Here is a 57,671-nt window from a genome sequence, read left to right as displayed (position 1 = left end):
CCATCGCCTTCAACCGCGACAATGCGTGATCCCACTGCTGCGAAATCGCATCGAGCGCGCGGCGCGCTTCGTCGAGATGGGCCGGCTCGAACGCCCACAGGCGCTCCCGACCCACCTTCACGTCGCGCACGAGGCCCGCGTTCGCGAGCACCTGCAGATGCTGCGTGACCGACTGCCGCGTGATCTCCGTGCCCGCGGTCAGTTGCGCGATCGACATCGCACTGCCCGCACATAACACCGCGATCAGCCGCAGGCGCGTTTCGTCGCCGAGCGCCGCGAAAATCGGCGCGGAGTTCTTCAGCGCCGACGTTTTCAGACTCGCATTGGCCGACGTGGTCCTAGCCCTTGGCGACATGCTTTTCGATGTTGACCAGCTGATGATCCCACCCGCCGCTGTTCATGCGGAACGCCTCGTCGCGGCGCGCGGCCGGAATCCGGTCGAAGCCCGATTCGACGACACGCAGCAAGGTGCCCGCCTCGACCTCGCTCAACTCGAATACGACGAGCGTGGTCGGCTCCGACGAGTAGTCGACCGCAGCGTCGATCGCGGCCGGATGCCAGCGCCACGACAGATGATGCTCGGGCTCGACGCGCTCGATCAGCAGGTCGATCACGAGATGCTCATAGCCAGGGTAAGTCAGATTGGCTTGCACGGTCTGGCCGGCGATGAACTGCTTGCCGGCCAGATTCATGCCGAACCATGTGCCGAATTCCTCGGCATTGGATAGCGCACGCCAGACCCGCGAGCGCGGCGCCTTCAGCAGAATCTGCTTTTCGATGCGATCGGTCGATGTGTTCATATGCAGCCTCCTGACTGCATATTAGAAAGCCGCCGCGCAATATGCAAGGAGGTGACTGCGTATTTTTCAAGCGGATTGTCGTAGGATCTTCACGGTTCGTCGCGCTCCTTCTGCCCGTGAAGCAGCGTGCATCCGGCAAATTCATGAGCATGACCTGTGCGGTTGGATACGCCGGGCGTTTGCGCCGCGGCACTGCCGCGACGCGTGCGTCCCCATCCACGTCCACGCCCGGCGGCCGCCCTGTCTGAATCGTGAGAGCCCACGCGGCGCTCGGGCGCCGCCGCGTCCCGTCTTTCCCGTGGCATCACTCGGTGGCGTGGGCGTGCATCACACCGGCTTGCATCGACCACGCCATCCACGGACGGCGCAGCGCGACGATCGCGACAAACGCGCAGGCGGCCAGTGCGCCGAACGTCGCAAAGCCCATCTGATAGCTGCCCGTGCTTTCCTTGGCAATGCCCATCACGACCGGCAGATAGAAGCCACCGATACCGCCCGCCGCGCCGACGATGCCCGACATCAGACCCGTGCGGCCCGCCCAGCGATGCGGCACCAACTGGAAGGTCGCACCGTTGCCGAGACCAAAGGCCACGTACAGGCACAACAGCAGCGCGATGCCGCCGGAGAGCGAAGGCATCGCCGCGGCAAACACGAAGTCGCACAACGAAATGATAGCCAGCAGCACGGTCAACGCGCGCACGCCGGACACCTTGTCGGCGATCAGCCCGCCGAGCGGCCGCACCATGGCGCCGGTGGCGGCGAGCAACGCCATGAACAGACCGGCGTCGATCTTCGACAACTGATACAGGTTGGTGAGCAGCAGCGACACATACGAGGACATGCCGACGAAACCGCCGAACGTGATGCTGTACACGAGCATGATGACCCACGTATCGCGTTCGCCGAGCACCGAGCGATAGCGTTTCGGCAGCACGGAGATCGCGAGCAGCGCGCCGATCACCGGCAACAGCAGCACACCGGTCTTGCCCGCACCGAACAGCCCGGCTTCGACCAGCAGCACCAGCACGATCAAGCCGCCCAGCGTCACCGCGAAGCTGCCAAATGCGCGCAGCACGCTGCCCGATTTCACCCCCGCGTCGTTGGCCCAGAAATACAGCGTGATCGCGGCAATCGCGAGCAGCGGCAGTGCACCGCCGGCGGCCATCTGCCAACCGTAGTGCGTCGCCAGTTGCGGGAACAGGAAGCCGTCGAGCACCGCGCCGATATTGCCGGCCGCGGCGAGGCCCAGCACCAGGCCCTGTACTTTCGGCGGATAGTTGCTGCCGGCCATCGGCAGCGCCACCGCGAAGCTCGCACCGCCGACGCCGAGGAACACGCCGAGCACGAGCAGCATTTCGTACGACGGCACGGACTGCAGCAGCGGCAGCACGATGGTCGGCACCGCCGACAGCAGCACGCCCATCAACGCAATGCGCTTGCCATGCGCCGATTGATACAGATTGCCGAGCGTCACGCGCAGAATCGCCGCCGACAGCACCGGCACCGCAACCAGCAAGCCCTGTTGCGCGGGCGTCATCGCAATGCTCTTGCTGATGAACGGCGCGAGCGGTCCATACAGCACCCACACGGTAAAGCCGGTGTCGAAATAGAGAAAACACGCCACCAGCGCGCGCCAGTCTCCGCTCTTAAGGGAGCTCATCACGTTTTTCATCAGGCATCCTCATAAAACTGATTTTTCGACTATCCGGCAACGGCGTCGCTCGCCATGCACCAGCCAGTCACACTATTGAAAACCGATCTGAACATGCAACGTCCATGCCATCCGGGTCCGTCTTCTAAAACTTTCCTGCTTACTTTTCCTGAAACCTTGCGCGCCTGGTCGACCCCGCGTCGGTGCAGTGCGCAGGTTCAATAAACGTCGCGTGCATAGCGCTTTTCGCGCGCGAGACGGCTTACGTATTCAGCCGCCTTCTCGTCGCTCATGCCGCCGTGCGTGGCGACCACCTCCTTGAGCGCCGCATCCACATCGCGCGCCATCCGGTTCGCGTCGCCGCACACGTAGAAATGCGCACCGTCTTCGAGCCAGGCCCACAGTTGCGCACCTTGCTCGCGCATGCGGTCCTGCACATAGATCTTGTCGGCCTGATCGCGCGAGAACGCGAGGTCGAGCCGGGTCAGCACGCCGCTGTCGCGCATCGCTTCGAGTTCGTCGCGATAGTAGAAATCGGTGGCCGCATGCTGCTCGCCGAAGAACAGCCAGTTGCGGCCCTTGTCGCCACGTGCGCGGCGCTCGTGCAGGAAGCCGCGAAACGGTGCGATGCCGGTGCCGGGGCCGACCATGATCATCGGCGTGTCGGCGCTGTGAGGCGGACGAAAATGCGCTGACTTCTGCACGAATACAGGCACGTCGGTCTCGCTCGCGCGGTCGGCGAGAAAGGTCGACGACACGCCCTTGCGATGACGCCGCGCGTTGTTGTAACGCACCGCCGAAACGGTCAGATGCACTTCGCCCGGATGCGCTTTCGGGCTCGAAGCGATCGAGTACAGACGCGGTTGCAAACGCTTGAGCATGCCGGTCAATTCGGCGGCCGAAAGGCTCACTGGAAATTCGTGCAGCACGTCGGCAAGCTGCTGACCCCACAACCATTGCTTCAGATCCGCCTTGCGTTCGGGCGTCAGCAGATCGCGCAGCGCGCCGTTGCTGCTGCGCGCGGCGATGAACGCGAGCGCGTCCGCCCCCGGCCGCGCGATTTCGTAGTGCTTGCCGAGCGCATCGGCAAGCCGCATGTCGCCCGCGCCCGCCACGTTCACCGGCGCATCCGCGCTCAGGCCGCTCAGCGTGAGTAATTCGTCGACCAGTTCGGGGCAGTTGCTCGGCCAGACGCCGAGCGCATCGCCCGCTTCGTATTCGAGGCCCGAATCGCTGGTATTCAGTGAGAAATAACGCGTGTCCTTCGCCGCGCCCTGGCGGTTCAGGCGCAGATTGCTGACGAGCCGCGAAGCAGCCGGGCGCGCTTTGGTCGGCACCGCGCCGGGCACCACCGCGTTGATCATGCCGCCCGGCGGCACCGCATGCAGCGCCGCGTCTTCTTCGTTGATGCGCACGATGATGCGTTCGAGCCACGCATCGGCGCTCTGCTGATATTCGCCGTCGCAATCCACGCGGTCCATCAGACGAAGCGCGCCTTGCGCGGCGAGGCGTTCGTCGAGACGGCGGCCGTATCCGCAGAACTGATCGTAGTTGCGGTCGCCGAGCGCGAGCACCGCGAAGCGCACGCCGTCCAGACGCGGCGCGTCGCCAGCGCTCAATTGCGTCCAGAAGCTCTGCGCGTTATCGGGCGGATCGCCGTCGCCGAACGTGCTCGTCATCAGCAACACGTATTGCGCCTTGGCAAGGGCCGAGACCGGATAGTCCGCCATGCACGCGGTGCGAATTTCGAAGCGCGATTCCATCAGACGCGTCGCATAGCGCTCGGTCAGCGATTCGGTGTTGCCGGTTTGCGAAGCCCACAGCAAGGTCACCTTCGGACGCACGCGCACGATCCGTACGCCGGATGCCTGCGCCGAGGCGGTATCCGCTTGTGCAGACGTGAGTGCCGATACGGCCGCAGGCACCGCTGCGCTGCGGCTGTAGAGACCGGCCAGCAGACCGTCCACGTGAAGGCGGTTGGCCGTCTCGAACGGTGCGCTGCGCGGCAGAACCGGCACGCTGTCGATCCCCTGCGCTTCGGCCGAACGCAGGCCGCTGACGAAGCCAGCCAGATAGGCGCGCTCGGCGTCGCTCAGCGACGGCGCGGGCGCCGGCGGCAATTGCAGAAGGCTGGTGAGTGCATCGATACGGGGCATGTCCTGATCCTTGATGCTGGCGGTAACGGCAACCTCGTCGGCGGGTACTTCGTCAAGGTCTTGCGCAACCGGCTCGACGGCATCGAGCGTCACCGGACTCAGCGCGACCGCGCAGAACTTCAGTTCGGGCTGCTGAGAAACTGGATCGATCGCGTCGCTCGTCACCGCGTTGATGCACAGGTCGTCGCCGAATACATCGTTCCAGTGCATCGGCGCGAAGCAGTTGCCCTCGCTCACGCGTTCGGTGACGACCGCAGGCAGCACCGCGCGGCCACGGCGCGAACGGATCTCGACCGGGTCGTTAGCCTTGATGCCGAGCGTGGCGGCGTCTTCGGGATGAATCTCGACGAACGGCCCCGGGTTCAGCTTGTTGAGCATCGCGACCTTGCCGGTCTTGGTCATCGTGTGCCATTGATGCTGCAGGCGGCCCGTGTTCAGCACGATCGGGAATTCGCGGTCGGGTAATTCGGCGGGAGCCGCATAAGCGCGGGCGAAAAACATCGCCTTGCCGCTCGCGGTCGGAAACACGAGCCGCGGACGGCGGCCGTCGGGCAGCTCCTTCAGTGTCTGGCTCACGCCGTCGTTGAGGTAGCGAACCGGATTGCGCTCGGCCGAACCGGCGGACGCCAGCGGCCACTGCAGGGGCGTTTCCTTCAGGCGGCGATGGCTCGCACCCCGCAGGTCATAGCCGGTTTTCGGATTCGACGCGCGCGTGATCTCGGCGAACACCTCGTCGGCGCTCGCGTAGCCGAACGCGTCGGCAAAGCCCATTTCACATGCGACGCGCGCGATGATCTGCCAGTCGGGCAACGCGGCGCCGGGCGGCTCGATGCCCTTTTGCATCAGCGTGAGGTTGCGCTCGGAGTTGATCATCACGCCTTCGGCTTCGGCCCACAGCGCGCCGGGCAACAGCACGTCGGCGTAGCGGTTGGTCTCGGTGTCGAGGAACGCGTCCTGCGCGATCACGAGTTCCGCCGCGCGCAAACCGACGATGGCGTTCTGGCGGTTGGCGACGCTCGCCACCGGATTCGTGCAGATGATCCAGCACGCCTTGATCTCGCCCGCGGCCATGCGCGCGAACATGTCGATCGTGCCGTTGCCGACTTCCGTCTTCAGCGTGCCGGGCGCAATGCCCCACAGGTCTTCGACGAACGCGCGGTCCGCGTCGACCAGCACCGAACGCTGGCCCGGCAAACCGGGCCCCATGTAGCCCATTTCGCGGCCGCCCATCGCATTCGGCTGGCCCGTCAGCGAAAACGGCCCGCTGCCGCGCCGGCAGATCGTGCCGGTCGCCAGATGCAGGTTGCAGATCGCGTTGGTGTGCCACGTGCCGTGCGTGCTTTGATTCAGGCCCATGGTCCAGCAGCTGATCCACTCCTTCGCGGTGCCGATCATCTGCGCAGCGCGGCGGATGTCGTCGGCGGCGAGGCCCGTGATGTCGGCCACCCGCTCGGGTGTGTAGTCAGCGAGAAACGCGGGCAGCGCGTCCCAGCCTTCGGTGGCCTCGGCGATGAAAGCGGCATCCGTCTGCCCGTTTTCGTGCAGCAGATGCAACAGGCCGTTGAGCAGTGCGAGGTCGGTGCCGGGTTTGATCTGCAGGAACAGATCGGCCTTGTCCGCGGTCGCGTTGCGGCGCGGGTCGACCACGATCAGTTTCGCGCCGGCCTTCACGCGGTCCATCATGCGCAGGAACAGAATCGGATGACAGTCGGCCATATTCGCGCCGATCACGAAGAACAGGTCGGCGTGGTCGATGTCCTCGTACGACCCCGGCGGGCCGTCCGCGCCCAGCGAGAGCTTGTAGCCGCTGCCCGCGCTCGCCATGCACAGGCGCGAATTCGATTCGATGTTGTTGGTGCCGACAAAACCCTTCGCGAGCTTGTTGACGAGGTACTGCGCCTCGATCGACATCTGACCGGACACGTAGAACGACAACGCGTCCGGTCCGTGTTCGTCGAGCAGGCCTCGCAAACGCGCGGCGGTGGTGTTGATCGCCTGGGCCATCGGCAGCGGCACCGGGTCTTCGTCGCGTGCATGACGAACGAACGCGCTTTCCAGACGACCGGACTTGCGCAACGCGACATGCGCGGACTGCCCCTTCGTGCACAGCCGTCCGAAGTTCGACGGATGCTCCTTGTCGCCGGAGATCTTCACGACCTGGCCGCCCTCGACGTGCAGCACCATTCCGCAGCCGACGCCGCAGTAGGGGCAAACCGTTTTTACGCTAGTGGAGGACATGGCGGGCTGCATCGTTCGAAGAAGGCGTTGGCGGAAATTCAATGGCTTAAACAGCGACCCACACGTGGCCGTCTTCCACGCGGGTAGCGAACGCACCGACGGAATACGACGGGGTCTCCAGGCATTCGCCCGTGCGCAGATCGAAGTGATGCTTGTAGATCGGCGAGGCGACCACGACGCGCTCGCCGAGACTGCCGATCAGGCCGCGCGAGAGCACCGCCGCCTGCGAGCCCGGATCGAAGTTCTCGATCGCGTACACCGTGTTGGCGCCGCCCTCGTCCACGTGGAAAACCGCCACCTGTTCTCCGTTGACCAGCGCGCAGACGCCCGTGTTGGGCACGATGTCGTCGAGCGGGCAGATGGCGGTCCAGGGGCGTGGTACGCGATCGTCGTTCATGGCGGAAGTCCTCGCTAGGTGAGCAATGAGTGGTACTGAAAAAAGTCAGACGGTCTCGACGACCACGGGAATCGCCGCCAGTGCCGCTTGCCGCTCGACGGGCGTCGCCGGGCGGATCTGCCCGCGCTCCTCGACGAACCGCACGTTGCTGTCGGGCTCGCCGCTGTTGACGAAATGACGGAAGCGCTTGCGCGTGGCGGGATCGGTGACGGCCTTCTTCCATTCGCACTCGTAGGTGTCGATCACGTGGCGCATCTCCGCTTCGAGTTCGGCGGCCACTTCCAGGCGATCGTTGATCACCACGTCGATCAGATAGTCCAGCCCGCCTTCGAGGTTGTCGCGCCAGACGCTGGTGCGTTGCAGACGGTCGGCGGTGCGCACGTAGAACATCAGGAAGCGGTCGATGTAGCGGATCAGCATGTCCTTATCGAGGTCCGACGCGAGCAGTTCGGCATGACGCGGTTTCATGCCGCCGTTGCCGCACACGTAGAGATTCCAGCCCTTCTCGGTAGCGATGACGCCGACGTCCTTGCCCTGTGCTTCCGCGCATTCGCGCGTGCAGCCCGATACGCCGAACTTGATCTTGTGCGGCGTGCGCAGGCCCTTGTAGCGGTTTTCGAGTTCGACCGCGAGGCCCACCGAATCGCCGACGCCGTAGCGGCACCATGTCGAACCGACGCACGACTTCACCGTGCGCAGCGACTTGCCGTACGCGTGGCCGGATTCGAAGCCCGCCGCGATCAGCTCTTCCCAGATGAGCGGCAGTTGTTCGACACGCGCGCCGAACAGATCGACCCGCTGACCGCCCGTGATCTTGGTGTAGAGGCCGTATTTCTTCGCGATCTGGCCGACCGCGATCAGGCCGTCGGGCGTCACTTCACCGCCCGCCATGCGCGGCACGACCGAGTAAGTGCCGTCGCGTTGAATGTTGGCGAGGTAGTAGTCGTTGGTGTCCTGCAGCGACGCGTGCTCTTTCTTCAGCACGAAATCGTTCCAGCACGACGCGAGAATGCTTGCCACCACCGGCTTGCAGATATCGCAGCCGAGGCCATGACCGTGCTTCGCAAGCAGTTCGCCGAAGCTACGCACGCCCTCGACACGCACGATGTGATACAGCTCCTGACGCGAATACGCGAAGTGCTCGCAGACGTGGTTGTTGACCGCGAGCCCCTGCTTCTTCATCTCGGCCTTCATCACCTGCGTGACGAGCGGCACGCAACCGCCGCACGAGGTGCCCGCGCCGGTCGCGCATTTGAGCGCGCCGATGTCGGTCGCGCCCGCGCAAACGGCCGCGCACAGATCGCCCTTCGAGACGTTGTTGCACGAGCAGATTTGCGCGGCGGCGGGCAAGGCCTCGACGCCGAGCGCGGGCTTCGCGTTGCCGTCCGCTTGCGGCAGGATCAGGAATTCAGGCGCTTCCGGCAGTTCGATGCGGTTCAACATCATCTGCAGCAACGTGCCGTATTCGCTCGCGTCGCCGACCATCACGCCGCCCAGCAGATACTTGCCGCATTCGGACACCACGAGCTTCTTGTAGAGCTGCTTGCGTTCGTCGCTGAACTGGTAGGAACGGCTGCCCGGCGTATTGCCATGCGCGTCACCGATGCTCGCCACGTCGACGCCCATTAGCTTGAGCTTGGTGCTCATGTCGGCGCCGGCGAATTCGGCCGTGGGCCCGGCTCCGGGTTCGGCTGAACCTGCGAGCAATTGCTTCGCGACCGTGCGCGCCATGTCGTAACCCGGCGCGACGAGACCGAACAACTGGCCGTTCCACAGCGCGCATTCGCCGATCGCATAGATGTGCGGGTCGCTGGTGCGGCACGCGTTGTCGATCACGATGCCGCCGCGCGCGCCGAGCGTCAGGCCGCATTCGCGCGCGAGGTCATCGCGCGGACGGATGCCCGCGGAGAACACGATCATGTCGGTGTCGAGATGGCTGCCGTCCGCGAACTGCATGCGGTGCGTGCCCGTTTCGCCGTCCACGATCACCGAGGTGTTCTTCTGCGTGTGAACCGTCACGCCGAGTGCTTCGATTTTGGTGCGCAACACGCGGCCACCGCCCTCGTCCACTTGCACGGCCATCAGGCGCGGGGCGAATTCGACCACGTGCGTTTGCAGGCCCATGTCGCGCAGCGCCTTCGCGCATTCGAGACCCAGCAGCCCGCCGCCGACCACCGTGCCGGTTTTCGAACGCGTGCCGCATTCCTGCATCGCTTCGAGGTCGTCGATGGTTCGGTACACGAAACAATCGGCGCGCTCGCGGCCAGGCACCGGCGGCACGAACGGATAGGAGCCCGTGGCGAACACGAGCTTGTCGTACGGCAGCGTCTCGCCGGTCGAGACCGTCACGGTGCGCGCATCGCGGTCGACCGCCACCGCCTTCGCGTTCAGCTTGAGCATCACGTTCTGGCGCTCGAAGAACCCCGGTGCGACGAGCGACAGGTCGTCCGCGTTCTTGCCCGCGAAGAATTCGGACAGATGCACGCGATCGTAGGCCGGCCGCGATTCCTCGCACAGGACCGTGATGTCGAGACCGTGCGCGGCATCTTGCGCCAGGCTCTCGACCAGTTTGTGGCCGACCATCCCGTGACCGATAACGATGATTTTCATGAGCGCGGTGTCCTCAATGTGCTGAGCGTCGGGCGTCGCCGTCTGCATCGGGCGAAGCGATTGCGAAAATAAAAACGGCGTCCCGCGAATCCAGTCGATGACTGAATCCGGGGGACGCCGTTGTCCTGATCGGTCCTGCAGGCGAATGCTCTGTGTTGCGCTCGCGCCGGATCGTCGTTGATCCGATGACGACGCTTAATGCAAAGCCCATGCCAATCGTGCGAAATGCGCCGGAAAAGGCCGTCGTGCAGGGCTCGACGGCATATCGAAGGGCGTGACAGCGAGCCCGGCGCGCGGCGCGTTTTGATGCGCAGAGGCACATGGATGGTGCGACGCAGCACCTTGTGCGTGCGGGAGCCGGGCACGTGCGCGGTGCGCTCACGGCGCTTTTTCAGCGCGGCGGGCAAGACGTGGTGTGGGATCGGGCGAGCAACCTGCCTGTCTGGCGCAGTCCTTGCGTTGACCGTTGCGAAGTCATTGCGGCGACGCAGTCGCAATGAGAAGACGAAGCGCCGTGGCGTGCTTCGTTTTGCATGCGCTGGACCCGAACCGGATTTGAACCCGGCTCGAACCGGCGACGAAAACAGATCGCAGTAACGGACAACGGCGTCCCCTCGTGAACATCACGAGCGGACGCCGTTTTTATTTGACGCCGACGGTACGTTCACCGCCGGCGGAGCCACCAGGACAGAAAGCTAAGGATACCGTGATGAATACGAACACCGGCAAAGTCACGCTATTGAGCGCCGGCCCGGGCGACCTCGACCTGCTCACGCTCAAAGCCGCCAAGGCGCTCGCGGCCGCCGACGTCGTGCTGCTCGACGATCTCGCGAATTCGGGAATCGCGACGCTCGCGCCGCAAGCTCGCGTGATTCGCGTCGGCAAGCGCGGCGGCTGCCGCTCGACGCCGCAAGCGTTCATCGAACGCCTGATGCGGCGCTACGCGCTCAAGGGCTTGCACGTGGTGCGGGTCAAAGGCGGCGAAGCGCTGCTGTTCGGCCGCGCCGGCGAGGAACTGGCGGGGTTGCGCGGCGCAGGCATCGCGGTGGAGATCATCAACGGCATCTCGTCGGGCTTTGCGGCCGCGGCGGGCCTCGGCATTTCGCTCACGCATCGGCGTCACTGCCACGGTGTGAGCTTCGTCAACGCCCATACGGAGGATCACGGCGAACCGGATTGGGCCGCGCTCGCCGCGACCCGCACGACGCTGGCGATCTATATGGGAATGCGGCGTATCGCCAGCATCGCGAGCGCGTTGCTGGCGAGTCTGCCCGCCGATACCCCCGCTGCGGTCGTGCAATGGGCGGGCGGTGTCGACGAGCGGCGGCTGGTGACGCGGCTCGACCGCCTCGCCACCGACGCGACGAGTGCGGGCTTCGCCAGTCCGGCGGTGATTCTGGTGGGCGCCGCCATCGGCGAGAGCGTGGAGCGCGTGTGGGTCGAAGGTGAGCCCATGCAAGGCGAGCCGCTCGCGCACGAGGTCATCGCGCATGCCGCGTGAAGCCACGCGCGAGCCGCCTCGACGCCCCCGGCGTCATACCTTCACACCTTCATACCCCGATAGGCAGTCTCGCGACAAAACACGTGCCCTCTTCTACCGACGAGCTGACCTCCAGCGTGCCGCCATGCGCGAGCACGATCTGCCTGCAGATATAAAGGCCCAGCCCCAGACCGCCGCCGGGCTTGCTGGTGGGCGGCCGCCAGTAAGGCTCAAAGACCTTGCTCAAGGTATCCGGCGCGATCGCGTTGCCGCCGTTCGTGACGCTGAGCACCAGCTCCGCCTGCTCGACGTGCGCCCACACCCGCACCGGAAGTCCGGCGCGCCATGCGTCATCGCGTTGCCGAGCAGGTTCGACAGCAACTGCTGCACACGCGCACGGTCGCAGCGCACCGGTAGGTCGAGGGCGATATCGTCGGCGAGGATTCGCTCCGGATTGGCCATGCGCACCTCGGCGATCACCACGCGCAACGCGGCGGCCAGATCGTCGACCGCGTCGATCGACACACCGATGCCGGAGCCGAGCCGGCCGCGCGCGAAGTCCATCACGTCGTCGATCAGGCGCGCCATGCGCGACGTGGTGGTTTTCAAACGCTGGCCGATGCTCACGAGATCGGGCTCGTTGCCGCGCAGCGACAGCAACTCGGCCGTCGCGCTGATCGCCGAGAGCGGATTGCGCAGGTCATGCCCGAGCACGGCGATGAACTGCTCGCGCAGGCCGGCGGTTTCCCGCTCGCGCGACAGCTCCGCTTCGGCCGCCTGCTGGCGTCCTTCGGCGGCGAGCTGGGTCGCGATCAGCTCGGCGAACACTTCGAACATGCCGAGCGTGCGCGGGTTCGAGGGTTCGGCCGGCGCCGGATCGATCGCGCAGAGATTACCGAAGTAGCTGCCGTCGGGAAGAATGATCGGCACGGAAATATAGCTGCCGAGCTTGTAGATTCGCGCAGTGTGATGGCCGCGATAGACCGGATCGTTGTCGAAATCGTCGATCACGATCGACGCGCGCGCGGCGCGCGATTCGAAACACAGCGTGGTGTGCAGATCGAGCTGGCCGCCGGCCGCGAGCCCGAAGTTCAGTTCGTCCCGAACCGCGCAGGCGGTCCACGCGTGTTCCGTGACCCGGGCCACGGCCGCAAAGCCCATACCGGTGTGCTTGCAGATCAGGCGCAGGATGGACGGCACGGCGTCGATGCGCTGGACCGCCTCGATGTCGCGTGCAAGGCCGGCGTCGAGGCCGGTTCCGAACGGTAATTTATTCATAGACCGGCGCAGCCGGAGTTCCTTGCGTAGATGGCCTGAAAACCGAAATGGCGACGCCAGATTCTAGCGGGACTTCAAATTGCTCACTGGTTGATACCCACCAGGAGAAGCCGGATGTCCCTTCGCCACAGCGCCCGCCTGCTGATCGCCGACGACGACGCGGATCTGCTCGCCGCCTACGCGCTCTATTTCAGTGCGCATGGCTTCGACATCCGCACCGCGCACAACGGCCTCGATGCGCTCGCCGAGTACTGCGCGTGGCACCCGCAAGCCGCGCTGCTCGACGTCGAGATGCCGCGGCTCGACGGCCGCGCGGTGGCGCGGCGCATCCGCTACGTGGCTGACACGCCGGCGCCGACGCTGGTCGCTGTCAGCGGTCTCGAACAGACGGAGGAAAAGAGCGAGTCGCTGCGTTCGGGGTTCAATCATCACTTCGTCAAACCGGCGCCGATGGATGTGATTCTCGCGGCGTTGACGAAGCGTTTCAGACGAACCGGCGATTGAACCGGGGCGGCATGCGCCGGGGTGACGGTGTGGGTACTGCCGTTGCCCGAGCGGCCTGCCCGCACAGCGCGTGAATCAATCGCCGAAGGCCAGTTCCGCTTCGACCGTTTGCCCGACCCGCAGCCACGCGCCGGCCCCGCTCGCGACCAGCGCGTTGTTGCCGAACGTGATCGCGCCGTCACGCTGCGGCTGGGCCCGGTAGACGCTCATCGTGTCGCTCGGTTCGTTCGGCCAGTCGGGGTTGGGCGCGCCCTTCGCCTGGTCGATGGTCGGCATCGGGCAGCGTGCGCACAGCTTGACCAGTTGCAGTTGCACGGGCGGCTCGGCATCGGTATCGCTCGCGATGCTCAGCGTTTCGACATAGTCCTCTTCGTATGCGTCGAGCCCCGTCAGCACGAGATTCGGACGGAAGCGGTCAATTGGCACGGCCGGCGCGCCCTTGCCGGTGAGACGCGTGTTCAGATCGTCGAGCGAAGCCTGGCCGATCACCAGCAGCGGGAAACCGTCGGCGAACAGCGTCGTGGCGCCGCCGGTGCTGTCGGTGTAGTCGGGGTCGACCGTCCGCTCGCGCTCGGGATTGAAGCGCAGGAGCCGCGCCGGCATGCCGAGAAACTCGGAGAACCAGGCCGCGCTCGCATCGCCGGTATCGATGCCGTAGGCGGCGTCGTGCCAGACCTTCGTCTCGACTTTGCGCGACGCGTCGAGCCGCGCGGCGTCCAGCGGCGTGCGCAGCTCGCTCATGCCGGGCGCGCGCAGCACCAGTTCCTCTGCACCGAGTTCGGTCTTGATGAGTGCCATGCGCGGATACGCGCGCTGCGTGAACATCGCGCCGTCCGGATCGGTGACCATCCAGCTTCGATCGTATTCAAGGCCGGTCGCGAAGAGGCGCGCTTCGCGCAGCGCAATGCCCGCGCAGGATTTGACCGGATAGACGAACAGTTCGCTGATTGTAGGCATGGTGTAGGGGACGTGTAGTGCGCACGGGGCCTGTGCGCAAGGCTCGATTGTAAAGCCCCTTGCTCGCAGGCTTCCAGTCGGCGTGCGGCGTGCGTCGGCCGCTGGGTTTGCAGTTCGATGCGCCGTGGCTTCGCGCACACCTTTCTGGATTAAAAGGCGTGCCCGTCCCAGCGGTGCCGACTAAATCCTGTCGCTTGCGGACGAAGGCCAGTTCCAGCGGCGCGTTTGACCGCCTGTTGCACGAGGGTTGATGGGGTTTGATTTCGGCGCATCGATCGCGCCTCCCGCTGTGTTCGCCGCGCCGTTGAAAGCCGGCCGCGTGCCGCCGCCGTTTCGTCCAGCCTCGCTTGGACGTAGAATCCCCCAAGCATGGCGCGCCTCGCCTGGCCCGATGCGCGGCCAGAGAGCTGGCGGCCCGAAGCATCCCGGCGATGTGACGCGCACGCCGCCGCATCACCGGATAGAACTTGTAGAAGCATCCTTACCATCACCGAGACAGGAATTTCATTATGCTGAGCAAACCCGTGTTGACCGTTGCCGAAACGACCCGCATCCTCGAAGCCGCGCGTGCGGAGGCCGAGAAGAACAAATGGGCCGTCGCGATCGTGGTGGTCGACGACGGCGGTCATCCGCTCGGAATGTTGCGGCTCGACGGCGGTGCGCCGGCCAGCTCGTACATCGCGACGGAAAAAGCGCGCACCGCGGCGATCGGCCGTCGTGAGACCAAGGTCTACGAAGACATGATCAACAACGGCCGCACCGCATTCCTGAGCGCGCCGCTGCAAGGCACGCTGGAAGGCGGCGTGCCGGTGATCGTCGACGGCCAGGTGGTCGGCGCGGTCGGCGTGTCCGGCGTCAAGTCGGATCAGGACGTGCAGGTCGCCAAGGCCGGCATCGCGGCTCTCGCGGCCTGAAGCGTGAAGGCGTCGGCAACGGTGCGCCCGCCTCGATCGAATTGAAGTACCCCGTGGCATCACTCTGGCAATAACTGGCAATCACGCGGACCGATGCCCCCTCATCGGTCCCATTCAGACAGATGGAGCAGTCGATGACTCAGATGAACCCGCGCGGCGGATTGCAGGTCGCCGCCAACCTCGACCAGTTTGTCGAAACCGAAGCCCTGCCCGGCACCGGAATCGACAGCGCCGCATTCTGGTCGGGTTTCGACGCCCTCGTGCACGAACTGGCGCCCAAAAATCGGGCGCTGCTCGCCGAGCGCGACCGCCTGCAAGCCGAACTCGATAGCTGGCATCGCACGAATCCGGGTCCGGTGCGCGATCTGCGCGCGTACCGTGCGTTCCTCGAAGGCATCGGCTATATCGTGCCGGCACCTTCGCGCGTCAAAGCCACGACCGACCAGGTGGACACCGAAATCGCCGAACAGGCCGGCCCGCAACTCGTCGTGCCGCTGTCGAATCAGCGCTATGCGCTGAACGCGGCGAACGCGCGCTGGGGCAGCCTGTATGACGCGCTGTACGGCACCGATGCGATCCCCGAGACCAATGGCGCGCAAAAGCAGCAGGCCTTCAATCCGGTGCGCGGCGCCGCGGTGATCGCCTATGCGCGCAAGTTTCTCGATCAGGCCGCCCCGCTCGCGAACGGCTCGCATGCCGACGCGACGCGCTATCACGTGGAAAGCGGCAAGCTGGTCGTCACGTTGAAGAGCGGCACGAGCGAGTTGGCCAAACCCGCGCAGTTCATCGGTTATCAGGGCGATGAAAGCGCGCCGTCCTCCGTGCTGCTCAAGCACAACGGCCTGCACTTCGACATCCAGATCGACGCGAACGATTCGATCGGCAAGACCGATGCGGCGCATGTGAAGGACGTGGTGGTCGAAGCGGCGGTGAGCACGATCATCGATTGCGAAGACTCGGTCGCGGCCGTGGATGCGGACGACAAGGTGCAGCTCTATCGCAACTGGCTCGGTCTGATGACCGGCGATCTGACCGAACAGGTGACGAAGAACGGCAAGACCTTCACGCGGCGTCTGAACGAAGATCGCGTGTACGTCGCCGCGAATGGCACCGCGCCCGTCGTGCTGCATGGCCGCTCGCTGCTGTTCATCCGCAACGTCGGTCATTTGATGACCAATCCGGCGGTGCTGACGAAGGACGGCCACGAAATTCCGGAAGGCATTCTCGACGCGGTGATCACGACGCTGTGCGCGCTGCACGACCGCAAGCACAAGCTGAATTCGCGCACCGGCTCGATCTACATCGTCAAGCCGAAGATGCACGGCCCGGCCGAAGTCGCGTTCGCGAGCGAGCTGTTCGCGCGCGTCGAAGACCTGCTGCAACTGCCGCGCAACACGATCAAGATGGGCATCATGGACGAGGAGCGCCGCACCAGCGTGAACCTGCTCGCCTGTATCGCCGAAGCGTCGGAGCGGGTTGCGTTCATCAACACGGGCTTTCTCGATCGCACCGGCGACGAGATGCACTCGGCCATGGAAGCCGGCCCGATGATGCGCAAGGGCGACATGAAGTCGAGCGCGTGGATCGCCGCGTATGAGCGCAGCAACGTGCTGGCCGGTTTGAGCGCGGGCCTGCGCGGCCGCTCGCAGATCGGCAAGGGCATGTGGGCGATGCCCGACCTGATGCACGCGATGCTCGAACAGAAGATCGCGCATCCGAAGGCCGGTGCGAATACCGCATGGGTGCCCTCGCCGACCGCCGCGACGCTGCATGCGCTGCACTATCACCAGGTCGACGTGCAGGCGGTTCAGCAGCAGTTGGAGCGCACCGACTACGCGACGGTGCGCGACGAACTGCTCGACGGTCTGCTGACGATTCCGGTGGTCGAATCCGCGAAGTGGAGCGACGACGAGATTCGCAGCGAGATCGACAACAACGCGCAAGGCATTCTCGGCTACGTGGTGCGCTGGATCGACCAGGGCGTGGGCTGCTCGAAGGTGCCGGACATTCACGACGTCGGCCTGATGGAAGACCGCGCGACGCTGCGCATTTCGAGCCAGCACATCGCCAACTGGCTGCATCACGGCGTGGTGAAGCGCGAGCTGGTCGAAGAGACGTTCAGGCGCATGGCCAAGGTGGTCGACGAACAGAACGCCGGCGACCCGCATTACAAACCGATGGCGCCGGGCTTCGACACGATCGCGTTCAAGGCCGCGCAGGCGCTGGTGTTCGAAGGGCGCCAGCAGCCTAGCGGTTATACGGAACCGCTGCTGCACAAGTTCCGGCTGGAAGTGAAGCAGCAGGGGTAAAGCCGTAGCGGCCTGGCCTCTTCGCTTTCAGTGACGGGCGAAGAGGCCGAAACGACGACGGGCGCCGCGTGATGCGGCGCCCGTTTTCATATGCGCAGAGCTTTCGTGCGGCGCTGGCGCTCAGCGCGATTGCATGTAACCCGCGCGGTTCAGCAGCGGATCAACCCATCCGCTGAACGACTCAGGCCGCTTCCGCCGTGTACTGCGCCGGCACGCCCGCCGGCTGGTTGTTCTGCATATACGCCTGCAGATACGCTTCGAAATCGGCCTTCACTTCCGGATGGCGCAGTGCGAATTCCACCGTCGCCTTCAGATAGCCGAGCTTGCTGCCACAATCGAAACGCGTGCCGAAATAGCGGTACGCGAGCACCTGCTCTTCGGTCAGCAGCGACTGCACCGCGTCGGTCAGTTGCAGTTCGCCGCCCGCGCCCGGCTTCAACGCGCGGATATGCTTGAAGATGGTCGGCATCAGCACGTAGCGGCCCACCACGCCGAGATTCGACGGCGCATCGTCCGGCGCCGGCTTTTCGACGATGCCCGACAGCTTGATCACGTTGTCTTCCCACTCGCGGCCGTCGACGACGCCATACGAACGGCTGTCTTCGCGCGCAATGGTTTCGACGCCGATCACCGAGCTGTGATAGTGATTGAAGGTGTCGACGAGCTGGCTCATCACCGGCTTGGAGCTGTGCAGCAGGTCGTCCGCGAGAATGACGGCGAACGGGCTGTCGCCCACCAGTTTTTCGGCGCACAGCACCGCGTGACCCAGGCCGAGCGCTTCGGCCTGGCGCACGTAGAAGCAGTCGACGTTGGCCGGCTTGATGCTGCGCACGAGGTCGAGCAGCTTCTGCTTGTTGCGTGCTTCGAGTTCGGACTCGATCTCATAGGACTTGTCGAAGTGATCTTCGATCGCGCGCTTGCTGCGGCCCGTCACGAAGATCATCTCGGTGATGCCGGCGGCAATCGCTTCCTCGACCGCGTACTGGATCAGCGGCTTGTCCACGATCGGCAGCATTTCCTTAGGACTTGCTTTGGTAGCCGGCAGGAATCGTGTCCCGAGGCCCGCTACGGGAAACACGGCTTTGGTGACTTTCAGCATGGTAGGCATTCCCACATCGGTTAGAAGTTAGTGTGTTCGCGGACCTGGCGGCCAATCGATGTCGCCGGAAAGACTAGCAAAAAAACTCGCGCGTTTCACGTGCGATTTTTTTATCGAATCAACAAAATAAATCGGTTTGCTTTCGTTATGCCGAATAGCAATAAGCACCAGGAAATAATTACATATATCAATTGAATTATTTCCGGTAATTCCGAAAATTTTACGTCTCGAACCAACCGGCCGGCAATGCGCCGGCCGGCGTCGGCATGGCGATGAAGCGCGCCACTGTCACACGCGTTTCATCGATTGTCGTTCCACGTCATTCGTTTTCGTCGACGGGCGGCAGCTTGCCCGGATTCATCCGGTAACGGCGGATCGGCTCGTTGCGCAAGGCCTCGCGGTAAGCGGAGGCGGCGACGAGGATCAGCAGCACGGCAATGCCGGCGAGTAAATGCAGGTTCATGACTTCACCTCTGGTCAAGAAAATCCGTGCTTTAAATTAGCACGACAAAAGCGGTAAATAATTCGTCGCCGCATCTGTTTATGCTCAATTACAATTCGTCACAAAATCGCCGTTCAATTCAATCAGACAGGTAATTTTTTATCGATTTTTTACGGCCGCGGTGCTCTAGCATGTGATCCATCGCGGGCGCGTACGGCGCCCGGCACTTCGCTTTTTCCCGTTCAGCTTCAGAATAAGGACCGCGCATGAGCGACTCAGCACTGGATGCCGCCGGCTCATCCCTGCCCCTTTCCCCGTCTGGCCCTGCTCGTGCGGCCAGCGCCGCCGCGCGTGCATCGGCCGAAGCGCGCGCGGCCAGCGCCGGCAAGGAGCACGTGATCGACGCGATGCGCGGCTTCGCCGCGTTGCTGGTCGCGTATTTTCATTGCCGCCAGGTCGCGTGGGTCGGCATGCAGGCGTTTCATCAGAGCGTCGGCCATTCGTTCAGCTTGAGCGCGATCGCCGCCTATCTGACGTTCCCGATCGCGTGGGGCTCGGCGGGCGTGCCGATTTTCTTCGTGATCAGCGGCTATTGCATTCATCGCGGCGGCGCGCTGCGCCTCGCGGCCAATCCCGCTTACCGGCTCGATGCCGCCAATTTCTGGGTACGCCGTTTCGCGCGCATTTACCCGGTGCTGCTCGCGGCGCTGGTGCTGACCTTCGCGCTCGACTGGTTCAGCCTGCAACTGCCGCCCGTCAGCCACAAGATCCGCGAGATCGGCCTGCAGGCGTTTCTCGTCAACCTGTTCTCGCTGCAAGGCGTGGCCGGCAAGACCTATGGATCGAACGGCGCACTCTGGACGCTGTCGCTCGAGGTGCAGTTCTACGCGATCTATCCGCTGCTCTTCGCCGTGCGCCGGCGCATCGGCATGACGTCGGTGCTGGCGCTCGTCGCCGTGGTCAACGTGGCGTCGGCCTATGTGCTCGAACGCCATGACCTCCAGTTCTTCACGTCGTACTGGTTCTCGTGGACGCTCGGCGCGTGGATTGCCGATGCCAAGGTTCGCAGCGCGCCGCAAGCCCGCTCGTCGACGTGGCTCTATGCGCTGGCCGCGGGCTTTATCGCGCTCGGCTGCGTGGCCTTTCATTTCGGGCAGTACGGTGCGTTCCAGTTGTGGGCGCTCGGCTTCGCGTTCTATCTGTACAAGGCGCTGGACCGCCGCAACGGGCCGCCGCGCGCAAGCTTCGCCACGCGGCTGCTGTCCCGGTTCGGCGATTTCAGCTTTTCGCTGTACCTGATCCATCTGCCGATTTTCGTGCTGCTGTCGTCGCTGCTGTTCCGCTCGGCGTTGCAGATGTCGATCTGGCCGTCGTTCGGCTATATGCTCGTGGCCGTGCCGGCCGCCTACGTGTTCTACCGGCTGGTCGAACTGCCCGCCATGAAGTGGTCGGCCAGCTTCAAACCGAAAGCCGTGAAGCCGTGAAGCCGCAGCAATAAGTCACGGCACGGCAAAACAGCGATAAAAAAACGGAGCGAAAGCTGCTGACTTTCGCTCCGCTACGCCAACGACAGGAACCGGCCGAGTCCCTGCCTACCCCCGCGTCAAATCGGTGCGCGCCGCAGCGCATCGAACCTGCCTGAACCCGCATCGACAGCGGCGGCCTGAGGGATCGATCCTCCCAGGCCGCCCTGACCCGTTTAACGCCCCGCCACGCGCTTCAGAATTCGCGCGACACCATCGACATAGGTCGCGGTGCCGAAGCGGCTCAGCGCCGTCTGGTAGCCGTTTCTGACCAGCTTGTTGCGCAGGTCGTCGTTCGAGCGCAATTCCGCAAGCGTGTCGGCGAGACTGTGCGCATCGCCGGGCGTGCACATCACGCCGTTCTCGTAGTCGTCGATGATCTCCAGTACGCCGCCCGCGCGGGCCGCCACCACCGGCCGCTGCGCGAGCATCCCCTCGACGATCACTCGGCCGAACGGCTCCGGCGTGATCGACGTATGGACGACCGCGTCGACCGCGCACATGCAGGCCGGAATGTCGTGCTGGAAGCCGAGAAAATGCACCCGCTCGCCGAGGTCGTGCGCGGCGACGAACGCATGCAATTCGCTCTCGTACTGGTCCTCGCCGAACAGTGGCGCGCCGACCAGCACCGCGTGCATCTGCGGATTGAGCACCATCGCTTCGAGCAGCACGTGCTGCCCTTTCCAGCGCGCGAGGCGGCTGAACGAGCCCACGAGGAACGCGTCGCGCGGCAGGTTCAGCCGCTCGCGCAGCGCCGCTTGCGGCACCGCGCGCAACGCGTCGAACGGCTCGGCGGAGATGCCGTTGAAGACGACGTCGATACGCTTGTCGTCGAATTGCGTGAGCTTCGCGAACGCTTGCGCCGATGCCGCCGAGTTGGCGATCACGTGCGTGAGGCCGAACCGCGCGCACCACTTGATGATCGCGAGCTGCTTGCCGCCGAAATGCTCTGGACTCACGATGTCGCGCAGATGCCAGACCACCGGCCGCCTCGCGAGCTTGCCGGCGATCGCGCCGATCACCATCGCCCGCTGCGTGTTCGCGTAGATCACATGCGCCTTGCGCGCGCGCCTGGCGGTGGCGCGCACGAGCGACAGCAAGCCCTTGAGCGCCGCGCCCTTCGGCAACGAACCGCCCTGCTTCTTCACATGACGCAGCGCGCCGGCATCGAGCACCTCGACCGTCACGCCCGCCTGGTCGAGTGCCGTGCGGAACGGACCGTCGTCGAACAGCACGACCTCGATGCGCGAGCGCAGCGCCTTGACGATCTCCAGCAGCGACAGCTCGGCGCCGCCGAGCACACCGCTTTGATCGACGGCGAGGATGCGCGGCGCGCTCGCGGCGGCGTTTGCCTTGTAGGGGACGTAGGCCGGCAGTTGCGCACTGCGCAAGGCCGGCACCGCCGCGCGCACATGCGCGAAGAAACGTTCGCGGAAATGCGCGGCGGAGAACTGTTCGGCGTTGGCCCGGCAGTCCATCGGCGAAAACCGCTTGATGTGCGTGTCGAAACGCTCGACCGCGGCGATGATCGATTCGGTATCCTGCTCATCGAAGAACATGCCGGTGGGCCGCGGCTCCGACAGATCGCGCACGGTTTCGAGCGCCCCGCCCTTGCCGTAGGCAATCACCGGCGTGCCGCACGCCTGCGCTTCGACCACCGAGATGCCGAAGTCTTCCTCGGCGGCGAACACGAAGGCCTTCGCGCGGCTCATCCGGTCCTTGAGCACCTTGAACGGCTGGTAGCCCATGATCTCGACGTTCGGCCCCGCCTTCGCGCGGATCTTCTCCATGTCGGGACCGTCGCCGATCACGACCAGCTTGCGCTCGGGCATGCGCGCAAACGCCTCGACGATCAGGTCGATCTTCTTGTACGGCACCATCCGCGATGCGGTCAGATAGAAGTCTTCTTTCTCGGTGCACAACGAAAAAGCGTCGACGTCGACCGGCGGAAAGATCACCTGCGCCTCGCGCTGATAGACCTTCTTGATGCGCCGGGCAATGAACTCCGAGTTCGCGACGAAGCCGTCCACCGAGTTCGACGTGCGGATATCCCAGTTGCGGATGTAATGCAGAATCAGCCGCGCGAGCGCCGACTTCGGACCGTTGGTCAGCTTCGACTGCTGCAGGTATTGATGCTGCAGATCCCACGCGTAGCGGATCGGCGAATGCACGTAGCTGATATGCACCTGGTCGGGGCCGGTCAGAATGCCCTTGGCGACCGCATGGCTGCTGGAAATCACGACGTCGTACGCGGACACGTCGAGCTGCTCGATCGCAAGCGGCATCAGCGGCAGATACGAGCGGTACTTGCTGCGCGCGAGCGGCAGCTTCTGGATGAACGACGTCGTCACGGACTTGCCGCGCAGAAAGCTGCGGTCGTCGAGAAAGTCGACGAGACTGAACAGGTCCGCGTCCGGAAAGCACGCGACGATCTGCTCGAGCACTTTCTCCGCGCCCGCATAGGTGACGAGCCAGTCATGCACGATCGCGATGCGCACCGTTTTATCGGCGCGCATCGCGGCGCGGCGCGGCGTGGCCTGCACGCCGGGCACGCTGGTGAGTTCGTCGAGCGCGCTGCGCTTCGCGGGCCGCAGCACGGCTTCTTCAAGGAGGTCCTGGTTCATGCGCTTTTCCTCGGATTCAGTCGCAACAGCAGTGAACGCGCAAGATTGCGCAAGGCGGGGGTCATCGTGATCGACCAGGCGAGATTCGCGCCGACCATCAGTACGCCGGCGGCGATCGCCAGCGCGAGACCCGGCAGGAAGCTCGCGAGCCACAGGCTCGCGAGCAGGAAAGCGAGGTGGGCGAGCATGTCGAGCGCGATCTGGCGGGCGCGGATCGCCGAGAAATGCAGCAGCACCGCGTAGTCGAACAGCGCGCGGCCGGCCACGGCCACCGCCGCGCCGGTCAGCCCGAAATGGGTGATGCCGAGCCACAGAGCCCCTGCAAACAGGGGCAATTCGACGAGACCGACGCGTGCGGCCGTAGCCGGACTGACCTGCGACTGGATCAGGATCCGCGTGACATTCGCCTGGCCGACCAGCCACACGGCGACGATCATGATGCGGCCCACCGGCGCGGCGACCGTGGCGATCTCATTGCCGACCCACAGATGCAGGAACGGTTCGAGCACCAGCATCGCGATCAGCGCGACCGGCGTGAACACGCCATTGAGAAATTCGAGCGACTGCTGCGTGATGGAGTCGGCATCCGCACGGCCTACCGCGGACAAACGCGGAAACAGCGTGCGCACCAGCGCGGTCGGCACGATGTTCAGCCGCGTCACGAGGTTCTGCGGCACCGTGTAGTACGTGACGAAACGCGCGCCGAGACGCGAGCCGAGCATCACGCGATCGAGCGAGTCGGCGATCATCGTGGTGACGCTGGCAATCAGCATCCAGCCGCCGAAATTGAACAACCCCTTGGCCACGCCGAATTGCGGCGGCAGAACGCGGCGGATTTCCAGCACCTTCAGCGCAGAGCGGCCCAGCAGAAGCGCCGCGAGAATCCGCGCGAACACCGCCGCGGCGAGCACGTTCTGCAACGTCGCGCCGAGCCACCACGCGGCGCCGAGCGGCAGCAGCTGGAACAGGAACGTGCCGATGGTCTGGTTGGTGTTGTAGACGCCGAAGCGCTCCGCGCCGTTGATTGCGCCGGCGAACACCCACGACACGTTGGCAATCGGAATCGCCACCGCGAGCCACGGCAGCGCCATGTAGACCTCATGCTGCAACTCGGGCGACACCTTGGTGAAATAGGCGGTGTAGAGAAACGCGCCGAAATAAATGATCAATCCACCGATGACCCCGGTCGCGAGATTGAGCCACGTCGCGCTCCAGAACACGCGCGCGCTTTCGTCCTTGTCGCCGGATGCGCGCGCCTTCGAGATGTGGTTCTGCGCGGCCATGCTCATGCCGAGATCGAGAATCCCGAAGTAGCCGATCAGCGTCCACACGAGACTGATCACGCCGTAGCGCTCGACGCCGAGCAGCTTGATATACGACGGCACGGTGACGAGCGAGACGAAGGTCGGCAGCACCAGCCCGACGAAATTGATCGTTACGTTCCTGAGAATGCCTTTGTCCATCGGATGCCTTGGGTTGACTGCGTTTGCGTTTGCGTTTGTGGTTGCGTTTGCGTTTGTAGTTGCGTTTGTGGTCACGGTTTCCAGCGGTACATCAGCACCTTGCCGCGCGCGTCTTCCTCGACGAATATCAGGTACTCGCCGTCGGCGCGCTTCGCCGCGCTGATGCCGTTGGGCACGTCGACCCAGCCCGACGCGCGCCCCACTTCCGCGCCCGGCCGGATCACGCCGAGTTCCCGGCCGCTGTCCTTGTCCCACACATGCACCGCGCCGACCGGTTCGACGCCGAAGATGTATTGCCCCTCGACGGTCAGGCCGATGATCGTCGCGATGGGTTTGCTATGCGTCTGCCACGGCAGCGTGATCGCGTAGCGCTGCACCGGATTGCCGCTCGACCATTTGTCGTAGCGCACCAGCACGCGCCCCACCTCTTTCCAGAAGCCGCGATCGACCGGCGTGTCGGGCGTGTAGCCGGTCACGTACATCGTGTCGGTGGCGGGGTCGTAGATCGCGCGGTGCAGTTCGGTGAACGGCTGGGGCACCGGGTATTGCGTGAGATTCGAATATGAGTAGACGGGATTGCCCTTCGCGTCCAGGCCGCCGAAACGGAAGCGGTAGATGCCCTTCGTGTCGCGCGTGCGCCAGATGTCGCCGTTGGTATCGACCCACCAGCCCCAGCCGCCTGCGAGCTTCGTGCCCGTCGTGTTGAGCGTGAATTCGTCGCTATCGAAGCGGCCGTCGCCGTTCGTATCGCGCCAGATCCAATCGCCGCCCGGCGGTGCATTCGGCACCTTCGCGACCGCGCGCTCGCGGCCCGCGATGAAGCCAGAAGGAATCGCGGTTTCGCCGTCATGCTGCGGATCGAAGCGATAGATCTTCAGATGGTCCGCATACATGTCCGTCAGATAGAGGAAGGTGCGGCCCTTGAGCTTGCGGGCGATCGGCAGGCCCGGGTATTGATCCGTGTGAAAGACCGGGTCGTCGGGATATTTGAAACGGTTAGACAGGAACCCTACGTATTTCCAGTCCTGTCCGGCGGGCTTCGACAGATCGAGCTCGAAGCGCTTGTTGCCGGTATAGACGCTATCCGGCCGCGACGGATCGATCCACGCACCATCGACGAACAGCAGCCCCTGCACCTGCCAGTTCTGCTTGCCGTCGGGCGCATAGCTTTCGAGCGTCGCGCCGAGGCCCGCGCCGATCGGCGCGTAGCGCGGGCCGATGCCGTTGGTCGACACGTAGACGTTGCCGCGCGCATCCACGCCGACGCCGGTGAGTCCGTTGAAACGGCGCGGGCCCGGCTTGCCGGCCACGCCGCTGAAAATGCCGCCTTTCTCGCCGAGCGCACCCGACTCCGCATAGCGGCCGTTGCTCTTCGTGAAGAACAGCACCTGCTGGCGCGGACCGTTGTCGGCGATCAGGATGCGGCCTTGCGCGTCGACGGCGAGATCGACCGCGACCGTGTCGGCGGGCAGCGTGAAGTTTTCTTCGATGCGCTGACCGGTGGCCGTGTAATGCTCGATGCGCGCATGTTCGCCGCGCGTGCCGCTCAGCACCCACAGCGTGCCGTCGGGTGCGAGCGCGAGGCGGCCGGGTTCGTGCACGTCCCACGCGGCCTTCTTCTGCATCGATTCGGCGTCGTACACCTCGATGCGGTCGCGCGCGGTATTCGCCGCGTAAAGCGTGGTGTCGTTCGCCGCGAGACCGCCGATTTCAGCGCTCGTACCGGTCGGCACTTCGTTCATCATCAGGAAGCCGGCGGCGAGTTGCGCGTGCGGGTCGGCGGATTTCGCGGCGGGCTGGAACGGTGCGGCGCGTTTCGGATCGGCGATCTGCCGGCGCGAAATGCCGAACCATTGCTTGCCCTTCCCGGGCCACACGCCCTGCTCGACCAGATGACCCTTTTCGTTGCCGACCGCGATCGCCACGAACGCGTATTTGCGATTCACCGCGACCGCGTTGCCGCCGCCATTGCCCCAGCCGTGCGTGCCGCCCGCGAAGCCGAGCATCTTGCCGTTCTGATAGACGCTTGCTTCGGCGCCGCTCTCGTCCCATGGCGCGTTCGTATACACCTTGCCTTCGGGCGCGACCGCGATCGCGGTGATGTCGATCTGTGCCCACGTACCGTCGCCGAAGCCGAAGCTGTTGCCGATCCATGACGTTTTCGCGTTCAACGCGGTCTCCGCGCGCGCCGCGACACTGACCAATCCTGCGGCCAGTGCGGCGGCGCATGCCAATACGGCGAACCAGCTTTTGAACGTGAAACGGGGCAAGGTAGGTCCTCCAGTCAACGCCGCGCTCGGGCACGAGCCCGCGCGACGATACAAAAGTCAGTGATGTGACGGGCCGGGCCGCCGAAAGCCACACAGGAACGTGCGACCGATTCGTGCAGGAAGGACGGCTGCGAGGCAGCGCGCTGATGCGACATTCATTCAGGCGACATTCAGACAACGGCCGGACCGCCCGCTAGCGCGACGGCCCACGCACCGTCCTGGACATGCCAGTGCGCACGGCTCCCCGCATGGGTCACCGCCCTGGCCACATTACGCGGAAAAAACACTGCGACGAAAATCGAAAATAATTCAAAAATATTCGACGCTTTAAGCATCGTGAAAGAAATCGATTTAAAAATAGATTAAAACGGAACGCATGAACGGCGCGCGTCGCGCGGCACGGTTTCACCCATCCTTACCGATGTCAGGCTGCACTCGCCGCATTTATTACATATTTCCCGTTCGCTACACGGCTCACAAGACAAGCATATAAATCCCGTGGAAATGAATAACGAAACACCCTGTTGCAATCTGATTCATTTATCCAATTCATTCCCGTTTTTTCGCGATTTTCTTTTCCCTAGAATCGATTGCACTTCCGTTGCGACGCGAAGCGAGCGCGCCTGCCCCTTGTGGACTCTCGCGCGACGCTTCGCCCGGCCCATCCGCTACACACCATGGACGGTTCATGACTGCCAGCGCATTGCCCCTCGCGCCCTCCCATTCCCGCATCGTGCAGCTCGACGGCTTGCGCGCCATCGCCGTGCTCGCGGTGTTCGCGCAGCACGCATTGAAAGCGCCGCTGTGGATGGGCGTCGATCTGTTTTTTGTCCTGAGCGGCTTTCTGATCAGCGGCATCCTGCTCGATCGCAAGGACCGCGGGCAATCCTATTTCCGCTACTTTTACGCACGCCGCGCGCGACGCATCCTGCCGCCGTATCTGTTGCTGATGGTGGTGTCGTCGCTGCTGTTCGGCCTCGCGTGGGCGCAGCATTGGTACTGGTATGCGTTTTTCGCGACCAATATCGGCGACGCGCTCAATCAGAGCGGTCACGACAGCCTCAACGTGCTGTGGTCGCTCGCGGTCGAAGAGCAGTTCTATATCTTCTGGCCGTTCGTGATCCTGCTTGTGCCCGAGCGTCTGCTCGGCTACGTGGCGGCCGCGCTGATCGTGCTGGTGCCGGTGCTGCGCGCGGTGGCCACGCCCTGGTTCGACTCGTTCTGGCCCATCTATTACCTGACGCCGTTCCGCATGGACCTGCTCGCGGCCGGCGCGCTGCTCGCGGTGGCGGTGCGGCGCGACCGCCACGCGCTCGAGCCGTTCAAATGGCTCGCGGTGCTCGGTTTCTTCGCCGCGCTGGCCGTGCTGGCGTGGCTGCATCTGCAGTTTCCGCGGTTTCGCGCGGCCAATACGCCGTTGTCGAATGCCGGGCTCTACAGCGTTTCGTTGGTGCTTTGTACTTCCGTCGTGGTCATCGCCCTGCAAAGCAAGGGCATCGTCAAACGGCTGCTGTGCAATCCCGTGCTGGTCTATATCGGCACCATCAGCTACACGATTTACCTGATTCACCTGAGCGTGCTGTACGTGCTGTGGCCGCTGCATCTGAACCGTTATCTGACCGCCGGGTGCGCCCTCGCGATCACGCTCGCCTACGCGAGCATCACATGGTTCGCGTTCGAGAAGCGGTTGATTTTCGGTGCACGCGGCAAGAAACAGGCGCATGTGCCTGGCCATGCGTCGGCTCAGACGCAGACGCATGCGCCGTCCGGCAGCAGTGTCGCGCGAGCGGGCACTGCGCCGCAAAGCCGCGCATGAGATGCCGTGGAGACCTTGCCGCGAGCCTGAGGGCCGCGGCTCCCATGTCGAGTGCACGTGTTGGCTTGCCCGTGCGCGCATGGACCGCTGCGCTGACCGGCTCGCTGGCGATGGCACTCGCATGCGGGCCCATGACCTGCGCAGCCGGCACAAACGCGGCGCAAACGCCGCAGACACAAGCGCAAGAGCAAGCGCAAGAGCAAACGCAACGGCAAGTCCAGATCGACGCCTACGGCGATTCGACCACGCTCGGTATCACCTGCAACGACGGCCACTGCGGCCCACAGCCGCAAAACGCCGTGTCCTATCTGCAGGAAGAACTGAACGCGCATCACGGCGATCGCGTACGCGTCACGAATTTCGGCGTAGGCGGCACCATGGCCGTGCAACTGCGCGACGGCACCGGCAATCGCCGCGCCGGGCCGACCGCCGGTCTGCCATGGCGCGAACGCCTCGCGGCCTCGCCCGCGCAGATCGTGTTGATCAACTACGGCATCAACGAAGTGATGCAGAACCAGACGCCCGAGCAGTTTTACGCGGCTGAAACGGAGCTTGTGAAAACCGCCCGCGCGCTCGGCAAGCAGGCGGTTCTGCAAACGTCGAACCCGATGCCGGACAACCGGCTCAACGCGCGGCTCGCCGCGATGGTCACGATGACGCGCCGCGTGGCCGCCGAACAGCAGGTGCCGCTCGTCGATCAGTTCGCTTACGTCAGCAGTCTGCCCGACTGGAAGACGCTGATGTCGGATGGCGCGCATCCGAAGCCGGGGCTCTACCGGCTCAAGGCCGAACAGGACTATCAGGTCGTCGACCCGCTGGTGCGGCGGCTGCTGGACGACACGCTCTGAAGCGCTTTTTTCAGGCGCGCTTCACGAGGTCCGCTTCATGACGCAGGTGAATCGTGCTTCCGAAATGCGCTTCCGAGTGTGCCGATGAAATGCGCCCTGGCGGGTGCGAATGCTTCTTCCTTTTTTCTTTTACCAATATCGAAGGCAAGCCATGAGCCAACCACACAGCCAACCACGCAAAGCGATCATCACCGGCGTATCCGGACAGGACGGCGCCTATCTGACCAAACTGCTGCTCGAAAAGGGCTATCACGTGACCGGCACGTACCGGCGCACGAGTTCTGTCAATTTCTGGCGCATGCGTGAGCTCGGCGTGCTCGATCATCCGAATCTGCGTCTGGTCGAACACGATCTGACCGATCTCGGCTCGACGTTGCGCCTGCTCGAAGGCGCGCAGGCCGACGAGCTGTACAACCTCGCCGCGCAGAGCTTCGTGGGTGTCTCGTTCGATCAGCCCGTGACCACCGCGGAAGTGACCGGCGTCGGTGCGCTGAATCTGCTCGAAGGCCTGCGCATTCTGAGCCCGAAGACGCGCTTCTACCAGGCGTCGACGTCCGAGATGTTCGGCCTCGTGCAGGCGGTCCCGCAGCGCGAGAGCACACCCTTCTATCCGCGCAGCCCGTATGGCGTCGCCAAGCTGTTCGCGCACTGGTCGACCATCAACTATCGCGAGTCGTACAACCTGTTTGCCAGCAGCGGGATTCTGTTCAATCACGAATCGCCGCTGCGTGGCCGCGAATTCGTCACGCGCAAGATCACCGACACGGTCGCGAAGATCAAGCTAGGAAAAGCGGACGTACTGGAACTCGGCAATCTGAGCGCGCAGCGCGACTGGGGCTTTGCGCTCGAATACGTCGAAGGTATGTGGCGCATGCTGCAGGCCGACACGCCGGATACCTTCGTGCTCGCCACCGGCCGCACGGAGACGGTTCGCGATTTCGTGCGCATGGCGTTCAACGCCGCGGGTTATCAGATCGAATGGTCGGGTAAGGACGAGCGCGAGACCGGTATCGATGTCGCGACCGGCAAGACGCTGGTGCGCGTGAATCCGAAGTTCTACCGCCCGGCCGAAGTCGATTTGCTGATCGGCAGCGCGGACAAGGCGCGCGACACGCTCGGCTGGCAGCCGCAGACCACGCTCGAACAGTTGTGCCACATGATGGTTCATGCGGATATTGGGCGCAATGAGCATCACGAGACGTTCTGAGCCGATGTAAGGATGCGCGGCCGCAGCGCCGGCCGCGTGCAGCGGCGCAAGGACCGTCGGTAAAGAACGTCCATGCAAAAGACGCGAGGCTTGATCGTCATGATTCAAGCCTCGCGTCTTTTTGCTTCCTGGGCGAAGCGAGCAGCGCTGCGCCACGTTCTTCGGGCCGCACGCGCGTGATGCGCGCGAGCCACAAGTGGGGCGAGGGGCTGCCGCGTCAGCGCACGAGCGGCAAGCTCATCGCCCCATCAACTCAATGCACCCCACCCGCCCCAATCGCCTCGCTGTACACCGACGCCACACGCTTCGCGATCACCGAGTTATCGAAATTCTCACGCGCATAACGGCGGCACGCATCCGCATCCGGCAACTTGAGCGAGCCGTTCAACGCACCGGCAAGACCATCTGCAATTGCCTGCGCGCCCGTCTCCAGCAGCACCAGATTCGGCGACAACCCCGCCACCGCTTCAGGCAAGCCACCGACCGGCGTCACCAGCACCGGCGTACCCGATGCGAGCGATTCGACGGTGATGAGACCGAAGCCTTCGAGCGCGACCGTCGGCACCACGCTGATGTTCGCCGCCCGATACAACGCAGCCAGATGCTGATCGGGCACGAAACCCAGCAGCTTGACGTTGTCCTCCAGCCCAGCTTCGCTGATGCGCGCCTGCAACTCGCCTTCGAGCCGCCCCTTGCCCGCAATCAGCAGCAGCACGTCCGGCGCGCTGCGCTTGAGCAGCTTCACCGCGTCGATCAGATCTTCGAGACCCATACGGCGCACGAGGCGCCGCACCGCCAGCACGATCGGCCGGTCCTGCGGCAGTTGTAGCCGCAGGCGCGCCTCGGCCGGCGTGATCGGCAGATTGAACTGCTCGACGTCGACGCAACCGGGCACCACGCGCACGCGATCCGGCGCGATCCGGTAGCGCGAGGTCAGAATCTTGCCGAACGCCTCCGACAGCACGATCAGCCGCGACGAGCGCGCATACACCGACTGCTCCAGATAGCGCTTCGCGCGCTGGCCGAGCGAATCGGCGCCTTCGACGTGGCTCTCGTCGGCCCACGGCCCCTGAAAATGCGACACCTGCGGAATGCCGCGCGTCACGTCGAGTCCCGGAAACGTGTACAGCGCGAAGTGCGAGGAGATGACGTCCGGGCGCGAAGTGCTGATTTCCTGGCGCAGCGCACGGCGTGCCGCCATCAGCCGCAACGGCAGCGATTGCGCGGCCGAGCCGAAGCCGTTGATGGCGCCGCCGGTGTCCGCCGCCACTTTCGGCGAGCCGGCCACCACGCCGCGCACCGCGACGCCCGCGCCCGGCAGCGCGCCGACCAGCGAGTAGTACATGCGGTCGAGGCCGCCCGCGCGTTCGGGAAACCAGTGCATCCCGATCTGCAGCGATTTGATTGAGCTCGTCGTCATGGTTATTGCCCCTGTGCGTTCTGAGAGTTGTGTCGATGAAGCGCTGAATGCAGCGAATGCGTGGCGTGGCGCAACACGCGCCGTGCCGCTGCGGCATCCGTCATTCCGCGCTCTTCTGTCCAGCCAGCGTGTTCAGCGTCAGCGCGTCGGTCTTCGCGACCACCGCCGCTTCCGCCTCGCTGCGCCGGCGGTTTTCCTGCTGGCCGGCCAGTTGCCGGTACAGCGCGATGTATTGTTCGGCCATGCGCGCCCAGCCGAAGCCGGTGGCGAGCTGGTTGGCGGCGACACCCATCGCGCGGCGCGCATCGTCGTTATCCGCGAGACGCGCGACCGCCCCGGCGAGCGCCTTGGGATCGTCCGGATCGTCGAGCACGATCCCGCAATCGGGCGTGATGATTTCGGCGCCGCCCGCGGTGCGCGCGGTGACCACCGGCAAGCCGGCCGCCATCGCTTCGAGCAGCGACAGACTCATCGCTTCGTAGCGCGAAGGAAACACGAACGCGTCGACCGAATGCATCAGCACCGGCATCTCCTTCACGAGGCCGAGAAAATGCACGCGGTGCGCGATGCCGAGCGCCTTCGCCTGTTCCGGGTACGGACTGCCCGGCAAAAAACCGGCCACCGCGATCTGCACGTGCTCCGGCAAGTGCTTCAAAGCGGCCAGCACGGTGCCGAGATTCTTGCGCGGCGTGCGCAGATCGCCGACGAATAGCAACAGGAACGCATCCTTCGGCAAGCCGAATTTCTCGCGGTTACCCGTGGCCGCCGCGAAACCTTGCGTGTCGACGCCGTTGTAGATCACGTCGACGCGGTTATGCGGCGTGAGCCCGATCGCGCGGATTTCGTCGGCGACCTTTTGCGACACCGCCGTGATCACCTTCGAGCGCCGGTAGGCCCAGCGTTCGAGCAGCGCATTGCAGCGCGTATACACCGACTGATACGCGGACCACATCCCCTTCGTGAGACCGAACGGATAGTACTTGCTGCCGAACCAGCCGCTATGCACGAAGTGCGACGTGTTGACGTCGGCGGGCATCCACGTGATGAAGCCGTTCACGTGCAGCACGTCGTATTCGCGGCGATGCGCGCGCAGCCACATCGCGCTCTTGAACGCGAACACCTGCTGGCGCAGCAGATTGGTGGGCCACCAGCGGCCGATCTTCACCGGCGCCCAGCGGACGTTCGGATGCGCGAGCAGCTCGGGCGCGACGTGCGACGCGACCAGCGTGACGCCGATGTTCTCGTCGAGGGCGGCACGCGCGATCTCGTGGTTGACGCGCCCCTGGCCGTCGTTATGGCGCACTACGTGCGTGACAATGGCGACTCTCAATCCGTGCCTCCGTGGAGAAATAACGTGCGTCGGCGGTTCATCTTGTCGTGATGGACCGCGGAAAGAATCGAAAAAACACTCATGAAAAGCAGCAGACCGCCGGTGCCGACCAGCGAGTTGGTGAACACCAGCATCGCGAAGGTCGCGAGGCTCAGGCTCAGGCACGCGGACACGAACTTGTCGTCGCGCAACCTGAACGACGCGAGTACCGCGCGCATGAGCAGCCAGACGATGCCGGACATGTACAGCAGCGTGCCGGGCCAGCCGAGCACGAACGGGATGTTCATCACGCCGCTGTCGAAGTTGCCGTACTGGCCCAACTGGCCGCCGTCGTTCGACAGCTTGGTCGAGGTGCCGGTCGCGCCCATGCCCTCGCCGGCCACGTCGGTGAACGCGGTCTTCGCGAAGGTCGCGTAGAACTCGTTGCGCGCGGCGTAGCTCTGGTCGTCGTTCAGGTTGACGATGGTGGTCAGGCGCGCCTGCATCCGCTCGGCCACCGGGCCGACCGCCAGCAGCGGTACGCACAATCCGGCCAGCAGCACCGCGCTCGCGACGATGCGCAAGCGCACCTTGTTGTTCGACTTGACGAGCTGGATCAGGAGCGCGATGACCCAGCCGCCCCAGGTCGAGCGCACGAGGCTCAGCGCGAACGAGAAGAAGCCGAGCGCCGCGGCGATCCAGCGCACGCGGTGGGTGGCCGCCATCACGAAGACCATCGCGCCCATCATCGCGAACGCGAACGGTCCGGACGAATTCATCGTGCTGAACACGCGCACGCCCATCGGCACCGGGTCGCCTTGCGAGTTCATCTGCGAGCCGAGCATCCACAGCGCGTCCCACTGCGGCATGATGAAGAACTGGATCAGGCCGTAGCCGCCCATCACGAGCATGCCCCAGATGAACGTGTTGACGATCGTGTCGCGGTACTGCGGATACTGGCGCGTGTGCGCCATGATGTGAAAGCCGATCAGGATCGGATACAGCCAGTTGGCGAGGTCATAGGTGGCCGCGAGCGGCCCGCTCGACATCACGCCGACCATGAACGCATAAGCGAGCCCCAGGAGGACCAGCAGCACCGGCAGGCCGCGCCGCTGCGCGAGCAGCTTGTAGTAACGCAGCAGCGACAGCGCGCTGATCATCGTGACCGCGAGCGGCGCGACCTGGATCAGGCTGGTCGGCGTGAACGAGCCCTTGGACCAGTCGGCCAGACGCCGCACTTCCGGGCTCAGGAACCACAGCCACCACATGAAGCCGATGTAGCGCGCCGGGCTCTTGAAGTACAGCCACAGGCCCGTCAGGATCGCGAGCACCGGGAACGCGAGCGTGAGCACCGTGCCCTGATGCGCGACGATCAGCACCGCCGTGATCAGCCACAGCAACAGCGGCGGCAGCCATTCCTGCGGGCCGCCGGACAGCAGCCGCGCCGTCCCTTTTGGGGCGGCGTCGGTGGCGTGGGCTCGCGCAATCGTGGACATCGTTCAGAGGCCTCCGCGTGATTCGCGCGCGGCAGCGCGAGCGGGTTGTGCCTGCTGCGGTGCCTGGGCCTGCCTGGGCGCGTGCGCCTGGGCCGCTTGCGTGTGCTCTTGTGCCCGTGCCTGAGTTTGCGTCTGACCCTGCGCACGCGCACGCAGCATGTCGCGCGTGATCCGCACGTGCTGCATCGCGTAGTGCTGCGTCGTCAGATCCCGCGACAGCAATCCGGCAGCCGCCGCCTGCGCCTGGCGCAACGCTTCGGCTGGCGACGCGACGAGCCGGTCCACCGCCTCGCGCAGTGCCTGCGGATCGAACGGCGGGATATAGGCCGCTTCGTCCGCCGGAAAATAATCCTGCAGCGCGCCGACGTTCGTCACCACCATCGGCTTGCCGACGGCCGCCGCTTCCAGCATCACGGTGATGCCCGACGCGTGCGAATTCGGCCGCAGCGGCACGACGATCACGTCGGCCCACTCGTACAGCTCATGCTGCTTCCTGATGCCCGAGAACAGCGCGATCTCGACATTCGGCGCGCGCAGCGACGCGGGAATTCGGCGCCGCGTCGCGAGCTTCACCGTGTAGCGCGAGTCGTTGCCGAACGCCTTGATGAGCGTCTCCCAGTCGCGGTCGCGATCGTTGCCGATCGCAGCGATGCGCAGCGGCGTATGCGGCGTCCATTGCGCCGGCGCGCTGACCGGAAAGTCCTGCGTGTTCAGGCCGTACAGCAGCGGCCGCGCGTCGCGGCCGAAATAGCGCTGGCATAGCTCGGCGTTTTCGCTCGCGAGCGTGGTCAACTGATCGGCGCGGCGCATCAGCTTGCGATACAGCCAGCTACGAAAAATCCCATACGAAGGCCACTTGTCGAGCAGCCACACGCTTTGTGCGAGCAGCAGCGGCGATGCGGCGGGGCCTGGCTTACGGCCGCTCAGCAGCAGCATCAGCGCGGCCGACAGCCATTCCTGCTCGGTGTGCGTCCAGATCACGTCGGAGCGCAGCATCTCGGCGCGGTTGCGCCACGTGTGGATGAAGTCGAAGCCCAGCAGCGCCTTCAGCGCGCGGCGCGCGAGGCGCACCGGCTTGCCTTCGCGCGCGTCCTGCGAATAGGTCAGCCTGAACTCGTCGGACTCCGCGTGGTGATAGCCGTACAGGCAGCCGATGTTGTCGCCCGGCCGGTAAAAACGCGGGTCCGCGCCGTAAAACAGATGAACGTGAACTTTCGTACTCATGCAGACACTCCGCTCTGCCGGTGGAAAGAGGCATCGGCGGCCCTGACGTTGGTCTGGGGCCGATGCGCGAACATGGGGGACGCGGTGGCGCTTGCGGGGCTGCTCACGAGAGCGCCCGGCGCGCTTCATGCGCGCCCGTGCGCACCGCGCGCCAGCGCGAGAGCTTCAGCCCCGCCTGCTTCGACACCAGCGCGAGCGCCGCATGCGTGAGTCCCGGATAGACCCGCGTGCCGACCAGCGTCCACCACCACCACGCGGCCTCGCGGCGCAGCGGCGGCAACTGGTCGCGCAGGATCAGATGGAAGTTGAACGCGGCGTTGCGCAATGCCGTCATGGTTTGCGCGTCGCGGCGGTCTTCGTCGAAACGTTCGGCGGGAAAGTGATCGACCGCCACGCGCGGGTCGTACATCAGCTTCCAGCCCGCATTTCTCACTGCGAGGCTGAACGCCATGTCGTTGTGGACCTGCGCGCCCGCGCCGCGCAAGCGCGCGTCGAAGCGGATCGTGCGCACCGCGTCGCGCCGGTAGCTCATGTTGGCGCCCTTCAGGATGTCGACTTCGCGTGCGCCGCCGACCCCGAGATGATGATTGCCGATGATCTTGCCGTGCGCGGTGACCTTGCCCACCAGTTCCCGCTCGCCGTCGAGCACGCGGCCCTTCTCGTGCACCCAGTCGCGCCCGCCGAGCGCGCCGAGACGCGCGTCGCTCTCGAATGCGGCCGCGATCCGTGCGACCCAGTCGACGTGTGGCGCGGCGTCGTCGTCGGTGATCGCGATCACGTCGCCGCTCGCGGCATCGAGCCCGCGATTGAGCGCCGCGACCTGGCCCGGCACTTCGATCGGCGCGATCACGAGCGCCAGCGTGCCCGGCACGGCCGGATCGCGCAGACACCTATGCGTCGCGTCGTCGTCGGCGCGCGCCACCACCACCACTTCGTCGGGCGCGCGCGACTGCCGTTGCAGCGCCGCGAGGCAGCGCACCAGATCGGCCGGGCGGCGGTATGTCGGAACCAGTACCGTCACTTTCATCGTCATGTCCTTTTTATCTTCGTTGCGCTGGAGACTGAGCAGGCGGAGCGCGGGCTGCGCTCAGGTGCTCAGATATTCCTGAACCGCCGCGTAGCTGCGGTCGTAGCCGCCGCGCGAGCGCGCCGGCATGCCGTTGAAAATGCCGCCCTGCACGTGCACGCCGGCGGCGCGCAGGCGCTTCAGCGCATCGGCGATCTCGCCTTCGCTGTGCACGCCCGAGCGCATCACGAAGAAGGTCGAGCCGGCATACGCGCCGATGATCGACGCATCGGTCACGGCCAGCACCGGCGGTGTGTCGATCAGGATCACGTCGTAGCGCTTGGCGAGCCCGTCGAGGTATTGCGGCAGACGCGGCGACATCAGCAGCTCCGACGGATTCGGCGGACGGCGGCCGCACGCGATGAAGCTCAGGTTCTCCACGTTCGAACTGCGGATCGCTTCTTCGAGTGAGATCTGGCCGCTCAGCAATTCGGACAGGCCGTTATCCTGCGGGCCGCCCAGGCAGCGTTCGAGCACGCCGCGCCGCATGTCGCCGTCGATCAGCAGCACACGCTTGCCCGAGTGCGCGAGCAGCACTGCGAGGTTGACCGTCAGGAAGCTCTTGCCGACCCCGGCCATCGGACCGGTCAGCATGACGATGCTGTTGCGCGCGTCCATCATCGTGAACTGCATCGAGGTGCGCAGGCTGCGCAGGCTTTCGATCGTCACGTCCTTCGGACGCGCGTTCGCCAGCACCGAGCGCAGACGCTCGCCGCCGCGCTGGAACGCGCTTTCGAGTTGCGCCTGCTCGGCGCTTTGCGGCACGAGCCCGAACACCGGCAGATGGAACGCACGCTCGATGTGATCCGGGTCGTCGATGCCCTTGAACATATTGCGGCGCAGGAACACGAAACCGGTGCCCGCGATCAGCCCGAGAATCACCGCCGCCGACAGGATCAGCATCTTCTTCGGCTTGACCGGTGCGCCCGGACGCAGCGCCGCGTCGACGATATGCACGTTGCCGCCCGTGCCCGCCTTCTGCACCGACAACTCCTGCACGCGGTTGAGCAGCAGCACGTAGATGTCTTCGGCGACCTTCGCGTCGCGCTGCAACTGCACCGCCTTCACTTCGGTGGCCGGCAGATCGCGGAAACGGTCCGCGTATTTGGCGCGCTGCGCCTGCAGCTCGGCCATCTGCTCACGCGCGGCCTTGAGCAGCGGATGGTCGTCGCCGTAACGCTCGGTCAGCTGTGCCATCTGCAGACGCAGGCCGGCGATCTGCTGTTCGTACTGCACGCTGCCTTCGAGGTACACCTTGGCCTCGTCGCTCGCGTTGATCGAGCCGGACTGGCGCTGATACGCGGTCAATGCCGCTTCGGCGCGCTCCAGATCGGACTTCAGGCGCGGCTCCTCGCTCTTCAGGAAGTCGAGCATGCGGATCGCGTCTTCCTGCTTGTTCGAGACGTGCTGGCGCACGTATGACTGCGCAAGCGCGTTGGCGACCAGCGCCGCGTGTTCGGGGCTCTTGTCTTCCAGCGAGATCTGGATCACGCCGGTCTGCTTGCCCTGCTCCTGCACGGTGATGGCCGACTGGAACGCGGTGATCGCGTCGAGGTCGTTGGCGCGCATCACCGTGAATTCCTGGCCCGGACGCGCGACCAGACTGTTCACGAGCATCGTCACGCCGCCGCCTTGCGCCTGTTGCCCGACCTGACCGCGCAGCAGCAGCGCGCCGTTGGGTGCGAACAACTCGTAGTACTGCTCGTCGATCACGCGCAGATTCAACTTCTGGCCTTCGAGCGCGGGCGTCACGTCGATCGAATCGAGGTCGACGGATTCGCCGCCCCATGCGTACGACGTCAGCCCCAGCCACGGCCGCGCCGGCTGGCCGGGCGTAGCGAGGCGCGCGGCGATGCTGCCGAGCAGCGGCACCGTCTTCGGCGTGACGCTGAAGTTCAGCTTCAACTGCTGCACCACCGGACCGACCACGCCGCGGCTCTTGATGATTTCGATTTCGGCGTCGGTCGGCAGCGAGGTCGAGCCGCTCGTGATCGCGGCGCCCGTCTGCGTCTGCGTGAGCGCCTGCGACGTGTTGTCGGACTGCTCGACGCGCACGTGCGCATCGGCCGAATAGATCGGCTTCGCGAGGTAGCAGTACGCGACGGCCATCGCGATGATCACGCCGGCGATTGCAAGCAGCCACCAGATGTCGTCGATGATCACCTGCACCAGTTGCCCGAGGACGATGTCCTCTTCTTCGGTCTTGATCGGACCGGCCATGTGTGGAGAGATTTGATTGCTCACAATTCGATCCCGTATCGGTTGCTTCGGCGTTTTTGCTTCGGTCCCGCGCCGCGCCCATGAAGAGAGCGGCGCGGGCCTGTCTACGGCTCGGAGGTTCAGCGCGTCAACTGCTTCAGATAGAACAGCGTCTGCACGCTCGGCAGGACCTGCTGCAACACACGGTTGAAGGTGGTCGAAGCGGCGGTGCCCACATACACGACATCGAGCGGCTGCAACTGGAACTGCGAGGACAGCATGATCGAGTCCGGCTGCGTCATGTCGAGGCGGAACACCTCCGGCGTGGTCGGATGGTCCTTCATGCCGCGCATCACGAAAATCTGGCGCGGATTGGCGTCGGTGTTCAGGATGCCGCCGCCTTGCGTCAGCGCATCGGCGATCGTCATGCGGCCGCGCACGATCGGCACCTGGATCGGCGTCTTCACTTCACCCAGCACGAAGATGCGGCTGTCGGTGCGGTCCGGTACGTTGATCACGTCGCCGTTTTGCAGCATCACGTTCTGCGTGGTGTCGCCGCGATCGAGCATGCGGTCGGCGTCGAGCGTGTAGAGCTTGTTGTTGCGCGTGAGGCGCACGCGCTGGATATCGGCGTCCGAGTTCGTGCCGCCCGAGCGCGTGATCGCGTCGACCAGCGAGAGCGGCACGTCGCTGATGGCGAGCGGTCCCGGCGTCTTCACTTCGCCGGTCACCTGGACTTTCTGGCCGCGATACGACAGCACGCGCACGTCGACCTGCGGATTGCGGATATAGCGCACGAGGCCGCTCGCGAGCTGCTCGCGCAACTCGCCGGTGGTTTTGCCCGCGGCCTTGATGCGGCCGACGAACGGGAAAAAGATCGTGCCGTCGGCGGCGATGGTCTGGCCGTACGGGTCGGCCTGGCCCGGCAGCGCGGCCGTATACGGCTGCTGCAACGCACCGCCGATCGACTGCGTGGTGTTGCCGCCCGAGGACAGCGTGCTGCCCTGCGGCGTGGTCAATTCAGGGTGATCCCACACGGTGATGCCGAGAATGTCCTGCGGCGAGAGACGGTACACGTACTGCGACGGGTCGCTCAGAGCCGAGGTCGGCAGCACCTGGGTTTTCGAAGCGGCCGCCTGCGCCTGCGCGGCGATCAGGTTGCCGTCGATCAGATGGACCGGATAGGTTTCGGTGGGCCGGTTCTGGTCGTCCTCTTTCAGGCGCGACGTGTCGAGATAATTGCCCGGTGCGGTGGCGCAGGCCGACAGAAAAGACGTCAGCAAAAGTGTCGCGGCGAACTTCGTACTGAAGCCGGCCTTGACGTTCGCGAATGAGTTTGCAGTGAGTTTTTGCATCAGCATATTTTTTTCAGCCATCCCATGACCAGATGTTCGATGAGCACGAGACTCTCCCTGTAAGCGGTTTCCTCGCCGCCGTGCGGATCGGCGACGTCGGAATCGTCTTCCCATTTGCCGAGCGGAAAGACCTTGCCGCGCGAGGCCGGATCGAGCGCTTCGACGTCGCTCACCTGCGCGCGCTCGGTGACCAGCACCAGATCCGCGGCTCGCACGAGCTTGCGGTCCAGCCGGCGCGAGTAATGGATGCCGGAGGCAACGCCCTGCTCGGCGAGCAGGCGTTGCATGACCGGGTCCATCGCGTGGCCGTTCATCGCGCGCAGGCCCGCCGAATGAAACGCGATCGGCGCGGCGGAGCGCCCTGCTTCCGACGCCGCCCGCTGCCTCGCCTTGAACAGCATTTCGGCGGCGGGCGAACGGCAGACGTTGGCGTGGCAAACGATCAGAACGTTGGCGAACATGGCAGGCTCCTTGACGAGGCGCGTGGTGAGCGGGTGGCCCGGCGGCCTAGAGGCTCGCGGCGGCGGCGTTCACCGCGCGTGTATCGACATCCGCGTGCGCGACGGGCAGGCCGTTCGCGCCGACCCGCGCCGGCGCATTGCGCAGCGCGTGCTGACGGCCGATCGCGTGATACTCGATGCCGAGTTCGAGCAGCGCATCCGGCTCGTAGAGATTGCGGCCGTCGAAAATCAGCGGCATCTTCAGCATCTCCTTGAGCGCGTCGAAGTCCGGGCTCTTGAACACCTTCCATTCGGTGAGGATCACCAGCGCGTCGACGCCCTCGGCCGCTTCCATTTCTTCCTTCACGAACGTGAGGCGCGCGTGCTGCTGCGGCACGTCCTTCAGATCGAGCGCGAACACGCGCTTCGATTCGTCGATCGCGACCGGGTCGTAGGCCTTCACGCGCGCGCCGCGGCGCAGCAGTTCGGCGATCAGCGGACGGCTCGGCGCTTCACGCATGTCGTCGGTGTTCGGCTTGAACGCGAGGCCCCACACGCCGAACGTGCGGTCCGACAGGTCTTCGCCCAGACGTGCGACGATCTTCTGCGCGAGGATGCGCTTTTGCGTGTCGTTGACCGCTTCCACCGCTTCGAGAATGCGCAGGTTCGCTTTGTGGTCCGCGGCCGTGCGGATCAGCGCCTGCACGTCCTTCGGGAAGCACGAGCCGCCGTAGCCGCAACCGGCATACAGGAAGTCGTAGCCGATGCGCGGATCGGAGCCGATGCCACGGCGCACCGCTTCGATATCCGCGCCGACACGGTCGGCCAGATTGGCCAGTTCGTTCATGTACGAGATGCGCGTGGCGAGCATCGCGTTGGCCGCGTACTTGGTGAATTCGGCCGAGCGCACGTCCATGTACAGCGTGCGTTCGCGGTTGCGGTTGAACGGCGCGTAGAGACGCTTCATCAGTTCGCGCGCTTTTTCGCCGGGCACGTCCTCGTCGCAGCCGAGCACGATGCGATCGGGTCGCGTGAAGTCTTCGACCGCCGCGCCCTCTTTCAGGAACTCCGGATTCGACACCACCGAGAACATGTGCGCGGCGTTGCGCGCGGCCAGTTCGGCCGCGACCACGTCACGTACACGCGAGGCCGTGCCGACCGGCACCGTCGATTTGTCGACGATCACCTTGAAGCCCGTCATATGCCGGCCGATATTGCGCGCGGCGGCGAGCACGTATTGCAGGTCGGCGGAACCGTCCTCGTCGGAGGGCGTGCCGACCGCGATGAACTGGATGTCGCCGTGCGCGACCGCCGCCTCGACGTCGGTCGAGAACTTCAGGCGCCCGGCCTTGCGATTGCGCGCGATGATGTCCTGCAGACCCGGTTCATGGATCGGCACGCCGCCGTTGTTGAGCACGTCGATCTTGCGCTGATCGACGTCGAGACAGAACACGTCGTGGCCGATGTCGGCCAGACAAGCGCCCGTCACGAGGCCTACGTAGCCACTACCGATGATCGTCAGGTTCATGTGTTGCACCTCGAGAAAAGGAATTGATTCGGTGGAGTTGATTCAGGCGTGCGCTCATGTGGCGCGTCGCGTTGCATGACCGGGGCTCGATCGCGGGATTCAATAAGCGTTGTTGCCCACGAAGCCCTTCCACAGCGTCAGCACGACGATCTTGATGTCGAGCCAGAAGGTCCAGTGCTGCATGTAGTACAGATCGAGCTTGACGCGGCCCATCATCTTTTCGATGCGGTCGGTTTCGCCGCGATAGCCGTTGATCTGCGCCCATCCGGTGATGCCGGGCTTGATCCGGTAGCGGTGCATGTAGCCCTTCACCAGATCCTTGTAGATGTCGTCGTGTTCGAGCGCATGCGGGCGCGGGCCGACCACCGACATCTCGCCGCGCAGCACGTTGATGAACTGCGGCAGTTCGTCGAGGCTGGTGCGCCGCAGGAACGCGCCGACCGCGGTGATCCGCGGGTCGCGGCGCGTGGCCTGGGTGATCTTGCCGGCCTCTTCCTTGTGCTGCTTCATCGAGCGGAATTTGTAGATCTCGAACTGATTGCCGTCGATGCCCTTGCGCTTCTGGCGGAAGAACACCGGGCCGGGCGAACTCAGCTTCACCATGGCCGCGATCACCAGCATCAGCGGCGACAGCGCGGTCAACGCGGCGAGTGCGAACAGGCGGTCGAACACGCGCTTGGGCAGCACGCGCAGATCGGTGATCGGCGAGGCGGCCAGGTTGATCGCCGGCACGCCGAGCAGCTCGACCATCGGCTGATTGAACAGCGTGAGACTGCGCACGTCCGGAATGAAGCGGATGTTCACGAAGTCGTTGCGCAGGTCCATCACGAAGCGATGGATCGCCTTTTCCTTCGAGATCGGCAGCGCCAGCCACAACTCGCGAATCGCACGCTGGCGCACCAGCTGGATCATCCGCTGATAGTCGCGCTCGACCGGCACGCCTTCGATCACGTCGCCCGCGTCCGGGTCTTCGTAGTGATTGATGGTGCCGTCCTCGTCGAACATCACGACCGGGCTGAAGCCCGCTTCCGGGCGGCTGCGCATCTGCTCGATCAGGAAGCGACCATACGGCGCCCCGCCGACGATCGCCACCGCGCGCTGATTGAAGCCTTCGCGGCGCAGCCCGCGCAGGATCGAATAGACGATCACCTTGGTAACGATCAGCAGCACGATGGTGGCAATTGCCCAGTACACGAGCCACAGCCGCGACAGGCTGTCCGAGCGGTGCAGGCTGAAGCTGATCAGCACGCCCGTGATCTCCACCATCACCCAGCCGCCCGCCACGCGCGACAGCAGGTCGTAGAGCGGCTTGCCGCGCCACGATTGATAGATGCCGAGCGCCGGGAAAAACACCACCACCAGCAGGCAGCCGAACGCGAGCGACACGCTTTGCATATCGTCCAGCCACACGAACTTCCCGCTGTGCACGGCCGCCGCGATGGCGGCGCCGAGCGCGACCATGGCGATGTCGATGATTCTCGATAGAACGCTCAGCATGCGCTGCCCCTCAGTTCGTCAGTCAAGTGCCATCCGTTGGTTGGTTGAATCCGTCGCCACCCCGTCCGCCAATCGGGCACACCACGCCGTCGAGCGCGTCCCGCAATAAGCCTGCGCGACGCGAAACTGATTGAACCGGTGCGATTGCCCTTCCCTTTTCCCGAGCCTGAAATTGCCTGAATGGCCGGATCGGGAAATTGATGTCGGAATGAGTGAATACCCTTGTACAGGTATAGATAAAGCGATATTAAAATTCGCACTGCAAGACCGCAAAATATCTCAAATTGTATCGGTCAAAGTTTCGATATTTTTTCTGAGTTTTGTTCGGCAATTGTTACCGGATGAAGGGCTTCCTGCCGCTTTTGGAGCGCTCTTAAGGCCGATCTGTAAGGTAAATTCGCCCGCGCCCCGCAATTCCCTACGAAGCTTACGCCTGACTTCGTGACGTCATTCTGACGCAGAATGTGCGGTAAAAAAATGGCCGCCGATTTTTTTCGGGTAATTTTTCTTTTTTATAAATCGACCGGACATTTTTTCTACATGAAATGGATATTTTTATTGCGCGCATTTATATAGTTTTCATTTAACGCGCTTTTATTGATTCCAGACTTCATGATAAAACTCGTCGCATTCACCCAGCCTCGAGGAGTCCATCATGACAGCTCCGGTCACGGCGACACCCGCCGACACCCGGTCCACGCAAGCTATGCCCCTGAACGTCAAACTCAAGGTTCACCCCGTGATTCTCGCGGGCGGCTCCGGCACGCGGTTGTGGCCGATGTCGCGCGAACAGCATCCGAAACAGCTGATCGGTTTGCTCGGCGAAGACTCGCTGCTGCAATCCACCACCCGTCGTCTCGACGGGCTCGAATCCGGCTACCCGCTCACCGAGCAACTGGTCGTGGTGGCCAATGAGGAGCAGCGCTTCACCACCGCCGAGCAACTACGCACGAGCGGCAAGCCGACCCGGCTGATTCTCGAACCCGCAGGCCGCGATACGGCGCCCGCGCTGACGGTGGCCGCGTTGTCGATCGCCGCGCAGGACAGCGACGGCATCATGGTCGTGATGCCTGCCGACCACGCCGTCTCCGACAGCGCCGGCTTCCATGCGGCGGTGGCCGCCGGTGTGCAGCATGCGGCGGCCGGGCACATCGTGACGATGGGCATCGTGCCGACGCGCGCGGAAACCGGCTATGGCTACATTCGCATCGGTGCGGCGCTCGCCGCACAGACGAATGCTACGGATAACGAAGCATCCGGCAAGATCGCTGCGCATCAGCTCGACCGCTTCGTCGAGAAGCCGCATCTGGAACTCGCGCAGCGCTACGTCGAATCGCGCGAGTATTGGTGGAACAGCGGCATCTTCATCATGCGGGCGTCCACCTGGCTGAAGGCGATTCGCCATTTCCAGCCGGCCATTTACGAGGCGTGCTCAGCAGCGTTCGCGGGCGGCAAAGCGGACGGTGACTTTTTCCGTCTGCAGCGCGACGCGTTCAGCGCCTCGCCGTCGAATTCGATCGACTACGCGGTGATGGAACAGCTCGGCGCCGATCAGAGCATCGCCACCGGTGTGGTCGTGCCGCTGCAGGCGGGCTGGTCGGACGTGGGCTCATGGGACGCGATCTGGGACATCTCGGAGAAAGACGCCGAGCGCAACGTGAGCCGCGGCCGCGTGATGTTCGAAGGCGCGTCGTCGACTTTCGCGCATTCCGAAGGACGACTGATTGCCTGCGTCGGCACACAGGACCTCGTGGTGGTCGAAACGGCCGACGCGATTCTCGTCGCCGACAAGTCGCGCGTGCAGGACGTGAAGAAGATCGTCGGCCGGATTCGCGAAGAAGGCGGGCTGGAAGCGTCCAACCATCGCAAGGTGCATCGCCCGTGGGGCAACTACGATTCCGTCGATACCGGCGAGCGCTTCCAGGTTAAACGCATCGTCGTGAAACCCGGTGCGCGGCTTTCGCTGCAAATGCATCATCACCGCGCCGAACATTGGATCGTCGTGCGCGGCACGGCGCTCGTCACGCGCGGTGAAGAGCGCTTTATCGTCTCCGAAAACGAATCGGCCTATATTCCGCTGGGCGTCACGCACCGCCTCGAGAACCCGGGCAAGATGCCGCTCGAAATGATCGAGGTGCAGTCGGGTTCGTATCTCGGCGAAGACGACATCGTGCGTTTCGACGACACGTATGGACGCCAGTGATCAAGCAACACGGTTGAATCACCACGAATGAAGCGGGAACCTGCGGCGGTTGCTCCTGACTGCCGCGGGGTGCTGCTGAACTAGCTATTCGCCGTGCTCATCCCGCGTGGGAGATGAGTTCTGTGTACGTCGACGAAAAGCGATCCGATGCGCGCTCTGAGGTGCTGCTATTGCCGTCGGATACGGGGGCTGCGACCGGCGCGTCACCGGGATAACGGCGCAACGGTCCACGGAATGCATTGAGCGGACCGTGCAGCGGCGCGCCATGATTCACCGCAACCGGCTCCGGCACGTGGCGCAAGGCGGGCAACGGACGTGCCGTTTGTCTCGGCGCATAGGCCGACGGCGCACGAGCCACGCCCGCGGCGGATTCGGCCGCGGCCTGCGTCGCGCGTTCCCGGTCGATCCACTGCTGCGCCCAGTCGAGCGCGTACTGCTCCGCCTCGTGCACATCCGCGAAACGCGGGCCGACGAGGCCGGAGCGCTCGACGCGCTTGCCGTCCTTCATGATTTCCGCCCACGCGCGATACATCTCGTTCGGCACCGGCTCCGCCACGACGTAGATCAGATAGCCGTGCGGGCCGGCGATCTGCATGCCGCGTGGCGCGAGACTCAGCGACAACGGGCTGCGCTGATCGTCCGGTGCTTGCGCGTGACGTGCCGACGCGATCGCCGAATTCAGCTGGCCCATCGCCGTGCCGACCGCACCCGCCTCACCGAAATCGGCAGGCACAGCGGCGCGCATCTCGGCCGTTGCGGAGTTTGCCTGCGTGCGCGCCACCGGTGTCGCAGCCGCGAGGCCGGACAATTGCCGCGTCATGTCGGCGATCGGATCAGCCGAGCGCCAGTTGGCGAGCGTGCTCGACACGCCCGGCGCCTGCCACGACTCGGGACTCCTCCAGGACACGCCACGCAGACTCTCGTCGCGCATGCTGGGTGTTTCCGCGGCCGGCGCTGCGGGTTTGGCCGCGACGGGCGGCGCCGGCTGGGGGACGTACGCGAAAGTCCGCCCGGTCTGCGACAACAACCGGACCATTTCGAGCAGCGTGCCGTTCAGTTGCCATTCTTCAAACCGGCGACGGCACGTGGGACCCGACGGATAGCGCCCCGGCAGTTTCGACCAGGGCTCGCCGGTAGTCAGAATCCACAGGACGGCATTCGCCACGATACGTGGTTCGGCGCGGGGCCGGCCGCGTCGGTTCAGACGGACGGCCGGCTCATCGGAGACAAGCGCTGCCAGCAGCGCCCATTCGTCATTGCTTAGCTCATCGAAAAACATTTGGGTTTTCTCCACGCGGCCTGGCCTGGCCGCGGCGTTGGACCTGCCACGGATTCAACTTTCACGATCCGTGTGCGGCCCTCGGTTGCACAAATATGTTTGGTACGTTCAGTTGGCTGGTCAATACCGCCCTGACTTAGTGCGGTTTGTCCCTATTGCGAAGCACAGAACGTGGTCTCACTCGTGCATGGGAGAATTTGTGCACGAAGCATACCATCCCAGGGTTTGCGTGAGTACAGTTGAGACAAGTGTTACGGATAGAAACAATCTTGTCCTTTTCACTGCGTCTTTACTTGCATTGCCGTCACACAAGGGGTGACGAACCTGACAGTAGAGCGTCGTATTGCAGAGCACAACGACGCGCGTCACGCTCGAATAGGATTTACCAATCCTACACGTGATTTAAAGCGCATTTCAATGCGTTATGGGAGTGTGCGAATGACCGGCGCGCCAGCTGACGGTCGCGCTGACGGCGTGTATGCATGACGCAAATGATGGGGGACGCAAGGGGCGCGTGCGGTGCCTGCGCGTGCGCCCTCATTTCTCTTGATACGGCGCTCGATCTGGCTTGTGGGCGCTGCTTCTAGCGAGTCGGTTTCGCGGCGGCGTCACCCACCACCGTCGTCCACTCGCGCACGCGCCAGCGCGTCACGAGTCCGGCGAGCACGTACGGATCCTTTCTGGCAAAGGCTTCGGCGGCAGCGGGAGAATCGGCTTCGAAGAGCAGCACGGCGCCGTCCGTGGGGTCGGCGAGCGCGCCGGCGAGCACGAGTTCACCGCGCGCCGACGCCGCCCACGCGAGTTTCAGATGCTCGTCGCGATACGCGGGACGCCGTTCGAGGTAGTCGGAAACGAAGTCGTACATCAACAGATAGTGCATGGCGAGCCCTCCTGTGGCTGGCGAGAGAGGGTGAACCGCAAGGCGCCGGCGTCAACATTGCCCAGCTGATTCACCAAGGAATTTTATGCCGATTTACTATTCATTTGCATTCGCAGCAATGCTGATTACATTTCTACCTTTCAATCAATGGTTCAAATAGTGGATAAGCCGATTCCATGGAATAAGCTTAATTAATTGATCTGGATTGCATAACATATTTCCACTCGGGCCTCATTCGCCTGTTTCAAACGGCGGCGGGATGTCCGGTCCCCTTCGCGTCAGGGAAAACGAGCGTGGGCGCCTGTCAACCGGAATGCGCTTTTATCCGTTCAGGCAGACAGCATTTGCCATAATGGACGTGCCGGGGGGCCCTGGATGCCGTTGACGCCCACGCGCATGAACGACCAAAAACGTTTTCACCACCGATGGAGTGTCACATGAAAATCCAATCCGCTATCGCTACGCTGGTGCTCGGCGCGGTTCTCGTTTCGCCGGTGTTCGCCGGGAACAGCCAGCAAACCAAGATGGCTGACTGTAACAAGCAGGCCGGCGACAAGAAAGGCGATGACCGCAAGGCGTTCATGCAAACCTGCCTGTCCGCGAAGCCGGCCGCCGCGCCGATGACCCAACAGGAAAAGATGAAAGTGTGTAACACGCAGGCCACCGGCAAGAAAGGCGACGAGCGCAAGGCCTTCATGAAGACCTGCCTGTCGTCCGCGCCGGCTAACTGAGTACGACTGAACGCAGCGCATCGGCGCCATGCAACGAGCATGATGACGAGGCGCTGATTGCTCGAATACGGCCGCGCCGACCTCCGCTTCGACGTCTCGCGCGGCCTCCCGCTTCCCTCGCCTCTCACCCCGCCCTTCGCAGTCCACCCGCCTGAACCCGCCGTTTTCTTCTATGATGGCTGCGGAGACGGCCCACCCCCATATACAACATTAGACGGGCCGCCATCTTGTCGTTGGTGCTGCTGAGCATCGATTGGAGGCAAGGATGGTATCGAAGCATAAAAACCGCTGGTTGAGGCGGTGGCTGCTCGTCATCGTTTTCTGGGCCGTGCCCGTGGCGATCGTCGCGGTCAGCGAGATCCGCGAGGAAATGGCGTACAACGCCGTCGACCTCGACCGCGCGCTGACCACCTGGAATTTCACCGCTGCACAACGCGCCGCCGGCGCGCCCGCGCGCTGCCACGGCAAGCTCGACGAGGCGCAGGCGGCCGGCTGTCCCGCCGACGTGCTGGCCGCCAATGCGCCGCGCCAGCAGGACGCGCGCAACGAATACAGTGTGCGCCGCACGACGCTGATCGGGTATCTGTGGCATGCGTTCGTCGGCTACTGGGTCGTGCCGGCGGTCGTGCTGCTGCTGATCGGCATGCTGATCGGCATGGTGCGCCGCGCACTGCGGCGCCCGCCGCCGGTCAAAAGTCCGGCGAATCATGGATGAGATGCGTCGCAAGAGGCGCCCTCAGGCGAAGGCCGAAAAGATCACGGGAGAGGCCCCGCCGCGGCTCGCCTGTCCCACGCTTCCCGACTTTCGTGCCGCCAATCAAATGCGGCGTCCAGGCAACACTTCCATGTCGATTTTCAGCGCCTGAGCCCGGCTCAAAAATCGGTAAAAAGCGCTTTTCCGCCTGACACCGCGCGTTTAGCCGATGCGCGACTGCGCACGACGCAGGCCTCGCGGCAAGCCCAAACAAAACGCCACACAAGCCCTTTCAGGGCCGGCACCGAGGCAGGTCAAAATTACAGCACGGCATCTTGCGATCAGCCGCAAAGCCCCGTCACACAAGGCTTCTCGCCTGCCAGCCAAGTGCGCGTTCGCACTCGCTTGTGATATAACTCAAAGGCAACCCGGCGACATTCGCCCTCATGTTGCGCCCCGGAACTACACGGAGAAAAACGATGCAAAGACGAAACTTCATGTTGAAGACTACCGCTGCGCTCGCTTTCGGAGGCATTGCACTCGCTGGCTGTACGACCACGTCTTCCAGCAGCAGCAACCCCACGCCATCCACCGATTCATCCAAGCGGCAGTCGATCGACGCCGCCGTCGACGGTACGCTCTCACGCCTCTTCACGACCGTGAAGGGTTCCCGCGAACTGGTATCGAAGGCGCGGGGCGTGCTGGTGTTCCCGTCGGTTCTGCAAGCGGGCTTTATCGTCGGTGGTCAGTACGGCGAAGGCGCGTTGCGCGTGGGCGGCGCCTCGGTCGGCTACTACAGCACGATTTCCGGGTCGTTCGGCCTGCAGGCGGGCGCGCAATCGAAGGCCATCATTTTCCTGTTCATGACGCAGGACTCGCTCGACAAATTCCGCAATGCGGATGGCTGGTCGGTCGGCGGCGACGCCTCGGTCGCGCTGGTGAAGGTCGGTGCGAACGGTGCAATCGACACGACCACGGCAACCGCCCCGGTCCAGGTATTCGTGCTGACCAATGCCGGCCTGATGGGCGACCTGTCGCTGCAGGGCACCAAGGTGTCGCGCCTGAAGATCTGAGCGTGCTATCCGCTTGGGAGGTCTGCGGGGTAAGCGTCTGATCCGCCCGGTTGCGTGAGCGGCGGTGGCCGGGTCAGACGCGGGCCCGTGCGGTCTGCGGTTGCTGGGCGGCGGGCGTGAGCGTCGCGGCGGCGGGTTCGATCGGGCTTGCGGCCGCGGCTTATCCCGGCGTTCAGGCTGTCCTTCAGGGCTTGTGCCGCTAAAGTCCGGCGGCCGCCCAAGGCAACCGCTCAGCATGAAGCAGCAATGAAAAACGGCGGTGCGCATCGCACACCGCCGTTCTTTTTTCACCGCGCCGCGCATATCCGAATGCGCGGCTCGCCGCAGCGGACGAGCGAGTCCGCCGCGTCAACTTCCCGACGACGTATCGATCACCTTGAAGCGCGAGCGCTTCTGCGCGCGAATCACCGACTGATACGCATCCACGTACTGCTGCGCCATCCGGTGCGAGGTGAAGCGCTCCTCGAAGCGCTGCCGCACGCCGGCGCGCGGCATCTTGTGCAGACGGTTGACCGCCGCCACCGCGCCAATCTCGTCCTCGACGATAAAGCCCGTCACGCCGTCTTCGATCACTTCCGGCACCGAGCCGCGATTGAACGCGATCACCGGCGTGCCGCACGCCATCGCCTCGATCATCACGAGACCGAACGGCTCCGGCCAGTCGATCGGGAACAGCAGCGCATGTGCGCCCGACAGGAATTCGGCCTTCTGGTTATCCGCAATCTCGCCGATGAACTCCACGTAGGGCAAGTCCAGCAGCGGCCGGATCTCACGTTCGAAGTACTCGCGGTCGGCCGCGTCCACTTTCGCGGCGATGCGGATCGGCATTCCACAACGCCCGGCAATGCGGATCGCCGTGTCGACGCGCTTTTCCGGCGAGATGCGGCCGAGAAACGCGAGGTACTTCTGCTCGACCGGCTGCGGCGTGTAGAGCTGCTCCGGCAAGCCGTGATAGACGGTGGTGAGCCAGCGCGCCTGCGGCAGCGGATGACGCTGCGCGTTTGAAATCGAAATTACCGGCGCGGTGTTGAAGGTGTCGAAGACCGGCTGCTGCTCGGGCAAATCGAGGCGGCCGTGCATCGTCGTGACGAACGGCGTCTCCTGCCGTTTGAACACTGAGAACGAGTAATAGTCGAGGTGAAAGTGCAGCACGTCGAACTCGTCGGCCTGGCGGCGCACCAGTTCCATCAGCAGCATGTGCGGCGCGATGCGGTCGCGAATGCCGGGGTCCAGACGCAGCGCGCGCGGCCAGACCGCTTCGAGCTTCGCACTGGTGACGGAGTCGCCGCTTGCGAACAGCGTCACGTCATGGCCGAGTTCGACGAGCGCCTCGGTGATGTACGACACGACGCGCTCCGTGCCGCCGTACAGCTTCGGCGGCACCGATTCGGTCAGAGGGGCGATCTGCGCAATCTTCATATTGTATGTCTCCATGAACTGACGGCTTGCGCCTCGTGGCGGTGCGCGTCAGCGACGCCGAGTATGACAGCGCCGTTCACTCCGATCAATGCAACGGCGCGAGGGTGACGCGAGGGCGCGTGCACCACCGGCATCGGAGCATTATTCCCTGGCGTCCGGGGAAAAGCCCCCAACCTTGCATTTGCTCTGCGCTGTTACAGTCGGCTTACATCCGGCCCGACCCGCTCGTCGGCCCCAAAGACTAGCGCGCCGGCCATTTCCAGGCGGGCGGTTCGAGGTCGTCGGCATCGGCGAGGCGCGTCGCACCGAAGTGTTTCTCCAGCACGATCGACTGGCTCGCCTCCTCGCGTTCGAGCGCCGCGATCAACCTCGCCGCATGCGATACCACCAGCACCTGCGAATTCGCCGATGCGCGCGCGATCAGACGCGCGAGCGCTGGCAGCAGGTCCGGATGCAGGCTCGTTTCCGGTTCGTTCAGCACCAGCAGCGCGGGCGGACGCGGCGTGAGCAATGCGGCAACCAGCAGCAGATAGCGCAAGGTGCCGTCCGACAGTTCCGCGCCTTTCAGCGGCCGCAGCAGGCCGTGCTGGCGCATCGCCACTTCGAAGCGGCCGTCGTGCGTCGTGACGTCCAGTTGCGAGCCCGGAAAGGCGTCGTCGATTGCCGCGTCGAGCGCGGCCGGGTCGCCGATCTCGCGGATGGTCTGCAAGGCCGCCGCGAGGTCCGTGCCGTCGTTGGACAGCACCGGCGTATGCGTGCCGATTTGCGGCAGCCGCGCGGGCGCTTCGGCGTCGGTGCGGAAATGATCGTAGAAGCGCCACGAGCGGATCTGCTCGCGCACCGTGACCATTTCAGGTGCGCTGCGCGGGTCGGAGAACTCCGTCATCATGCTGTCGAAACTGGCGACAGGTTGCGGAACGGTCTGCCAGTCGCCGTTGCCGTCACGCGTGCGCAGCGCGACGCCGTGGCGGTCGACCAGCAACGCCGAAGGCCGCAGCAGCGGTCCGCTCCAGATGCACTCGCGTTTGATGACCGGGTCGAGCTGGAATTTGCTCGACGCCTGCGGCGTCGGCAAGCCCAGGTCGATCGCGTAGCTGAATTCGTCACTGGCGAAGCCAAGCCGGAGACTGACCGGCTCCTTGCGGCGCGTCCCCTCGACTGGCGACTCGCCCGCCAGCATCGCGCGCGAAAAACGCTCGGGACCGGCCCACAGCGTCGACGGCAAACCGCCCTCGCGCGCGAGCGATGTAATCACGCCGCCGCGCGCGGTCTCCGCCAGCAAGCGCAGCGCGCGATACACGCTCGACTTGCCGCTGCCGTTCGCGCCGGTGATCACGTTCAGGCGGCCGAGCGGCACGATCAACTCGCGCAACGACCGGTACCCCGCGACGGCCAGGGCGCTCAGCATGCGTTCCTCCGTCGTGCGAACGCGAGCGGCGGCACGTCCGCCGCCATGACCTCATCCCCATGCGCCGTCACTTGTGCCCGCCGCCCTTACCCGGTTTCTGCACCGGCACCTTGCGCAGATCGCTCAGGAAGGTGTCGCGCCACACGCCGAGATCGTTCTTGCGCAGCGCCGCCATATTGATCTCATGCCGCCGCTGACGCGCGTCGAGCGGCATCTGCAAGGCGCGCTGCAATGCTTCGCACATGCCGATCGCATCGTGCGGATTGACCAGCAGCGCACCACTCAACTCCGCCGCCGCGCCCGCGAAAACAGACAGCACCAGCACGCCGGGGTCGTCGGGATTCTGGGCGGCGACGTATTCTTTTGCGACCAGGTTCATGCCGTCGTGCAGCGGCGTCACGAAACCGATCTGCGATTCGCGAAACAGCGACATCAGTTTCCAGCGGTCGTACTGCTGGTTCAGATAACGGATCGGCGTGTAGTCGAGGCCCGAATAGCGGCCGTTGATTCGCCCTGCTTCGTATTCGAGGTCCTGGCGAATCTTCTGATAGGTGGCGACGTCCGAGCGGGTGGGCGGTGCGATCTGCACCAGCGTGACGTTGCCGCGCCATTCGGGCGAGCGCTCCAGCAACTGCTCGAACGCGCGGAAGCGCTCGACCAGCCCCTTCGAATAATCGAGCCGGTCGACGCTCATGATCAGCTTGCGCCCTTCGAGGCTCTGCTTCAGATCGAGCACATGCTGGCGGCTTTCGTAGCGCTTCGCCTGCTCGGCGATTTCGTCGGGGAACACGCCGATCCGGTAGACGCCAGTGCGCAGCTTGCGCCCGAATGCTTCGACGAGTCCGTCCGCGCTCACCGTGCCGCGCGCATGGCGCGTCACGTAGTCGTGGAACGCCTGCTCGTCGGTGGCGGTCTGGAAACCGAGCAAGTCGTAGCACGACAGCGACTTCACCAGCTCTTCGTGCGGCGGGATGTTGAGCAGGATTTGCGGCGCGGGAAACGGAATGTGCAGGAAGAAGCCGATGCGGTTCGTCACGCCCTCGTTGCGCAGCGCCTCGGCGAACGGAATCAGATGGTAGTCGTGAACCCAGATGATGTCGTCGGGTTCGAGCAGTTTGATCAGCTTGTGCGCAAGCCATGCGTTGACGCGCCGGTAGCCCGCATACTCCTCGCGCTCGTAACGCGCGAGGTCGTTGCGGTAGTGGAACACCGGCCACAGCGTCGCATTCGAAAAGCCGCGATAGTACTGGTCGTAGTCCTTGCGCGTCAGACCGACGGTCGCGAAGGTCACGGCACCATCCTGTTCCAGCGTAGGCCCGGCGTTGGCGACGGTCTCGCTGACGACGTCGCCGCTCCAGCCGAACCACACGCCTCCCGCGTCCTTCAGCGCACCGAACACGCCGACCGCGAGGCCGCCCGCCGATCCCTTGGTTTCCGTCGGTGTGGCGACGCGATTCGACACGACGATCAGTCGGCCCATGTTGCATGTCCTCCTTGGTTAGCACGGCGCGGGCAGGTGTGCGTTGGCGATGCTGGCGGCGGTGTTGCGAGTTGCGCCGCCGTTGCCCGGAGCGCGATGACGCATACCGTTGCCGCGCCAGGTTCGTGAGTGAGTGGACAGTTCGACCGCTAGCGAGGCTGATCGGTTCAGGCACGCAATATGAGCCGGGCGCGGTGCGTGCTCATGCGGTCGTGCGATCACGCACTCATGCACTCATGCACTCATGCACTCACGCACTCACGCACTCACGCACTCACGCACTCACGCACTCACGCACTCACGCACTCACGAAAGTATGCGTTACCCGCGTGCCCGCTACACTTTTTCCTTCGCTTTCTGCGCAGCCTCCGCCGCGCCCGGCCGTCCAAACCGGCTGGCCACCGGATCGGCCTCGGTATGCGCGGCGGTGCTGCCCGCCGGCGCCTGCGCACTGCGCGGCACCCAGTCGATCTGCTCGTTCGTGCTGGCTTCCAGCTCCGCCGACACGTCGGCACGCGTACGCGGCAAATATTGCGGATAGTGTCGCTGGATGAAGTCGAGCAGCCCTTCGCGCACGCGGCAGCGCAAATCCCAGTTCAGGCCGGAATCGAGCGAACTGACGAGCGCGCGCAATTGCATCGAGCGCTCGGTGCCATCCGTGACCTGCAGCACCTGCACGCGGCGGTCCCACTCGGGTGCGCTCTCCACGATGCGCGCCAGTTCTTCACGCAGCGGCGCGAGCGGCATCCGGTAGTCGACGAACAGAAACACCGTGCCGATGATCTGTGAGCTGCTGCGCGTCCAGTTGGTGAACGGATTTTCGATGAACCATTGCAGCGGCACGATCAGCCGGCGCTGGTCCCACAGCCGCACCGACACATACGTACCGGTGATTTCCTCGATACGCCCCCACTCGCCCTGAATCACGACGACGTCGTCGAGGCGGATCGGCTGCGACAACGCAATCTGCAAACCGGCGATCAGATTGCCGAGCACCGGCCGCGCCGCGATACCGGCAACGAGACCGGCCACCCCCGCCGACGCCAACAGACTCGCGCCGACCTGGCGGACATTCGGAAAGGTCATCAGCGCGCCGCCCGTGCCGACGATCACGATCAGGATCATCACCGAGCGCGCGAGCACCCGCGCTTGTGTATGGATGCGGCGCGCCTGCAGGTTGTCGGCGCTATCGAGCGGATGAGCGCGGATGATCGCCTCGCCGATGGCTGCCGCCGAGCGCACCGAGAGCCACGTGAGCGCGGCGATCAGCGCGATCGCGGCGACGTCGCGGACCGGCTCGATGTGCCTGAGCGTATCGGGCGCCTCGGACCACACGCCTTCCAGCACCAGAATCACGAGGACGAACAGCGACGGCTTGTCGACATAGCGCAGCACGACGCTAGTGAGCGGATGCGGCCGCGCGATGCGCATCACGACGCGTGCGCCGACCCGGTGAATGCCGATGGCCACCACCGCCACGATCAACGCCACGATCAACGCGCCGAACCATGTGTGCAGCGGCGCTTCGGCGACGAGGCTGAAGTCGTCGAGAGTAGACATGGGGGATATGTTCCTCCTGGCTCGAATGGTAGACAGGACCGCTGCGCGCAGCGCGTGGCCACGCCGTTGGCGATATACCGTACCGCCTGCCGCGCGCTGCGCGCGGGGCCGCCGGACGAACAGGCGGCGTACTGGCTGTGCCGGGCGCGTTGCAGAGCCAGCGCCCCGCCGCGCATGCCCTCACGGCGGCGTTCAATCACAGGCGGCCTGTTGTGCCACGCCCGCGTGACGCATCCGCGGACTACCGACATCTTAGGTCTCAATCGCCGCGCAGTGCGCGAATCGCGCCCAGGCCCCCCGTTGCGCAGAGGGGCGTTCCGGTTTTCAACCGGCTTTGAAGCGGCCGGCCCGGCGCGAATTTTCAACCCCGCGACGGTGCGGCCCGCATACGACGACATTCGCCGGCCACCACGCCCGCCCGCCTGGGGCACCCAAGCTCGCGGGGCGGCCGCCGTTCAGATCAGTCGCTGCTCTTGCAGGGAAATGCCTTGCCGAGCCCCAGCGAGATCGCCGTGCTGGCGTTGTAGCCCGCGACGATCGGATTTTCCGCGATGTACTTGCGCACCGCATCGGTCAACTGCGCGGAGCGTGCGTCGGGCGGCAGGCAGAAGTACTGGCCGACCCGCGGGCCGGTGGTGCCACCGATCGCGTCGATGGTGTTGAAGATGCCGTCGGCGGCGCCTTCGATGTAGGCGGCGCAGGCGCTACGCGATGCCACATCCGTCTTGGTGCACAGCTTGTTGAGGTCGCCCCCCGTAAACGCGGCTGCCGATAGCGGGACGGCAAACGCGCTGGCGAAAATCAAAGCCCGCAGCATGGTGTTC

General features: G+C 64.7%; 43 protein-coding genes (1 of these 43 only partly in view). 12 read left to right on the top strand and 31 right to left on the bottom strand.

The genetic code is table 11. The features are described 5' to 3' along the window. From PQQ53_RS13210 to nirB, 6 genes are all read right to left on the bottom strand, one after another. Positions 1 to 355, bottom strand: the 5' portion of a protein-coding gene (locus PQQ53_RS13210; protein WP_408142257.1) for an ArsR/SmtB family transcription factor. The gene continues 11 nt to the left of window position 1, outside the view; the window shows 355 of its 366 coding nt (coding positions 1–355); its start codon is at positions 353 to 355; its stop codon lies beyond the left edge, outside the window. Beyond that, complete coding sequence (locus PQQ53_RS13205) at positions 339 to 800, bottom strand: SRPBCC family protein (RefSeq protein WP_408142259.1); 462 nt, start codon at positions 798 to 800, stop codon at positions 339 to 341. The genes PQQ53_RS13210 and PQQ53_RS13205 overlap by 17 nt, the downstream gene beginning before the upstream one ends. Before the next feature lie 304 nt (positions 801 to 1,104). Continuing rightward, positions 1,105 to 2,472, bottom strand: coding sequence for an MFS transporter (locus PQQ53_RS13200; RefSeq protein ID WP_408152626.1), 1,368 nt, complete (start codon positions 2,470 to 2,472; stop codon positions 1,105 to 1,107). A gap of 197 nt (positions 2,473 to 2,669) precedes the next feature. Next, entirely contained in the window at positions 2,670 to 6,845 is a 4,176-nt protein-coding gene (locus PQQ53_RS13195) for a bifunctional nitrate reductase/sulfite reductase flavoprotein subunit alpha (RefSeq protein ID WP_408324392.1), read from the bottom strand. A gap of 46 nt (positions 6,846 to 6,891) precedes the next feature. Then, positions 6,892 to 7,242, bottom strand: coding sequence for a nitrite reductase small subunit NirD (nirD, locus tag PQQ53_RS13190; protein WP_408142266.1), 351 nt, complete (start codon positions 7,240 to 7,242; stop codon positions 6,892 to 6,894). Between the two features lie 45 nt (positions 7,243 to 7,287). After that, entirely contained in the window at positions 7,288 to 9,852 is a 2,565-nt protein-coding gene (gene nirB, locus PQQ53_RS13185; protein WP_408324390.1) for a nitrite reductase large subunit NirB, read from the bottom strand. A 709-nt stretch (positions 9,853 to 10,561) separates the two neighbouring features. Here nirB and cobA point away from each other — a divergent pair. Next, entirely contained in the window at positions 10,562 to 11,353 is a 792-nt protein-coding gene (cobA, locus tag PQQ53_RS13180; protein ID WP_408324388.1) for a uroporphyrinogen-III C-methyltransferase, read from the top strand. A gap of 49 nt (positions 11,354 to 11,402) precedes the next feature. Here cobA and PQQ53_RS13175 read toward each other — a convergent pair whose 3' ends face one another. Together PQQ53_RS13175 and PQQ53_RS13170 are read right to left on the bottom strand one after the other, a co-directional pair. Further along, on the bottom strand, positions 11,403 to 11,624 hold the full coding sequence (locus tag PQQ53_RS13175; protein ID WP_408324386.1) for a sensor histidine kinase: 222 nt from the start codon (positions 11,622 to 11,624) through the stop codon (positions 11,403 to 11,405). Then, the gene (locus PQQ53_RS13170; RefSeq protein ID WP_408324384.1) at positions 11,576 to 12,610 is read right to left on the bottom strand and encodes a sensor histidine kinase; all 1,035 of its coding nucleotides are present in this window, start codon (positions 12,608 to 12,610) and stop codon (positions 11,576 to 11,578) included. The genes PQQ53_RS13175 and PQQ53_RS13170 overlap by 49 nt, the downstream gene beginning before the upstream one ends. A gap of 114 nt (positions 12,611 to 12,724) precedes the next feature. Between PQQ53_RS13170 and PQQ53_RS13165 the strand changes: the two genes are divergently transcribed. Then, complete coding sequence (locus PQQ53_RS13165; protein ID WP_408324382.1) at positions 12,725 to 13,114, top strand: response regulator; 390 nt, start codon at positions 12,725 to 12,727, stop codon at positions 13,112 to 13,114. Between the two features lie 75 nt (positions 13,115 to 13,189). Here PQQ53_RS13165 and PQQ53_RS13160 read toward each other — a convergent pair whose 3' ends face one another. Next, positions 13,190 to 14,071, bottom strand: coding sequence for an MOSC domain-containing protein (locus tag PQQ53_RS13160; RefSeq protein ID WP_408324381.1), 882 nt, complete (start codon positions 14,069 to 14,071; stop codon positions 13,190 to 13,192). Between the two features lie 509 nt (positions 14,072 to 14,580). Between PQQ53_RS13160 and PQQ53_RS13155 the strand changes: the two genes are divergently transcribed. Both PQQ53_RS13155 and PQQ53_RS13150 read left to right on the top strand, forming a co-directional pair. After that, positions 14,581 to 14,985, top strand: a complete 405-nt coding sequence (locus PQQ53_RS13155; RefSeq protein WP_408142278.1) for a heme-binding protein — start codon at positions 14,581 to 14,583, stop codon at positions 14,983 to 14,985. A 134-nt stretch (positions 14,986 to 15,119) separates the two neighbouring features. Continuing rightward, on the top strand, positions 15,120 to 17,294 hold the full coding sequence (locus tag PQQ53_RS13150) for a malate synthase G (protein ID WP_408324379.1): 2,175 nt from the start codon (positions 15,120 to 15,122) through the stop codon (positions 17,292 to 17,294). Between the two features lie 181 nt (positions 17,295 to 17,475). On the opposite strand, the gene galU is transcribed toward PQQ53_RS13150, so the two are convergent. Then, the gene (galU, locus tag PQQ53_RS13145) at positions 17,476 to 18,393 is read right to left on the bottom strand and encodes a UTP--glucose-1-phosphate uridylyltransferase GalU (protein ID WP_408142282.1); all 918 of its coding nucleotides are present in this window, start codon (positions 18,391 to 18,393) and stop codon (positions 17,476 to 17,478) included. 319 nt (positions 18,394 to 18,712) lie between these two features. Beyond that, the gene (locus PQQ53_RS13140) at positions 18,713 to 18,856 is read right to left on the bottom strand and encodes a hypothetical protein (RefSeq protein WP_175157622.1); all 144 of its coding nucleotides are present in this window, start codon (positions 18,854 to 18,856) and stop codon (positions 18,713 to 18,715) included. Positions 18,857 to 19,101: 245 nt separating this feature from the next. On the opposite strand from PQQ53_RS13140, the gene PQQ53_RS13135 reads away from it, so the two are divergent. Then, positions 19,102 to 20,319 (top strand): acyltransferase family protein, encoded by a 1,218-nt coding sequence (locus tag PQQ53_RS13135; RefSeq protein ID WP_408142285.1) that lies wholly within the window; start codon positions 19,102 to 19,104, stop codon positions 20,317 to 20,319. A 215-nt stretch (positions 20,320 to 20,534) separates the two neighbouring features. Here the strand turns inward: PQQ53_RS13135 and PQQ53_RS13130 are convergent, their stop codons facing one another. The 3 genes from PQQ53_RS13130 to PQQ53_RS13120 all read right to left on the bottom strand — a co-directional run bounded on the left by PQQ53_RS13130 (position 20,535) and on the right by PQQ53_RS13120 (position 26,715). Next, positions 20,535 to 22,982 carry a glycosyltransferase family 4 protein gene (locus PQQ53_RS13130; protein ID WP_408324377.1) on the bottom strand — a complete coding sequence of 816 codons (2,448 nt, stop codon included), beginning with the start codon at positions 22,980 to 22,982 and terminating at the stop codon, positions 20,535 to 20,537. After that, positions 22,979 to 24,445 carry a flippase gene (locus tag PQQ53_RS13125; RefSeq protein ID WP_408152618.1) on the bottom strand — a complete coding sequence of 489 codons (1,467 nt, stop codon included), beginning with the start codon at positions 24,443 to 24,445 and terminating at the stop codon, positions 22,979 to 22,981. Before PQQ53_RS13125 ends, PQQ53_RS13130 begins: the two co-directional genes overlap by 4 nt. A gap of 71 nt (positions 24,446 to 24,516) precedes the next feature. Then, entirely contained in the window at positions 24,517 to 26,715 is a 2,199-nt protein-coding gene (locus PQQ53_RS13120) for an NHL repeat-containing protein (RefSeq protein ID WP_408324376.1), read from the bottom strand. A 688-nt stretch (positions 26,716 to 27,403) separates the two neighbouring features. On the opposite strand from PQQ53_RS13120, the gene PQQ53_RS13115 reads away from it, so the two are divergent. The 3 genes from PQQ53_RS13115 (at position 27,404) to gmd (ending at position 30,586) form a co-directional block, all read left to right on the top strand. Beyond that, positions 27,404 to 28,531: an acyltransferase family protein gene (locus PQQ53_RS13115; RefSeq protein ID WP_408324374.1), complete on the top strand. Its 1,128-nt coding sequence runs from the start codon at positions 27,404 to 27,406 to the stop codon at positions 28,529 to 28,531. Between the two features lie 110 nt (positions 28,532 to 28,641). Then, on the top strand, positions 28,642 to 29,379 hold the full coding sequence (locus PQQ53_RS13110; protein ID WP_408324464.1) for an SGNH/GDSL hydrolase family protein: 738 nt from the start codon (positions 28,642 to 28,644) through the stop codon (positions 29,377 to 29,379). Between the two features lie 151 nt (positions 29,380 to 29,530). After that, complete coding sequence (gmd, locus tag PQQ53_RS13105; RefSeq protein WP_408152614.1) at positions 29,531 to 30,586, top strand: GDP-mannose 4,6-dehydratase; 1,056 nt, start codon at positions 29,531 to 29,533, stop codon at positions 30,584 to 30,586. Positions 30,587 to 30,839: 253 nt separating this feature from the next. On the opposite strand, the gene PQQ53_RS13100 is transcribed toward gmd, so the two are convergent. The 10 genes from PQQ53_RS13100 to PQQ53_RS13055 all read right to left on the bottom strand — a co-directional run bounded on the left by PQQ53_RS13100 (position 30,840) and on the right by PQQ53_RS13055 (position 44,120). After that, complete coding sequence (locus PQQ53_RS13100) at positions 30,840 to 32,006, bottom strand: glycosyltransferase family 4 protein (protein WP_408324372.1); 1,167 nt, start codon at positions 32,004 to 32,006, stop codon at positions 30,840 to 30,842. 100 nt (positions 32,007 to 32,106) lie between these two features. After that, a complete protein-coding gene (locus PQQ53_RS13095) occupies positions 32,107 to 33,336 on the bottom strand; it encodes a glycosyltransferase family 4 protein (RefSeq protein ID WP_408142302.1) in 1,230 nt (409 codons plus the stop codon). Next, positions 33,333 to 34,811 carry a glucose-6-phosphate isomerase gene (locus tag PQQ53_RS13090; protein WP_408152612.1) on the bottom strand — a complete coding sequence of 493 codons (1,479 nt, stop codon included), beginning with the start codon at positions 34,809 to 34,811 and terminating at the stop codon, positions 33,333 to 33,335. The genes PQQ53_RS13095 and PQQ53_RS13090 overlap by 4 nt, the downstream gene beginning before the upstream one ends. A gap of 3 nt (positions 34,812 to 34,814) precedes the next feature. Continuing rightward, complete coding sequence (locus tag PQQ53_RS13085; RefSeq protein WP_408324370.1) at positions 34,815 to 36,035, bottom strand: glycosyltransferase; 1,221 nt, start codon at positions 36,033 to 36,035, stop codon at positions 34,815 to 34,817. Between the two features lie 103 nt (positions 36,036 to 36,138). Beyond that, on the bottom strand, positions 36,139 to 37,062 hold the full coding sequence (locus tag PQQ53_RS13080; protein WP_408324368.1) for a glycosyltransferase family 2 protein: 924 nt from the start codon (positions 37,060 to 37,062) through the stop codon (positions 36,139 to 36,141). Positions 37,063 to 37,122: 60 nt separating this feature from the next. Further along, positions 37,123 to 39,321, bottom strand: a complete 2,199-nt coding sequence (locus PQQ53_RS13075) for a polysaccharide biosynthesis tyrosine autokinase (protein WP_408324462.1) — start codon at positions 39,319 to 39,321, stop codon at positions 37,123 to 37,125. 119 nt (positions 39,322 to 39,440) lie between these two features. Next, the gene (locus tag PQQ53_RS13070) at positions 39,441 to 40,655 is read right to left on the bottom strand and encodes a polysaccharide biosynthesis/export family protein (protein WP_408142309.1); all 1,215 of its coding nucleotides are present in this window, start codon (positions 40,653 to 40,655) and stop codon (positions 39,441 to 39,443) included. Continuing rightward, entirely contained in the window at positions 40,655 to 41,116 is a 462-nt protein-coding gene (locus PQQ53_RS13065; protein ID WP_408324366.1) for an arsenate reductase/protein-tyrosine-phosphatase family protein, read from the bottom strand. Before PQQ53_RS13065 ends, PQQ53_RS13070 begins: the two co-directional genes overlap by 1 nt. A 46-nt stretch (positions 41,117 to 41,162) precedes the next feature. Continuing rightward, positions 41,163 to 42,623 carry a UDP-glucose dehydrogenase family protein gene (locus PQQ53_RS13060; protein WP_408142313.1) on the bottom strand — a complete coding sequence of 487 codons (1,461 nt, stop codon included), beginning with the start codon at positions 42,621 to 42,623 and terminating at the stop codon, positions 41,163 to 41,165. A gap of 99 nt (positions 42,624 to 42,722) precedes the next feature. Next, positions 42,723 to 44,120: an undecaprenyl-phosphate glucose phosphotransferase gene (locus PQQ53_RS13055; protein WP_408142315.1), complete on the bottom strand. Its 1,398-nt coding sequence runs from the start codon at positions 44,118 to 44,120 to the stop codon at positions 42,723 to 42,725. 655 nt (positions 44,121 to 44,775) lie between these two features. Between PQQ53_RS13055 and PQQ53_RS13050 the strand changes: the two genes are divergently transcribed. Beyond that, positions 44,776 to 46,323, top strand: a complete 1,548-nt coding sequence (locus tag PQQ53_RS13050; protein ID WP_408152611.1) for a mannose-1-phosphate guanylyltransferase/mannose-6-phosphate isomerase — start codon at positions 44,776 to 44,778, stop codon at positions 46,321 to 46,323. 97 nt (positions 46,324 to 46,420) lie between these two features. Here the strand turns inward: PQQ53_RS13050 and PQQ53_RS13045 are convergent, their stop codons facing one another. Further along, a complete protein-coding gene (locus tag PQQ53_RS13045) occupies positions 46,421 to 47,602 on the bottom strand; it encodes a DUF6566 family protein (RefSeq protein WP_408152610.1) in 1,182 nt (393 codons plus the stop codon). Between the two features lie 583 nt (positions 47,603 to 48,185). Then, positions 48,186 to 48,482, bottom strand: a complete 297-nt coding sequence (locus tag PQQ53_RS13040) for a YciI-like protein (protein ID WP_408142321.1) — start codon at positions 48,480 to 48,482, stop codon at positions 48,186 to 48,188. A 437-nt stretch (positions 48,483 to 48,919) separates the two neighbouring features. Between PQQ53_RS13040 and PQQ53_RS13035 the strand changes: the two genes are divergently transcribed. From PQQ53_RS13035 to PQQ53_RS13025, 3 genes are all read left to right on the top strand, one after another. Continuing rightward, positions 48,920 to 49,213, top strand: a complete 294-nt coding sequence (locus tag PQQ53_RS13035) for a PsiF family protein (protein ID WP_408142323.1) — start codon at positions 48,920 to 48,922, stop codon at positions 49,211 to 49,213. A 265-nt stretch (positions 49,214 to 49,478) separates the two neighbouring features. Beyond that, positions 49,479 to 49,928 carry a hypothetical protein gene (locus tag PQQ53_RS13030; protein WP_408324364.1) on the top strand — a complete coding sequence of 150 codons (450 nt, stop codon included), beginning with the start codon at positions 49,479 to 49,481 and terminating at the stop codon, positions 49,926 to 49,928. Positions 49,929 to 50,386: 458 nt separating this feature from the next. Continuing rightward, positions 50,387 to 50,980 carry a BPSL1445 family SYLF domain-containing lipoprotein gene (locus PQQ53_RS13025; protein ID WP_408142327.1) on the top strand — a complete coding sequence of 198 codons (594 nt, stop codon included), beginning with the start codon at positions 50,387 to 50,389 and terminating at the stop codon, positions 50,978 to 50,980. A 348-nt stretch (positions 50,981 to 51,328) separates the two neighbouring features. Here the strand turns inward: PQQ53_RS13025 and PQQ53_RS13020 are convergent, their stop codons facing one another. The 5 genes from PQQ53_RS13020 to PQQ53_RS13000 form a co-directional block, all read right to left on the bottom strand. Continuing rightward, positions 51,329 to 52,399 (bottom strand): glycosyltransferase family 4 protein, encoded by a 1,071-nt coding sequence (locus tag PQQ53_RS13020; protein WP_408142329.1) that lies wholly within the window; start codon positions 52,397 to 52,399, stop codon positions 51,329 to 51,331. 241 nt (positions 52,400 to 52,640) lie between these two features. Then, the gene (locus PQQ53_RS13015) at positions 52,641 to 53,807 is read right to left on the bottom strand and encodes an AAA family ATPase (protein ID WP_408324363.1); all 1,167 of its coding nucleotides are present in this window, start codon (positions 53,805 to 53,807) and stop codon (positions 52,641 to 52,643) included. 67 nt (positions 53,808 to 53,874) lie between these two features. Continuing rightward, positions 53,875 to 55,287, bottom strand: coding sequence for an alpha,alpha-trehalose-phosphate synthase (UDP-forming) (otsA, locus tag PQQ53_RS13010; RefSeq protein WP_408142333.1), 1,413 nt, complete (start codon positions 55,285 to 55,287; stop codon positions 53,875 to 53,877). 336 nt (positions 55,288 to 55,623) lie between these two features. Next, the gene (locus tag PQQ53_RS13005) at positions 55,624 to 56,847 is read right to left on the bottom strand and encodes a mechanosensitive ion channel family protein (protein ID WP_408324361.1); all 1,224 of its coding nucleotides are present in this window, start codon (positions 56,845 to 56,847) and stop codon (positions 55,624 to 55,626) included. A gap of 460 nt (positions 56,848 to 57,307) precedes the next feature. Next, complete coding sequence (locus tag PQQ53_RS13000) at positions 57,308 to 57,664, bottom strand: Rap1a/Tai family immunity protein (RefSeq protein WP_168664014.1); 357 nt, start codon at positions 57,662 to 57,664, stop codon at positions 57,308 to 57,310. Positions 57,665 to 57,671 lie beyond the last annotated feature (7 nt).

The sequence above is a fragment of the Paraburkholderia strydomiana genome (assembly GCF_046030495.1).
Lineage (GTDB): Bacteria > Pseudomonadota > Gammaproteobacteria > Burkholderiales > Burkholderiaceae > Paraburkholderia > Paraburkholderia strydomiana_A.
Note: the sequence above shows the minus strand (reverse complement) of the source record. Positions and strands in the feature narration are given on the sequence as shown.

Excerpts from the sequence above, each read along its gene's own strand:
- PQQ53_RS13160 (WP_408324381.1), bottom strand. The coding sequence starts at position 14,071 with ATGCCTACAATCAGCGAACTGTTCGTCTATCCGGTCAAATCCTGCGCG.
- PQQ53_RS13045 (WP_408152610.1), bottom strand. The coding sequence starts at position 47,602 with ATGTTTTTCGATGAGCTAAGCAATGACGAATGGGCGCTGCTGGCAGCG.
- PQQ53_RS13055 (WP_408142315.1), bottom strand. The coding sequence starts at position 44,120 with ATGCTGAGCGTTCTATCGAGAATCATCGACATCGCCATGGTCGCGCTC.
- PQQ53_RS13040 (WP_408142321.1), bottom strand. The coding sequence starts at position 48,482 with ATGCACTATCTGTTGATGTACGACTTCGTTTCCGACTACCTCGAACGG.
- PQQ53_RS13085 (WP_408324370.1), bottom strand. The coding sequence starts at position 36,035 with ATGAGTACGAAAGTTCACGTTCATCTGTTTTACGGCGCGGACCCGCGT.
- PQQ53_RS13170 (WP_408324384.1), bottom strand. The coding sequence starts at position 12,610 with ATGAATAAATTACCGTTCGGAACCGGCCTCGACGCCGGCCTTGCACGC.
- PQQ53_RS13070 (WP_408142309.1), bottom strand. The coding sequence starts at position 40,655 with ATGCAAAAACTCACTGCAAACTCATTCGCGAACGTCAAGGCCGGCTTC.
- PQQ53_RS13015 (WP_408324363.1), bottom strand. The coding sequence starts at position 53,807 with ATGCTGAGCGCCCTGGCCGTCGCGGGGTACCGGTCGTTGCGCGAGTTG.
- PQQ53_RS13020 (WP_408142329.1), bottom strand. The coding sequence starts at position 52,399 with ATGAAGATTGCGCAGATCGCCCCTCTGACCGAATCGGTGCCGCCGAAG.
- PQQ53_RS13065 (WP_408324366.1), bottom strand. The coding sequence starts at position 41,116 with ATGTTCGCCAACGTTCTGATCGTTTGCCACGCCAACGTCTGCCGTTCG.
- PQQ53_RS13035 (WP_408142323.1), top strand. The coding sequence starts at position 48,920 with ATGAAAATCCAATCCGCTATCGCTACGCTGGTGCTCGGCGCGGTTCTC.
- PQQ53_RS13130 (WP_408324377.1), bottom strand. The coding sequence starts at position 22,982 with ATGAACCAGGACCTCCTTGAAGAAGCCGTGCTGCGGCCCGCGAAGCGC.
- PQQ53_RS13150 (WP_408324379.1), top strand. The coding sequence starts at position 15,120 with ATGACTCAGATGAACCCGCGCGGCGGATTGCAGGTCGCCGCCAACCTC.
- PQQ53_RS13200 (WP_408152626.1), bottom strand. The coding sequence starts at position 2,472 with ATGAAAAACGTGATGAGCTCCCTTAAGAGCGGAGACTGGCGCGCGCTG.
- PQQ53_RS13075 (WP_408324462.1), bottom strand. The coding sequence starts at position 39,321 with ATGGCCGGTCCGATCAAGACCGAAGAAGAGGACATCGTCCTCGGGCAA.
- cobA (WP_408324388.1), top strand. The coding sequence starts at position 10,562 with ATGAATACGAACACCGGCAAAGTCACGCTATTGAGCGCCGGCCCGGGC.
- PQQ53_RS13090 (WP_408152612.1), bottom strand. The coding sequence starts at position 34,811 with ATGTCCACGATTGCGCGAGCCCACGCCACCGACGCCGCCCCAAAAGGG.
- PQQ53_RS13100 (WP_408324372.1), bottom strand. The coding sequence starts at position 32,006 with ATGACGACGAGCTCAATCAAATCGCTGCAGATCGGGATGCACTGGTTT.
- PQQ53_RS13140 (WP_175157622.1), bottom strand. The coding sequence starts at position 18,856 with ATGAACCTGCATTTACTCGCCGGCATTGCCGTGCTGCTGATCCTCGTC.
- PQQ53_RS13125 (WP_408152618.1), bottom strand. The coding sequence starts at position 24,445 with ATGGACAAAGGCATTCTCAGGAACGTAACGATCAATTTCGTCGGGCTG.
- PQQ53_RS13115 (WP_408324374.1), top strand. The coding sequence starts at position 27,404 with ATGACTGCCAGCGCATTGCCCCTCGCGCCCTCCCATTCCCGCATCGTG.
- PQQ53_RS13030 (WP_408324364.1), top strand. The coding sequence starts at position 49,479 with ATGGTATCGAAGCATAAAAACCGCTGGTTGAGGCGGTGGCTGCTCGTC.
- PQQ53_RS13205 (WP_408142259.1), bottom strand. The coding sequence starts at position 800 with ATGAACACATCGACCGATCGCATCGAAAAGCAGATTCTGCTGAAGGCG.
- gmd (WP_408152614.1), top strand. The coding sequence starts at position 29,531 with ATGAGCCAACCACACAGCCAACCACGCAAAGCGATCATCACCGGCGTA.
- otsA (WP_408142333.1), bottom strand. The coding sequence starts at position 55,287 with ATGGGCCGACTGATCGTCGTGTCGAATCGCGTCGCCACACCGACGGAA.
- galU (WP_408142282.1), bottom strand. The coding sequence starts at position 18,393 with ATGCTGAAAGTCACCAAAGCCGTGTTTCCCGTAGCGGGCCTCGGGACA.
- PQQ53_RS13110 (WP_408324464.1), top strand. The coding sequence starts at position 28,642 with ATGGCACTCGCATGCGGGCCCATGACCTGCGCAGCCGGCACAAACGCG.
- PQQ53_RS13025 (WP_408142327.1), top strand. The coding sequence starts at position 50,387 with ATGCAAAGACGAAACTTCATGTTGAAGACTACCGCTGCGCTCGCTTTC.
- PQQ53_RS13080 (WP_408324368.1), bottom strand. The coding sequence starts at position 37,062 with ATGAAAGTGACGGTACTGGTTCCGACATACCGCCGCCCGGCCGATCTG.
- PQQ53_RS13135 (WP_408142285.1), top strand. The coding sequence starts at position 19,102 with ATGAGCGACTCAGCACTGGATGCCGCCGGCTCATCCCTGCCCCTTTCC.
- PQQ53_RS13000 (WP_168664014.1), bottom strand. The coding sequence starts at position 57,664 with ATGCTGCGGGCTTTGATTTTCGCCAGCGCGTTTGCCGTCCCGCTATCG.
- PQQ53_RS13050 (WP_408152611.1), top strand. The coding sequence starts at position 44,776 with ATGACAGCTCCGGTCACGGCGACACCCGCCGACACCCGGTCCACGCAA.
- PQQ53_RS13060 (WP_408142313.1), bottom strand. The coding sequence starts at position 42,623 with ATGAACCTGACGATCATCGGTAGTGGCTACGTAGGCCTCGTGACGGGC.
- PQQ53_RS13165 (WP_408324382.1), top strand. The coding sequence starts at position 12,725 with ATGTCCCTTCGCCACAGCGCCCGCCTGCTGATCGCCGACGACGACGCG.
- PQQ53_RS13005 (WP_408324361.1), bottom strand. The coding sequence starts at position 56,847 with ATGTCTACTCTCGACGACTTCAGCCTCGTCGCCGAAGCGCCGCTGCAC.
- nirB (WP_408324390.1), bottom strand. The coding sequence starts at position 9,852 with ATGAAAATCATCGTTATCGGTCACGGGATGGTCGGCCACAAACTGGTC.
- PQQ53_RS13195 (WP_408324392.1), bottom strand. The coding sequence starts at position 6,845 with ATGTCCTCCACTAGCGTAAAAACGGTTTGCCCCTACTGCGGCGTCGGC.
- PQQ53_RS13155 (WP_408142278.1), top strand. The coding sequence starts at position 14,581 with ATGCTGAGCAAACCCGTGTTGACCGTTGCCGAAACGACCCGCATCCTC.
- nirD (WP_408142266.1), bottom strand. The coding sequence starts at position 7,242 with ATGAACGACGATCGCGTACCACGCCCCTGGACCGCCATCTGCCCGCTC.